The organism is Actinomadura violacea, from assembly GCF_017573465.1.
Lineage (GTDB): Bacteria > Actinomycetota > Actinomycetes > Streptosporangiales > Streptosporangiaceae > Spirillospora > Spirillospora violacea.
In genome coordinates, this window is record NZ_JAGEPF010000021.1 from 1 (window position 1) to 56,155 (window position 56,155).

Annotated in this window: 54 protein-coding genes and 1 pseudogene; 30 read left to right on the plus strand and 25 right to left on the minus strand. The window is 72.8% G+C overall.

Going from position 1 to position 56,155, the window contains the following annotated elements; genetic code table 11:
• The 3 genes from J4709_RS31960 to pdhA form a co-directional block, all read right to left on the minus strand.
• The coding region (locus J4709_RS31960; protein WP_208246264.1) for a lipoyl domain-containing protein at positions 1-427 on the minus strand (427 nt) is incomplete at its 3' end.
• Positions 424-1,473 (minus strand): alpha-ketoacid dehydrogenase subunit beta, encoded by a 1,050-nt coding sequence (locus J4709_RS31965; RefSeq protein WP_208246266.1) that lies wholly within the window; start codon positions 1,471-1,473, stop codon positions 424-426. The genes J4709_RS31965 and J4709_RS31960, both read right to left, overlap by 4 nt.
• Positions 1,474-1,484: 11 nt before the next feature.
• Positions 1,485-2,645, minus strand: coding sequence for a pyruvate dehydrogenase (acetyl-transferring) E1 component subunit alpha (gene pdhA / locus J4709_RS31970; protein ID WP_208246268.1), 1,161 nt, complete (start codon positions 2,643-2,645; stop codon positions 1,485-1,487).
• A 144-nt stretch (positions 2,646-2,789) separates the two neighbouring features.
• On the opposite strand from pdhA, the gene J4709_RS31975 reads away from it, so the two are divergent.
• The gene (locus tag J4709_RS31975; RefSeq protein WP_246342808.1) at positions 2,790-3,422 is read left to right on the plus strand and encodes a GntR family transcriptional regulator; all 633 of its coding nucleotides are present in this window, start codon (positions 2,790-2,792) and stop codon (positions 3,420-3,422) included.
• Between the two features lie 34 nt (positions 3,423-3,456).
• On the opposite strand, the gene J4709_RS31980 is transcribed toward J4709_RS31975, so the two are convergent.
• Positions 3,457-4,152, minus strand: a complete 696-nt coding sequence (locus J4709_RS31980; protein WP_208246270.1) for a GntR family transcriptional regulator — start codon at positions 4,150-4,152, stop codon at positions 3,457-3,459.
• Positions 4,153-4,315: 163 nt separating this feature from the next.
• On the opposite strand from J4709_RS31980, the gene J4709_RS31985 reads away from it, so the two are divergent.
• From J4709_RS31985 to J4709_RS32050, 14 genes are all read left to right on the plus strand, one after another.
• The gene (locus J4709_RS31985; RefSeq protein WP_208246272.1) at positions 4,316-5,545 is read left to right on the plus strand and encodes an NRAMP family divalent metal transporter; all 1,230 of its coding nucleotides are present in this window, start codon (positions 4,316-4,318) and stop codon (positions 5,543-5,545) included.
• Between the two features lie 8 nt (positions 5,546-5,553).
• Positions 5,554-6,162: a 5-oxoprolinase subunit B family protein gene (locus J4709_RS31990; protein WP_208246631.1), complete on the plus strand. Its 609-nt coding sequence runs from the start codon at positions 5,554-5,556 to the stop codon at positions 6,160-6,162.
• On the plus strand, positions 6,159-7,064 hold the full coding sequence (locus J4709_RS31995) for a 5-oxoprolinase subunit C family protein (RefSeq protein ID WP_208246274.1): 906 nt from the start codon (positions 6,159-6,161) through the stop codon (positions 7,062-7,064). Before J4709_RS31990 ends, J4709_RS31995 begins: the two co-directional genes overlap by 4 nt.
• Positions 7,061-7,852, plus strand: coding sequence for a putative hydro-lyase (locus J4709_RS32000; RefSeq protein ID WP_208246277.1), 792 nt, complete (start codon positions 7,061-7,063; stop codon positions 7,850-7,852). Before J4709_RS31995 ends, J4709_RS32000 begins: the two co-directional genes overlap by 4 nt.
• A gap of 20 nt (positions 7,853-7,872) precedes the next feature.
• On the plus strand, positions 7,873-9,261 hold the full coding sequence (locus J4709_RS32005) for a protein kinase domain-containing protein (protein WP_208246279.1): 1,389 nt from the start codon (positions 7,873-7,875) through the stop codon (positions 9,259-9,261).
• Between the two features lie 195 nt (positions 9,262-9,456).
• The gene (locus J4709_RS32010) at positions 9,457-10,743 is read left to right on the plus strand and encodes an ABC transporter substrate-binding protein (RefSeq protein WP_208246281.1); all 1,287 of its coding nucleotides are present in this window, start codon (positions 9,457-9,459) and stop codon (positions 10,741-10,743) included.
• Positions 10,740-11,702, plus strand: a complete 963-nt coding sequence (locus tag J4709_RS32015) for a carbohydrate ABC transporter permease (RefSeq protein ID WP_307801715.1) — start codon at positions 10,740-10,742, stop codon at positions 11,700-11,702. Before J4709_RS32010 ends, J4709_RS32015 begins: the two co-directional genes overlap by 4 nt.
• A complete protein-coding gene (locus J4709_RS32020; RefSeq protein ID WP_232384359.1) occupies positions 11,699-12,589 on the plus strand; it encodes a carbohydrate ABC transporter permease in 891 nt (296 codons plus the stop codon). Before J4709_RS32015 ends, J4709_RS32020 begins: the two co-directional genes overlap by 4 nt.
• Positions 12,589-14,880 (plus strand): alpha-xylosidase, encoded by a 2,292-nt coding sequence (yicI, locus tag J4709_RS32025; RefSeq protein ID WP_208246283.1) that lies wholly within the window; start codon positions 12,589-12,591, stop codon positions 14,878-14,880. The genes J4709_RS32020 and yicI overlap by 1 nt, the downstream gene beginning before the upstream one ends.
• Positions 14,880-16,271, plus strand: a complete 1,392-nt coding sequence (locus J4709_RS32030) for a GH1 family beta-glucosidase (protein ID WP_208246285.1) — start codon at positions 14,880-14,882, stop codon at positions 16,269-16,271. Before yicI ends, J4709_RS32030 begins: the two co-directional genes overlap by 1 nt.
• Positions 16,268-17,287: a LacI family DNA-binding transcriptional regulator gene (locus J4709_RS32035; RefSeq protein WP_208246287.1), complete on the plus strand. Its 1,020-nt coding sequence runs from the start codon at positions 16,268-16,270 to the stop codon at positions 17,285-17,287. The genes J4709_RS32030 and J4709_RS32035 overlap by 4 nt, the downstream gene beginning before the upstream one ends.
• Before the next feature lie 137 nt (positions 17,288-17,424).
• Complete coding sequence (locus J4709_RS32040) at positions 17,425-20,415, plus strand: glycoside hydrolase family 3 protein (protein WP_307801717.1); 2,991 nt, start codon at positions 17,425-17,427, stop codon at positions 20,413-20,415.
• A 123-nt stretch (positions 20,416-20,538) separates the two neighbouring features.
• Positions 20,539-21,168: a hypothetical protein gene (locus tag J4709_RS32045; protein WP_208246289.1), complete on the plus strand. Its 630-nt coding sequence runs from the start codon at positions 20,539-20,541 to the stop codon at positions 21,166-21,168.
• A gap of 3 nt (positions 21,169-21,171) precedes the next feature.
• Entirely contained in the window at positions 21,172-21,726 is a 555-nt protein-coding gene (locus J4709_RS32050) for a TetR-like C-terminal domain-containing protein (protein WP_208246291.1), read from the plus strand.
• Here the strand turns inward: J4709_RS32050 and J4709_RS32055 are convergent.
• From J4709_RS32055 to J4709_RS32065, 3 genes are all read right to left on the minus strand, one after another.
• Positions 21,723-22,181, minus strand: a complete 459-nt coding sequence (locus J4709_RS32055; RefSeq protein WP_208246293.1) for a nuclear transport factor 2 family protein — start codon at positions 22,179-22,181, stop codon at positions 21,723-21,725. The genes J4709_RS32050 and J4709_RS32055 overlap by 4 nt on opposite strands.
• Before the next feature lie 82 nt (positions 22,182-22,263).
• Positions 22,264-22,770: a nucleoside deaminase gene (locus J4709_RS32060; protein WP_232384360.1), complete on the minus strand. Its 507-nt coding sequence runs from the start codon at positions 22,768-22,770 to the stop codon at positions 22,264-22,266.
• A gap of 37 nt (positions 22,771-22,807) precedes the next feature.
• Positions 22,808-23,305 (minus strand): quercetin 2,3-dioxygenase, encoded by a 498-nt coding sequence (locus tag J4709_RS32065; protein WP_208246295.1) that lies wholly within the window; start codon positions 23,303-23,305, stop codon positions 22,808-22,810.
• 57 nt (positions 23,306-23,362) lie between these two features.
• Between J4709_RS32065 and J4709_RS32070 the strand changes: the two genes are divergently transcribed.
• On the plus strand, positions 23,363-24,037 hold the full coding sequence (locus tag J4709_RS32070; RefSeq protein ID WP_208246298.1) for a TetR/AcrR family transcriptional regulator: 675 nt from the start codon (positions 23,363-23,365) through the stop codon (positions 24,035-24,037).
• A gap of 6 nt (positions 24,038-24,043) precedes the next feature.
• On the opposite strand, the gene J4709_RS32075 is transcribed toward J4709_RS32070, so the two are convergent.
• The 10 genes from J4709_RS32075 to J4709_RS32120 form a co-directional block, all read right to left on the minus strand.
• Positions 24,044-25,054 carry a LacI family DNA-binding transcriptional regulator gene (locus J4709_RS32075; RefSeq protein ID WP_208246300.1) on the minus strand — a complete coding sequence of 337 codons (1,011 nt, stop codon included), beginning with the start codon at positions 25,052-25,054 and terminating at the stop codon, positions 24,044-24,046.
• Between the two features lie 118 nt (positions 25,055-25,172).
• On the minus strand, positions 25,173-26,606 hold the full coding sequence (locus J4709_RS32080) for a GH1 family beta-glucosidase (RefSeq protein ID WP_208246640.1): 1,434 nt from the start codon (positions 26,604-26,606) through the stop codon (positions 25,173-25,175).
• A 5-nt stretch (positions 26,607-26,611) separates the two neighbouring features.
• Positions 26,612-27,508 carry a carbohydrate ABC transporter permease gene (locus J4709_RS32085; protein ID WP_307801718.1) on the minus strand — a complete coding sequence of 299 codons (897 nt, stop codon included), beginning with the start codon at positions 27,506-27,508 and terminating at the stop codon, positions 26,612-26,614.
• Positions 27,505-28,491 (minus strand): carbohydrate ABC transporter permease, encoded by a 987-nt coding sequence (locus J4709_RS32090; RefSeq protein WP_208246302.1) that lies wholly within the window; start codon positions 28,489-28,491, stop codon positions 27,505-27,507. Before J4709_RS32090 ends, J4709_RS32085 begins: the two co-directional genes overlap by 4 nt.
• Before the next feature lie 106 nt (positions 28,492-28,597).
• Complete coding sequence (locus tag J4709_RS32095; protein WP_232384361.1) at positions 28,598-29,893, minus strand: extracellular solute-binding protein; 1,296 nt, start codon at positions 29,891-29,893, stop codon at positions 28,598-28,600.
• 155 nt (positions 29,894-30,048) lie between these two features.
• Entirely contained in the window at positions 30,049-31,110 is a 1,062-nt protein-coding gene (locus tag J4709_RS32100; RefSeq protein ID WP_208246306.1) for a LacI family DNA-binding transcriptional regulator, read from the minus strand.
• A 10-nt stretch (positions 31,111-31,120) separates the two neighbouring features.
• A complete protein-coding gene (locus tag J4709_RS32105) occupies positions 31,121-32,758 on the minus strand; it encodes a glycoside hydrolase family 13 protein (RefSeq protein WP_208246308.1) in 1,638 nt (545 codons plus the stop codon).
• A 46-nt stretch (positions 32,759-32,804) separates the two neighbouring features.
• A complete protein-coding gene (locus tag J4709_RS32110; RefSeq protein WP_208246310.1) occupies positions 32,805-33,635 on the minus strand; it encodes a carbohydrate ABC transporter permease in 831 nt (276 codons plus the stop codon).
• Complete coding sequence (locus J4709_RS32115; protein ID WP_208246312.1) at positions 33,632-34,675, minus strand: carbohydrate ABC transporter permease; 1,044 nt, start codon at positions 34,673-34,675, stop codon at positions 33,632-33,634. The genes J4709_RS32110 and J4709_RS32115 overlap by 4 nt, the downstream gene beginning before the upstream one ends.
• Before the next feature lie 5 nt (positions 34,676-34,680).
• A complete protein-coding gene (locus tag J4709_RS32120; RefSeq protein WP_208246314.1) occupies positions 34,681-36,036 on the minus strand; it encodes an ABC transporter substrate-binding protein in 1,356 nt (451 codons plus the stop codon).
• A gap of 202 nt (positions 36,037-36,238) precedes the next feature.
• Between J4709_RS32120 and J4709_RS32125 the strand changes: the two genes are divergently transcribed.
• The 9 genes and pseudogenes from J4709_RS32125 to J4709_RS32165 form a co-directional block, all read left to right on the plus strand.
• Complete coding sequence (locus tag J4709_RS32125; protein WP_208246316.1) at positions 36,239-36,928, plus strand: nucleotidyltransferase domain-containing protein; 690 nt, start codon at positions 36,239-36,241, stop codon at positions 36,926-36,928.
• On the plus strand, positions 36,925-37,671 hold the full coding sequence (locus J4709_RS32130) for a nucleotidyltransferase domain-containing protein (RefSeq protein ID WP_307801721.1): 747 nt from the start codon (positions 36,925-36,927) through the stop codon (positions 37,669-37,671). Before J4709_RS32125 ends, J4709_RS32130 begins: the two co-directional genes overlap by 4 nt.
• 120 nt (positions 37,672-37,791) lie before the next feature.
• Positions 37,792-38,457 (plus strand): GTP cyclohydrolase II, encoded by a 666-nt coding sequence (gene ribA, locus J4709_RS32135; protein ID WP_208246318.1) that lies wholly within the window; start codon positions 37,792-37,794, stop codon positions 38,455-38,457.
• Positions 38,454-39,233, plus strand: a complete 780-nt coding sequence (locus J4709_RS32140) for a CDP-alcohol phosphatidyltransferase family protein (protein ID WP_232384362.1) — start codon at positions 38,454-38,456, stop codon at positions 39,231-39,233. Before ribA ends, J4709_RS32140 begins: the two co-directional genes overlap by 4 nt.
• On the plus strand, positions 39,190-40,170 hold the full coding sequence (locus tag J4709_RS32145) for a zinc-dependent alcohol dehydrogenase (RefSeq protein ID WP_208246320.1): 981 nt from the start codon (positions 39,190-39,192) through the stop codon (positions 40,168-40,170). The genes J4709_RS32140 and J4709_RS32145 overlap by 44 nt, the downstream gene beginning before the upstream one ends.
• 43 nt (positions 40,171-40,213) lie before the next feature.
• Positions 40,214-40,612: a 6-pyruvoyl trahydropterin synthase family protein gene (locus J4709_RS32150; RefSeq protein WP_208246323.1), complete on the plus strand. Its 399-nt coding sequence runs from the start codon at positions 40,214-40,216 to the stop codon at positions 40,610-40,612.
• Positions 40,609-41,691 (plus strand): glycosyltransferase family 4 protein, encoded by a 1,083-nt coding sequence (locus J4709_RS32155; protein ID WP_208246325.1) that lies wholly within the window; start codon positions 40,609-40,611, stop codon positions 41,689-41,691. Before J4709_RS32150 ends, J4709_RS32155 begins: the two co-directional genes overlap by 4 nt.
• Complete coding sequence (locus J4709_RS32160; RefSeq protein ID WP_208246327.1) at positions 41,688-42,485, plus strand: methyltransferase domain-containing protein; 798 nt, start codon at positions 41,688-41,690, stop codon at positions 42,483-42,485. The genes J4709_RS32155 and J4709_RS32160 overlap by 4 nt, the downstream gene beginning before the upstream one ends.
• A gap of 80 nt (positions 42,486-42,565) precedes the next feature.
• A pseudogene (locus tag J4709_RS32165) lies at positions 42,566-43,249 on the plus strand (lysylphosphatidylglycerol synthase transmembrane domain-containing protein); the annotation flags it as partial.
• On the opposite strand, the gene J4709_RS32170 reads toward J4709_RS32165, so the two are convergent.
• Complete coding sequence (locus tag J4709_RS32170; RefSeq protein ID WP_232384363.1) at positions 43,241-44,008, minus strand: creatininase family protein; 768 nt, start codon at positions 44,006-44,008, stop codon at positions 43,241-43,243. The pseudogene J4709_RS32165 and the gene J4709_RS32170 sit on opposite strands and share 9 nt — an antisense overlap.
• A 345-nt stretch (positions 44,009-44,353) precedes the next feature.
• Between J4709_RS32170 and J4709_RS32175 the strand changes: the two genes are divergently transcribed.
• The 3 genes from J4709_RS32175 to J4709_RS32185 all read left to right on the plus strand — a co-directional run bounded on the left by J4709_RS32175 (position 44,354) and on the right by J4709_RS32185 (position 46,529).
• Entirely contained in the window at positions 44,354-44,809 is a 456-nt protein-coding gene (locus tag J4709_RS32175) for a hypothetical protein (RefSeq protein ID WP_208246331.1), read from the plus strand.
• Between the two features lie 330 nt (positions 44,810-45,139).
• A complete protein-coding gene (locus tag J4709_RS32180; RefSeq protein ID WP_208246333.1) occupies positions 45,140-45,838 on the plus strand; it encodes an SH3 domain-containing protein in 699 nt (232 codons plus the stop codon).
• A 4-nt stretch (positions 45,839-45,842) separates the two neighbouring features.
• Complete coding sequence (locus tag J4709_RS32185; RefSeq protein ID WP_208246334.1) at positions 45,843-46,529, plus strand: class F sortase; 687 nt, start codon at positions 45,843-45,845, stop codon at positions 46,527-46,529.
• Between the two features lie 82 nt (positions 46,530-46,611).
• On the opposite strand, the gene J4709_RS32190 is transcribed toward J4709_RS32185, so the two are convergent.
• The 4 genes from J4709_RS32190 to J4709_RS32200 all read right to left on the minus strand — a co-directional run bounded on the left by J4709_RS32190 (position 46,612) and on the right by J4709_RS32200 (position 51,034).
• On the minus strand, positions 46,612-47,739 hold the full coding sequence (locus tag J4709_RS32190) for a hypothetical protein (protein ID WP_208246335.1): 1,128 nt from the start codon (positions 47,737-47,739) through the stop codon (positions 46,612-46,614).
• Entirely contained in the window at positions 47,736-48,194 is a 459-nt protein-coding gene (locus tag J4709_RS53785) for a sigma-70 family RNA polymerase sigma factor (protein WP_232384364.1), read from the minus strand. The genes J4709_RS32190 and J4709_RS53785 overlap by 4 nt, the downstream gene beginning before the upstream one ends.
• Positions 48,195-48,265: 71 nt before the next feature.
• The gene (locus J4709_RS53790) at positions 48,266-48,733 is read right to left on the minus strand and encodes a hypothetical protein (protein ID WP_232384365.1); all 468 of its coding nucleotides are present in this window, start codon (positions 48,731-48,733) and stop codon (positions 48,266-48,268) included.
• An 816-nt stretch (positions 48,734-49,549) separates the two neighbouring features.
• Positions 49,550-51,034 (minus strand): metallophosphoesterase family protein, encoded by a 1,485-nt coding sequence (locus J4709_RS32200; RefSeq protein ID WP_208246337.1) that lies wholly within the window; start codon positions 51,032-51,034, stop codon positions 49,550-49,552.
• A gap of 234 nt (positions 51,035-51,268) precedes the next feature.
• Here J4709_RS32200 and J4709_RS32205 point away from each other — a divergent pair, with 234 nt between their 5' ends.
• The gene (locus J4709_RS32205; protein ID WP_208246338.1) at positions 51,269-51,880 is read left to right on the plus strand and encodes a maltokinase N-terminal cap-like domain-containing protein; all 612 of its coding nucleotides are present in this window, start codon (positions 51,269-51,271) and stop codon (positions 51,878-51,880) included.
• Between the two features lie 6 nt (positions 51,881-51,886).
• On the opposite strand, the gene J4709_RS32210 is transcribed toward J4709_RS32205, so the two are convergent.
• Positions 51,887-52,594, minus strand: a complete 708-nt coding sequence (locus J4709_RS32210) for a GNAT family N-acetyltransferase (RefSeq protein ID WP_208246339.1) — start codon at positions 52,592-52,594, stop codon at positions 51,887-51,889.
• A 101-nt stretch (positions 52,595-52,695) separates the two neighbouring features.
• On the opposite strand from J4709_RS32210, the gene J4709_RS32215 reads away from it, so the two are divergent.
• Complete coding sequence (locus J4709_RS32215) at positions 52,696-54,348, plus strand: ABC-F family ATP-binding cassette domain-containing protein (protein WP_208246341.1); 1,653 nt, start codon at positions 52,696-52,698, stop codon at positions 54,346-54,348.
• Positions 54,349-54,370: 22 nt separating this feature from the next.
• Here J4709_RS32215 and J4709_RS53795 read toward each other — a convergent pair whose 3' ends face one another.
• Together J4709_RS53795 and J4709_RS32225 are read right to left on the minus strand one after the other, a co-directional pair.
• Entirely contained in the window at positions 54,371-55,330 is a 960-nt protein-coding gene (locus J4709_RS53795; RefSeq protein WP_307801723.1) for a J domain-containing protein, read from the minus strand.
• A gap of 2 nt (positions 55,331-55,332) precedes the next feature.
• Positions 55,333-56,049, minus strand: coding sequence for a hypothetical protein (locus J4709_RS32225; RefSeq protein ID WP_208246344.1), 717 nt, complete (start codon positions 56,047-56,049; stop codon positions 55,333-55,335).
• Positions 56,050-56,155: the final 106 nt, after the last annotated feature.

Genomic DNA, 56,155 nt, shown 5'->3' on the forward strand with positions numbered 1-56,155 from the left:
CCAGCGGCGACGACGGCGGCCGGGACGCGCCGGGCCGCCGACCGGCCGGGGCCGGGGCCGCCGCCGGGGCGGGGCTCGCCGCGGCGGGCTCAGGCTCGGGCGCCGGCGCGGTGGCCGGTTCCGGCTCGGCCGCCGGAGCGGGGGCCGGCTCGGCGGCCTGCTCGCCGGACGCGGGCTCCGGACGGGCGGCGCCCGCCGGGACCACCACGGCGATCGGCGCGCCGATCGCGGCGGTCTCGCCCTCGCCCACGAGGATCTTCTCGAGCACGCCGGCCTCGTAGGCCTCGTACTCCATGACCGCCTTGTCGGTCTCGATGTCCACCAGGACGTCGCCGACCGCCACCTCGTCGCCCGGCTGCTTCTGCCAGGAGCTGATGACGCCCTCCTCCATGGTGTCGGAGAGGCGCGGCATGAGGATCTCGGTCATCGGGCGGGCTCCAGCACGGTCGGCGGGGGTGTGGGGGTCGTCCCCCTTGGGATACGGCCGGTCGCGCGGAGCGTGTCGCGGACGGCGGTGAGCAGGGAGTCTGCGGACGGCAGCGCCGCCGACTCCAGGGACTTGGCGTAGGGCAGCGGCACCTCGGCCATCGCGACGCGGCGGACCGGCGCGTCCAGCCAGTCGAAGGCGCCCTCCTGGATCGTCGCGGCGATCTCCGCGCCGATCCCGTAGGTGAGCCAGTCGTCTTCGGCGACGACCGCGCAGCCGGTCCTGCGGACCGACTCGACGACGGTCGCGCGGTCCAGTGGGCGCAGGCTGCGCAGGTCGACGACCTCGGCGGACACGCCCTCGGCGGCGAGCGTCTCGGCGACCTCGGCGGCGACGCGCGCCATCCGCGAGTAGCCGATGATCGTGATGTCGGTGCCGGGGCGGGTGACCGCGGCGCGGCCGATCTCGGCGGGCTCGATCTCCTCGACCGGCGCCGGCAGCTCGCCCTTGGTGTTGTAGAGGGCGAGGTTCTCCAGGAACAGGACCGGGTCGTCGTCGCGGATCGCGGCCTTCAGCATCGCCGACGCCTCGGCGGGCGTGCTCGGCGCGACGACCTTCAGCCCGGGGATGAACGAGTAGAACAGCTCGACGTTCTGCGAGTGCGTCGCGCCGAGCTGCTGGCCGCCGCCGCCCGGGGTGCGGATCACCATCGGGACGCTGGCCTGGCCGCCGAACATCCCGTAGATCTTGGCGGCGTGGTTGACGATCTGGTCCAGCGCGAGCAGCGAGAAGTTGATCGTCATGATCTCCACGACGGGGCGCAGGCCGAGCATCGCGGCGCCGATCGCGGCGCCGACGAAGCCCTCCTCGGCGATCGGGGTGTCGCGGACCCGCTTCGGCCCGAACTCCTTCAGCAGCCCTTCGGTGATCTTGTAGGAGCCCTCGAAGAGCCCGATCTCCTCGCCCATCAGGAAGACGTTCTCGTCGCGGAGCATCTCCGCGCGCAGCGTGTCCCGGAGCGCCTGGCGGTAAGTGACGGGTGCCATGGAACTGCTCCTCAGGAACTGAATACCGGGTCGGCGGGCAGGCGGCGCAGCTCGCCCGGGACCGGGGTGGCGTAGGTGTAGTCGAACAGCGTGGAGACCTCGGGCGCCGGGCTGTCGTCGGCGAACGCGGCGGCGGCGTCGATCTCGGCGGTGACCTCCGCGTCGAGGCGGTCGCGCTCGTCGTGCGACAGGATCCCCGCCTCCTCCAGCTCCAGCGCCATCCGGGCGAGGGGGTCGGCGGCCTTCAGGGCCTCCTTCTCCTCCTTGGACCGGTAGCGGGCCGGGTCGACGACGGAGTGGCCCTTGAGCCGGGGGCTGGTGGTCTCCAGCAGGTACGGCTTGCTCTCGGCGCGGGCGCGCTCGACGGCGGTGCGCGCGGCGTCGCGGACCGCGACGACGTCGGTGCCGTCCACCCGGACGCTCTCCATCCGGTAGGCGGCGCCGCGGCGGTACAGCTCGGGCTCGGCGGCGGACTGCTCCACGGTGGTGCCCATGCCCAGCCCGTTGTTGATCACTACGAAGACGACCGGGAGGTCCCAGAGGCCGGCGATGTTCAGCGACTCGTGGAACGCGCCGATCGCGGTCGTCCCGTCGCCCATGTGGCACATGACGACCTCGTCGCCGCCCTTGTAGGAGACGGCGAGGGCGGCGCCGGCCGCGAGCGGGACCTGCCCGCCGACGATGCCGTACCCGCCGAGCAGCCGCGCCTCGGCGTCGAACAGGTGCATGGACCCGCCCCAGCCCTTGGACACGCCGGTGGAGCGCCCGTACAGCTCGGCCATCACGCGCTCGGCGCTGATCCCCTTGCCGAGGGCGTAGCCGTGCTCGCGGTAGTTGGTGAACAGGTAGTCGGTGGGGCGCAGCGCGGCCATCAGGCCGACGACGGTCGCCTCCTCGCCGAGGTTCAGGTGGCAGTAGCCCCCGATCTTGGCCTCGGTGTAGGCGCGGGCGGCCCGCTCCTCGAAGCGCCGGATCAGCAGCATCTGGCGGTAGTACCCGACGAGCGTCTCGGCGCTCTCCGCCGGGGCGGCGGGCGCGGCGCCGCCGGCCGCGCCCTCGCGCTGGGCGCCGCTGCGCGCCGGAGCGGCCGTCGGCCCGGAGGCCGTGGTGCCGCGCGCTCTCCGGGTGCGAGCCGGAGCGGCCTTGGTAGCTGACCGGGTGGTCTCAGCCATCGGCGACCTTCCTTAGTCCGGGGGAACGCCGTAGGATCGCCACGACGCTCACCGATCATCATTGATCAATGATCGATCATATTCGAGTCTATCCGGTCGGGCGTCAAGCATCACTTACCGTCGTCCCGTCTAATATTGGCTCCCGTGAACACGCCCGTCCCCGCCCAGCTGCTGCGCACCGGGCTCGCCGACCAGATCCGCGAGTTCATCGTGGAGGGCATCAGCTCGGGACGGTGGGAGCCGGGCGAGCGCATCGTCGAGCGCCGCATCGCGACCGAGCTCGGGGTCAGCCAGGGGCCGGTGCGCGAGGCGCTGCGGCAGCTGGAGGCGCAGCGGCTGATCGAGTCGCTGCCGAACCGGGGCGCCCGCGTCCGCGACTTCACCGAGCAGGACCTCGCCGAGATCTTCCCCGTCCGCGCCGGGCTGGAGCGCACCGCCGCCGAACTCGGGATGGCGCGCATCGCCGGCTGCCTGGACGCGCTGGAGGAGCGCAACCGGCAGCTGAGCGAGGCGGCCCGCGACGGCGACCTGCACCAGCAGATGCGGCTCAGCATCGCCTTCCACCGCGAGATCGTCGAGGCGGCCGGCAACCGGCTGCTGTTCTCGGTGTGGGAGGGCCTCGGCATCGAGCTGTGGACGACGCTGTCGCTGCGGCTGCACCACACCGAGATCTACTCCAAGTCGGCCGAGCACGCCGAGCTGATCGAGGCGTTCCGCCGCCGCGACCCGCAGGCCCCGCAGCTGCTGCACGACCACGTGATGAACTACGCGCCGTAGCGCGCCCGCTCGCCGCGCCCCGTGGGGCGCCCGCTCACTCCTGCTCGCGGTAGGCCTTGGTGAGCTGCGCCTCCGCGTCGTCGAGGTAGGAGCGCAGCTCCGCCTCGGCGGCCCCGGTGTCGCCGCGCTCCAGCAGGTCGTAGAGCCGCCGGTTGCGGGCGAGGTACGGCTCGTGGAACTCGCGCGGCGAGCCCATCTCGTGGAAGACCAGGCGCATCTCGGCCAGCAGGTGCCGGGTCATCTCGTCCACCCGCGGGCTGCCGACCAGCGCGGCGAGCGCCTGGTGGAAGCGGATGTCGGCGGTGCCGACCCGCTCCCAGCGGCCGGCCGCGGCGGCGTCCTCGCCGTCGGCCACCGCGGCCCCGACCCGGGCGAGCGCGCCGTCCGGGGCGGACGGCGCGCACCGCACGCCCTCGCACTCCAGGATCCGGCGGACCCGGTACAGGTCGGCGAGCCCGTCGGCGGTGACGCGGCGGACGAACACGCCGCGGTTGAACTCGTGGACGAGCAGCCGCTCGTTGATGAGCAGCCGGAACGCCTCGCGGATGGTGTTGCGGGAGACCTTGGCGGCGCGGCCGAGGTCCTCCTCGGGGACGCGGTCGCCGGGCGCGAGCCGGCCGTCGGTGATCTGCTCGCGGAGCAGGTGGGCGACGCGGTCGGCGGTGCTGGCGCGGCCGATGCCGTCCCGCGCCGCCGCGATGCTGTCCAGCCACGACTGCTGCGCCGGCATCGGCCCGTCCTCCCCGCGGTGGCGCGGCGCCGCCGGGGCGCGCGCGGAACGTGTGCGCCCCCACCGTATCCCCTTTCGTGGAGGATTCCTCAACAAGGGGATTGATGGATTGTTGAACAATCCTTACGCTGTCGGAAAGCCGAACACCCCGGAAGGGGCAGCGATGACCGAAACGACCCTCGACCACGCGCCGGCCTCCCCGCCCGCCTCGTCCCGCCGCGGCGCCCTCCTCGGCGCCATGTTCCTGATGGCCACCAGCGCCATCGGCCCCGGGTTCATCACCCAGACCACGACCTTCACCGCCAAGCTCGGCGCCGCGATGGCGTTCGCGATCCTGGTGTCGGTCCTCGTGGACATCGCGATCCAGCTCAACGTGTGGCGGATCGTCGGCGTCTCCGGGCGGCGCGCCCAGGACCTCGGCAACTCCGTGGTGCCCGGCGGCGGCTACGCGCTGGCCGCCCTCGACGTCTTCGGCGGCCTGGTGTTCAACATCGGCAACGTCGCCGGCTGCGCGCTCGGGCTGAACGCGCTGCTCGGCCTCGACGTCAAGATCGGCGGCGCGGTGTCCGCGCTGGTCGCGATCGCGGTCTTCCTGATCCGGCGGGCCGGCGTCGCGATGGACCGGATCGTCGTGGTGCTCGGCGCCGTCATGATCGTCATGACGCTGTACGTGGCGGTGAAGTCGGGGCCGCCGCTCGGCGACGCGCTCCGCGAGACCGTCGCGCCCGGGCAGGTCGACTTCCTCGTCATCACCACCCTGATCGGCGGGACGGTCGGCGGCTACATCACCTACGCCGGCGCGCACCGCATGATCGAGACGGGCCTCACCGGGCCCGGCAACGTCCGGGAGATCAACCGCAGCGCGATCACCGGCATCCTCGTCACCGGCGTCATGCGCGTCCTGCTGTTCCTCGCCGTCCTCGGCGTCGTCGCGGGCGGCGTCAAGCTCGCCAAGGACAACCCGGCGCCGTCGGCCTTCCGGCACGCCGCCGGCGAGACCGGGCTGCGGGTGTTCGGCCTGATCATGTGGTCCGCCGCGATCACCTCGGTGATCGGCGCGTCCTACACCTCGGTGTCGTTCCTGGTGTCGTTCTCCGGCTGGATCGAGCGGCACCGCAACCGGCTCGTCGTCGCGTTCATCGTGGTCTCCACCGCGATCTACCTGGCGATCGGCACCACCCCGGCCAAGCTGCTCATCCTCGCCGGCGCGCTGAACGGGCTGATCCTGCCGTTCGGGCTGGCCGTGCTGCTGTGGGTCGCGGCCCGCCGCCGCGACCTGCTCGGCGGCTACCGGTACCCGGCCTGGCTCCTCGCGCTCGGCGTCGCGGCCTGGCTGCTCTCCCTCTACCTCGGCTGGAACTCGCTGTCGGGCATAGAAGACCTGTGGAAGTGAGGGGACGGGTGCGGATCCTGCCGAACGGCGACCGGGCGCTGCTCGTCGAACCGCCCGGCCCGGAGGCGATGCCCGGCCTGTACGCGGCGCTCGCCGCCGACCCGCCGCCCGGCGTCGCCGACATCGTCCCGGCCGCCCGCACCCTCACCCTGCTGCTCGACCCGTCCGCCGACCCCGCCCGGGTCGCCGCCGCCGTGCGCGGCGCGCGGCCCGCCGCGGCGGCCGGGTCCGCGGCGGCCGTCGAGGTCCCCGTCGTCTACGACGGCCCGGACCTCGCCGAGGTCGCCGCGCTCACCGGCCTCACCCCGGACGGCGTCGCCGCCGCCCACACCGGCACCGCGTGGCGGGTCGCGTTCACCGGGTTCGCGCCCGGATTCGGGTACCTGGAAGGAGGCGACCCGCGGCTGGACGTTCCGCGGCGCGGGACGCCGCGGGTCCGGGTCCCGGCGGGCGCGGTCGGGCTCGCGGGCCGCTACAGCGGCGTCTACCCGGTCGGGTCGCCGGGCGGCTGGCAGATCATCGGACGCACGGACGCCGTCCTCTGGGACCTCGACCGCGACCCTCCGGCCCTGCTCAGGCCGGGGGTAAAAGTTCGTTTCGTCCGGAGGGAACCATGAAGCGGGGCCTGGACGTTCTCCGATCAGGACTCCTGGCAACCGTTCAGGATCTGGGACGTCCGGGTCACGCGGCGCTCGGCGTGGGGGTGGCGGGCGCCGCGGACCCGGATTCGTTCCGGCTCGCGAACCGCGCGGCCGGCAATCCCGAGGACGCCGCCGCGATCGAGGTGACCTTCGGCGGGCTGCACGTCCGCTCGCGCGGCGGAGCGTTCGCCGCGGTGACCGGCGCACCCGTCCCGATGACCGTCGACGGCCGCGCCGTCGCGCCCTTCTCCGTCTTCCACGTCCCGGACGGCGCCGAGCTCCGCATGGGCACGCCGTCCACCGGACTGCGCAGCTACCTGGCCGTACGCGGCGGGATCGCGGTCCCGCCCGTCCTCGGGTCCCGCTCCACCGACACGCTGTCCGGCCTCGGCCCCGCCCCGCTCAAGCCCGGCGACCTGCTGCCGGTCGGCCCGCCGCCGCGCGCGCACCCGCTGCTGGACGTCCTGCCGGTCGCGCCGCCGCCCGCGTCCGAGATCGAGCTCCGCGCGATCCCCGGCCCCCGCGCCGACTGGCTCGTCCCGGGGGCCCTGGACGCGCTGTTCGGCGCCCCGTACGCGGTGACCAGCGAGATCGACCGGGTCGGGATGCGGCTCGACGGCCCGCGCCTCGCGCATGCCGGGCGCGGCGAGCTGCCCAGCGAGGGCACCGTGACCGGCGCGCTCCAGGTACCGCCGTCCGGACGGCCCGTGCTGTTCCTCGCCGACCATCCCGTGACCGGCGGCTACCCGGTGATCGCGGTGGTCGTCTCCGCCGACGTCGGGCGCGCCGCGCAGGCGCGCCCCGGGCAGCGGCTGCGGTTCCGGCCGCATCCCGCGCCCCCGCTCGCACGACGACCATCCAGACAGGAGGGACCGTGACGAATCCGATCGACCCGGGCTCGCTCTCCCCGGACCAGGCCAGGGCGCTGTTCCGCGCCGGGCTGCGCGTCCCGACGGCCGGCTGGTGCGCCGGCTGGACGCAGGCGAACCTCATCGCCGTGCCCCGCGACCAGGCCTACGACCTGCTGCTGTTCGCGCAGCGCAACCCCAAGCCGTGCCCCGTGCTGGACGTCACCGAGCCCGGCGCGGTGTCGGCCTCGCTGTTCGCCGGCGACCTGCGCACCGACCTGCCCGGCTACATCGTGTACGAGCACGGCGAACCCGTCGCCGAGGTGCCCGACGTCACCGGGTACTGGCGCGACGACCTGGTGTCCTTCCTGATCGGGTGCAGCTTCACGTTCGAGGACGCGCTGCGCGAGGCGGGCGTCCCGGTCCGGCACATCGAGCAGGGCACCAACGTCCCGATGTACCGGACGAACCGGATGTGCCGCCGCGCCGGCGAGTTCGGCGGGCCGCTGGTGGTGTCGATGCGGCCCGTCCCGGCAGCGCAGATCGCCGACGCGGTCCGCGTCACGGCGCGGTACCCGTCGGTGCACGGGGCGCCCGTGCACGTCGGCGACCCGCTCGAGCTCGGCATCGAGGACCTGGACGCGCCCGACTTCGGCGACCCGGTCGAGGTCCGGGTGGACGAGATCCCGGTGTTCTGGGCGTGCGGGGTGACGCCGCAGGCCGCGGTGATGGCGTCCCGCCCGAAGCTGGCGATCGGCCACGCGCCCGGGCACATGGCGATCACCGACGCCCGCGACTCCCGGTACCTCGTGCCCTGAGTCCGGCATAGGCTTCGTCCATGCCCGAGATCGTCGCCCCCGGCGACCGGCTCGGCGAGCGCTACGTCCTGGAGGCGCCGCTGGGCGCCGGCGGGATGGCCACCGTCTGGCGCGCCACCGACCTCGTCCTGGACCGCGCCGTCGCGGTGAAGGTCCCGGCGGACGGCTGGCCGGACGACCTCGCCCGCCGGCTCCGCCAGGAGGCCAAGGCCGCCGCCGGCCTCGCCCACCCGAGCATCACCGGCGTGTACGACTACGGCGAGGACGAGGTCACGCCGCGGACGGGGCGGTTCGCGCAGCGGCGCCGCGTCCCGTACGTGGTGATGGAGCTGCTCGACGGCGAGACGCTCGCGGCGCGGCTCGCGCGCGGCCCGATGCCCTGGCGGGAGGCGGCCGCGACCGGCGCGCGGATCGCCGACGCGCTGGCCGCCGCGCACGCCGCCGGGATCGTGCACCGCGACATCAAGCCCGCGAACGTGTTCCTGACGCCGGTCGGCGTGAAGGTCCTCGACTTCGGCATCGCGTTCACCGGGACGTCCGGCGGCCCCGTGCTCGGCACCCCCGCCTACGTCGCCCCCGAGCTGCTCACGGGTGTGCGGCCGGCGCCGGCGGCCGACGTCTTCTCGCTCGGCGTCGTGCTGAACCAGGCGCTGACCGGCGGCGCGCCCGCCCCGGCCCTCGGCACGCCGCCGGAGGGCGTCCCCGCCGAGGTCGTGGAGCTGTGCCGCCGCTGCCTGGACGAGGACCCCGGGTCCCGTCCGGCGGCGTCGGAGGCCGCCCGGGTCCTCGCGGACGCGGCCGGCGTCCAGCTCGCGCCCTTCCCGCACGTCCCGCCGGTGCCGGAGCCGGAGCCGGAGGGCGAGCACCATCCGACGCGCGTCCTGGACGAGCCGCCGCCCGGCGCGCCGCACCCGGCGGAACCGGCGGCGCGGCCGTCGGGACGCAAACCGCTGGTCATCGCCGGTGCGGCGGTCGGGGCCGCCGGGCTGGCGGCGCTGCTGATCGGGCTCACGACGCCGGGCTCGTCCGGGTCGCCGGACGCGGCGGACCGCCCGTCGCCGTCCCCGTCCCGGATGGCGCCGACCACGGCGGCCACCGCGTGCACCGTGGCGTACCGCATCGACGGGTCGTGGCCGCAGGGCTTCCAGGCGACGGTGCGGATCACCAACCTCGGGACGGCCGCGATCGACGGCTGGCGGCTCGCCTTCGACCTGCCGGACGGGCAGTCGATCACGCAGCTGTGGAACGGGGGGCAGCAGCAGGACGGCGCGTCGGTGACGGTCACCGCGGCGGACTGGAACCGGTCGATCCCGCCGCACGGGACGGTCGAGTTCGGGTTCCTCGGCAAGCGCGACGGGGGCGGCGGGCGGCCGTCCAGGTTCACCCTGAACGGCGGGGAGTGCCGCTAGCCCGACCGTGTATGGGAGCGCTCCCAGAAAGTTCCCGCAGCTCAGCGGTCATTTTCGACGACCAGGAGCGATCCGGCTATTGTGCGCCGACTTCGCGACGGTTTAGCATCCCGGTCAATCGAAGCGCTTCGACAGCCATCGATACCGACCACCACGATCCCGACCCCCCGGTCCCACCCCCGCGAAGGATCCCCCATGTTCAAGGCAGGCAGGAGCGCGGCGCTGCTCGCCGCCCTCGCCGCCGCGGCCCTGTCGCTTTCCGCCTGTGGCGGCGACGGCGGCGGCTCCGACGGCAAGGTGCTCAAGCTCTGGCACTACGAGGCCCCCGACAGCGCCATGGGCGCCGCGTGGAACGAGGCGATCAAGGAGTTCGAGGCCGCCCACCCCGGCGTCAAGGTGAAGTTCGAGGAGAAGGGCTTCGAGCAGATCCAGAAGACGGCGCCGATGGTCCTCAACTCCAAGGACGCCCCCGACGTCCTGGAGTACAACAAGGGCAACGCGACCGCCGGGATGCTCTCCAAGCAGGGCCTCCTGCAGGACCTCACCCCGGAGGTCACCAAGCGTGGCTGGGACAAGCTCATCAGTCCCGGCGTCCAGGTCACCGCCAAGTACGACGCCAAGGGCACCATGGGCGGCGACAAGTGGTTCGGCGTCCCGAACTACGGCGAATACCTGCAGGTCTACTACAACAAGGACCTGTTCAAGAAGAACGGCGTCCAGATCCCGACGAACTTCGCCGAGCTGACCGCCGCGATGGACAAGTTCGTCGCCAAGGGCGTCACGCCGCTGACGAACGCCGGCGCCGAGTACATGGCGCAGCAGTTCATCTACCAGCTCGCCCTCGACAAGGCGCCCGACCGCTCCTGGGTGGACGCCTACCAGCGCTACACCGCGAAGCCGAACTTCAACGACGCCGCCTGGACCTCCGGCGCCGCCACCTTCGCCGACTGGGTGAAGAAGGGCTACATCGCCAAGAACTCGGTGAGCCAGAAGGCCGAGGACGCGGGCGTCGCGTTCATGAGCGGCAAGTTCCCGATGATGTTCTCCGGGTCCTGGTGGTTCGGCCGGGTCGCCAAGGAGGCCAAGTTCGACTGGGAGACCTCCGTCTGGCCCGGCGCGAAGATGACGCTCGGCTCCAGCGGCAACCTGTGGGTCGTCCCCAAGGGCTCGAAGAACAAGGACCTCGCCTACGACTTCATCGACATCACGATGAAGAAGAAGGTCCAGAACATGCTCGGGAACCTGGGCGGGATCCCCGTCGCGGCCGACGCGTCGGCGATCACCGACCCGAAGGTCAAGAAGCTCACCGACGACTTCACCACGCTCGCGCAGAACAATCAGCTCGCGTACTACCCGGACTGGCCGGTCGCCGGCTTCTATGACGCCTGGGTCGCGCAGGGCCAGAAGATCATGAACGGCACCGCGCCCGGCAGCGCCCTGAGCGCGCTCCAGAAGACCTACGACGACGGCCTGCCGAAGTGACGACGCACCACCAGGCCCGGAAGGGGCGCGGCCCCGCCGCCGCGCCCCGTCCGGACGGCCGGGGGAGGGCGCGCGAGCAGCTCGCCTACCTGCCGTACCTGATCCCCGGGCTGCTGCTGTTCGCCGGCGTCATCGGCGTTCCGTTCCTGATGAACGTCGGGACGAGCTTCACCGACTGGTCCGGCGTCGGCAGCCCGTCCTGGGCCGGCCTCGACAACTACCGGGAGCTGGTGAAGGACGGCGAGTTCTGGGCTTCGTTCCGGCACAACGTCCTGGTCATCATCGGGATGGCGATCGTCCCGACGGCGATCGGGCTGGTGCTGGCCGCCGCCCTGACCGACCTGATCGACCGGCACTTCGGGCCGCGCACCGCGGCGGTCCTGCGCGCCTGCCTCTACCTGCCGCAGGTGCTGCCGGTCGTCATCGCCGGCGTCGTGTGGAGCTGGCTGCTCGCCCCGGACAAGGGCGCGGTGAACACCCTGCTGAAGGACGTCGGCCTCGGCTCGCTCGCGCACGACTGGCTCGGCGACCCGTCCACCGCCCTGTGGTCCGTCCTCGGCGTCATGGTGTGGATGCAGATCGGATTCCCGCTCGTGGTGTTCATGTCGGGGCTCCAGCGCGTCGACCCGTCGCTGTACGAGGCGGCCGAGATCGACGGCGCCACGTGGGCCCGGCGGTTCTGGCACATCACGATCCCGCAGATCCGCCCGGAGATCTTCGTCGTGCTGCTGTGGACGACCATCGCCGCGCTCAAGGCGTTCCCGCAGATCTTCGTGCTGACGAAGGGCGGGCCGGGCGGCGCCACGAACGTCCCGTCGTACTACTCCTACGTCAACTTCTTCGAGAAGTCCGACGTCGGCTACGGCTCGGCGATCGCGACCGTGCTGACGCTCGTCATCATCGCGCTCACCGTCGTCTTCCTGCGGCTGCAAGGACGTGACCTGGGGGAGGAGCGATGACCGCGACGATGACCAAGCCGAGCGCGCCGGCGCGCGAGCGGCGGGGCGCGGCGCGCGGGAAGCGCCGCCGCGGGCCGTCCGCCTACGCGGTGCTGGTGGCGCTGGCCGCGCTGGCCGGGATCATGCTGATCCCGTTCCTGGTGGTGGTGTTCAACGCGCTGAAGACCCCGCAGGAGTACACCTCCAAGGGGCCGCTCGCTCCGCCGTCCGGGTTCAACTTCGACGCGATCCGTGACTTCTGGGACCGCGTCGACTTCGGGCACGTGCTGCTCAACAGCGTGCTGATCAGCGGCTCGGTCGCGGTGCTGGCCGTCCTGCTGTCGGTGTTCAACGCCTACGCGCTCGGGATCGGACGCATCAAGGGCCGCATCTGGGTGCTCGCGCTGCTGCTGCTGGCGAACACGCTGCCGCAGGAGGCGCTGGTCTACCCGCTGTACTACCTGGCGAAGCAGTTCGGCATCTACGACACCCGGCTCAGCGTGATCATCGTGTTCACGGTGGTGCAGAGCGCGTTCGGCACCTACCTGCTGTCGTCGGTGATGTCGGCGTTCCCGCGCCCGCTCCTGGAGGCGGCCCGCATCGACGGGGCGAACCGCTGGCAGGTCCTGTGGCGGGTCGTCGTCCCGGTCGTCCGGCCGACGCTGAGCGTGCTGCTCGTCTTCTTCTTCGTGTGGACGTGGAACGAGTTCCTCATCCCCATGGTCTTCCTCATCTCCAACGAGAACCAGACGGTCTCCGTCGCGCTCGGCGTGCTGCAGGGACAGCGCCTCATGGACGCCACCATGTCCAGCGCAGCCGCGCTCCTCGGCCTCCTCCCGACCGTCGTGTTCTTCCTCGTCTTCCAGCGCACCCTGTCGCGCGGACTCACCGCAGGAGCCATTAAGTAATGAAGTTCAGTGACGGCTACTGGATGATGCGCGAGGGTGTGCACGCCGCTCATCCGGTGGAGGTCCTCGACGTCGCGGAAGGGCCCTGCTCGTTCTCGGTGCAGGCTCCCGTGGAGCGGATCCGGCACCGGGGCGACCTGCTCAAGGGACCGGTGGTGACGGTGGAATGCATGTCGCCCATGCCGGACGTCATCGGCGTCACCATCACCCATTTCGCGGGCGAAAAGCAGCGCGGACCGCAGTTCGAGCTGGCCGCCGAGCCCATCGGGGACGTGCGCATCGACGGCGAGGCGGCGGAACTGACGTCCGGTGCGCTGACCGTGCGGGTGAAGCGCGGCGGGGAATGGGGGATCGACTTCCTCGCGGACGGGCGGCGCCTCACCGGGACGGCGCCGAAGGCGACCGCCGTCATCGACACCGACGACGGCGAGCACTACGTGCGCGAGCAGCTCGACCTCGGCGTCGACCATTTCGTGTACGGGCTCGGCGAGCGGTTCGGGCCGCTGGTGAAGAACGGCCAGTCCGTCGACATCTGGAACGCCGACGGCGGCACCGCCAGCGAGCAGGCGTACAAGAACGTGCCGTTCTACCTGACGAACGCGGGATACGGCGTCTTCGTCGACCATCCCGGGCACGTGTCGTTCGAGGTCGCCTCCGAGGCCGTCGCCCGGACGCAGTTCAGCGTCCGCGGCCAGAAGATGCGGTACTTCGTCATCTACGGGCCGTCGCCGCGGGAGATCCTGCGCAAGTACACGGCGTTGACGGGACGGCCGGCGCGGCTGCCGGACTGGTCGTTCGGGCTGTGGCTGTCCACCTCCTTCACCACCGACTACGACGAGGCGACCGTCTCCTCGTTCATCGACGGGATGGCGGAGCGCGACCTGCCGCTCAGCGTCTTCCATTTCGACTGCTTCTGGATGCGCGAGTTCCAGTGGTGCGATTTCGAATGGGACCCGCGAGTGTTCCCGGACCCGCCGGGAATGCTGCGCAGGCTCAAGGAGCGCGGCCTGCGGATCTGCGTGTGGGTCAACCCCTACATCGGGCAGCGGTCACCGCTGTTCGAGGAGGGCCGCGCCCGCGGCTACCTGCTGACCAGGCCGAACGGCGACGTGTGGCAGTGGGACAAGTGGCAGCCCGGCCTCGCGGTCGTCGACTTCACCAATCCCGAGGCGCGCGACTGGTACGCGGCGAAGCTCGAAGCGCTGCTCGACATGGGCGTCGACTGCTTCAAGACCGACTTCGGCGAGCGCATCCCGACCGACGTCGTCTACCACGACGGCTCCGACCCGGAACGCGCGCACAACTACTACACCTACCTCTACAACCAGACCGTTTTCGAACTGCTGCGCAAGAAGCGCGGGGACGCCGAGGCGGTGGTGTTCGCCCGCTCGGCGACGACCGGCGGGCAGCGTTTCCCGGTGCACTGGGGCGGCGACTGCGAATCGACGTTCGAGGCGATGGGGGAGAGCCTGCGCGGCGGCCTTTCCCTCGGCCTGTCGGGGTTCGGCTACTGGAGCCACGACATCGGCGGCTTCGAGGGGACGCCCGACCCGGCGCTGTTCAAGCGCTGGATCGCGTTCGGGATGCTGTCCTCGCACAGCCGGCTGCACGGCAGCCATTCCTACCGGGTGCCGTGGCTGTTCGACGAGGAGTCGGTGGACGTCCTGCGCGACTTCACCCAGCTGAAGATGCGGCTGATGCCCTACCTTTCCGGGGCGGCGCGGCAGGCGTACGGCGAGGGCGTGCCGATGATGCGGGCGATGGTCCTGCAGTTCCCCGGCGACCCGGCCTGCACGCATCTCGAACGCCAGTACATGCTCGGCGACGACCTGCTCGTCGCACCCGTCTTCTCGTCCGATGGCGACGTCTCCTACTACGTCCCGGACGGCGTGTGGACGCATTACCTCACCGGTGAACGCGTGCACGGCGGCCGGTGGGTGAAGGAACGGCACGGATTCGACAGCGTCCCATTGCTGGTGCGTCCCGGTGCGGTCATTCCCGAAGGCGCGGTGGACGACCGTCCCGACTACGACCACGCCGACGGCGTGACGCTGCGCGTCTACGAACCGTCCGACGGAATGAACGTCCTCACGCAGATCGACGGCACGTCGTTCACCACGGTGCGGAACGGTGCCACGCTGCGGGTGTCGGGTGCGGGCGCATGGAACGTTCTTCTGGTGAATGCAGGCGTCACGGCGGTGGAGGGAGGCGAGACGTCCTACCATCCGCACGGGGTCCTGATAAAGGCGGCCGGTGACGAACTCGTCATCACCCTGGAAGAGGAGAACTGATGGGCTTCCCGGAGGGGTTCCTGTGGGGCGCGGCGACCGCGTCCTACCAGATCGAAGGGGCCGCCGATGAGGACGGGCGCACACCGTCCATCTGGGACGCCTTCAGCCGGACGCCGGGCAAGGTGCTGAACGGCGACACCGGCGACGTCGCCACCGACCATTACCACCGCTGGAAAGAGGACGTCGCGTCAATGGCGCGGCTGGGAATCGGCGCCTACCGGTTCTCCATCTCGTGGTCGCGCGTCCTGCCCGAGGGGAGGCCGAACCAGAAGGGCTTCGACTTCTACTCGCGGCTCGTCGACGAGCTCCTCGACCACGGCATCGCGCCCGTCGCGACCCTCTACCACTGGGACCTCCCGCAGGAACTGGAGGAGGCGGGCGGCTGGCCGGAGCGCGACACCGCCCGCCGCTTCGCCGACTACGCCGAACGCGCCGGCCGCGTCCTCGGCGACCGCGTCGACACCTGGACGACGCTGAACGAGCCGTGGTGCTCGGCGTTCCTCGGGTACGCGGCGGGCGTCCACGCGCCCGGCCGCACCGACCCGGCGGACGCGCTCGCCGCCGCCCACCACCTCAACCTCGCGCACGGCCTGGCGGTGCGGGCGCTGCGCGGCGTCGTGGCGCCGACCGCCCGGCACTCGGTCACCCTCAACCTGCACCACCTGCGCGGGGACGCCGAGGCGGTCCGGCGCGCCGACGCCGTCGCCAACCGGGTCTTCCTCGACCCGATGCTCGGCCGCGGCTACCCCGCCGACCTGCTCGACGACACCGCCGCCGTCACCGACTGGGCGTTCGTCCGCGACGGCGACGCCGACGTGATCGCCGCGCCGATCGACGTCCTCGGCGTCAACTACTACGCGCCGACGCTCGTCCGCGGGTGGGACGGGACGTCGCCGCGCGAGAACGACGACGGCCACAAGCAGGGCGCCGCCACCCCGTTCGTCGGCTGCGAGGGCCTGGAGTTCGTGAGGCAGCCCGGCCCGTACACGGCGATGGGCTGGCCGATCGACGCCTCCGGCCTGGAGGAGCTGCTGCTGCGGCTGCACCGCGAGTACCCGGACGTCCCGCTGATGATCACCGAGAACGGCGCCGCGTTCGACGACGAGCCGGCGCCGGACGGCCGGATCCGCGACGACCGCCGCATCGCCTACCTGCGCGACCACCTCGCCGCCGCCGAACGCGCCTGCGACGCCGGCGTCGACCTGCGCGGATACTTCGCCTGGTCGCTGCTCGACAACTTCGAATGGGCCTACGGCTACGACCGCCGCTTCGGCCTGATCCGCGTCGACTACCCGACCGGCGAGCGCACCTGGAAGGACAGCGCGTTCTGGTACCGCGACGCGATCGCCGCGGCGCGCGCCGCGGGCGCGCCGGCCTCGGAGGCGCGGTGAACCGGTCCGTCGTCAAGATCACCGATGTGGCGCGGCACGCCGGGGTGTCCCCGAGCACGGTGTCCTACGTGCTGAGCGGCAAGCGGACGATCTCCGAGGAGACCCGGCGGCGCGTCCGCGCCAGCATCCGCGAGCTCGGCTACCGCCCGCACGCCGGCGCCCGCGCCCTCGCCAGCAGCCGCTCCAACGTCCTCGCCCTGATGATCCCGCTGCGCTCCGGGATCGCGGTGCCCGTCGTCATGCAGTTCGCGATGTCGGTGGTGACCGCCGCGCGCCGGCACGACCACGACGTCCTGCTGCTGACCCAGGAGGAGGGCGAGGACGGCCTGCGCCGCGTCGCCGACAGCGCGCTCGTGGACGCCCTCATCGTCATGGACGTCCAGATGGAGGACCCGCGGCTGCCGCTGCTGCGCACCCTGGACCGGCCGAGCGTGCTCATCGGCTTCCCCGCCGACGCCGGGGACCTGACCTGCATCGACCTGGACTTCCACGCGGCCGGCGCGGTCTGCGTGGAGCACCTGGCCGGGCTCGGGCACCGCGAGGTCGCGCTGATCGGCTCGCCGCCCGAGGTCTACGCGCGGCGGACCGGGTTCGCGCAGCGGGTCGCGGACGGGTTCGGCGCGGCCGTCCGCGAGCACGGCCTCACCGGCGGCGTCCACCCGTGCGAGGCGACCCCGGAGGCGGCGCGCGCGCTGGTCGCTCGGCTGCTCGCCGAGCGTCCCGGGCTGACCGGGATCCTCGTCCACAACGAGCCGGTCGTCGACACGGTCGTGCGGGCCCTGCGTGCGAACGGCCGCGCCGTCCCGCACGACGTGTCGGTCGTGGCGATCTGCCCGGACGAGATGGCCGAGCACGCCGAACCGGCGCTGTCGTGCGTCGCGATCCCCGCGCAGGAGGTGGGCGGCCGCGCCGTCGAGCTGCTCATGGGCAAGATCGAGGGCGAGGCCGTCCCCGCCGCGACGCTGCTGCCGCCGACCCTGACCCCGCGCGCGAGTTCCGCCCCGGCACCGCGCTGACCACGCCGCACTGACTACGCCGCACTGACCGCCCCGCCCCGCCGGACCTGAAGGAGGCATGCGCCCGGGCCCGCGCGGCCCGATCGTCGAAGCGCTTCGACACGCCTGCTCGGGGGACGAAACACAGAGGAGAACAGGTGCACACCACCCGCCCCACCCCCCGTTTCCCCGCCCGGCGCCGCCGGGCCCTGTCGCTGGCCGTGGCCGCCGTGATCGCGGCCCCGGCCGCCTGGACGGCGGTCCCCGCCGCCTCGGCCGCCGAGACCTACCCGTTCCGCGATCCGCGGCTGTCGGTCGACGCCCGCGTCAAGGACCTGCTCGGGCGGCTCACCACCGACGAGAAGGTCTCCCTGCTGCACCAGTACGAGCCGGCGATCCCGCGCCTCGGGATCAAGCGGTTCAAGACCGGCACCGAGGCGCTGCACGGCGTCGCGTGGTCCACCGACATCAACGCGTCCGGCGCCGTCCGGACCGCGCGGGGCACGGTGTTCCCGCAGTCGGTCGGCCTCGGCGCCACCTGGGACCCGGCGCTGATGAAGCAGATCGGCTCCGCGGTCGGCGACGAGGCCCGCGGCTACAACACCATCGACCCGGACGTGTGGGGCCTGCAGCTGTGGGCGCCCGTCGTCAACCTGCTGCGCGACCCGCGCTGGGGCCGCAACGAGGAGGGCTACTCCGAGGACCCCCTCCTCACCGGCCTGCTCGCCACCGCCTACGGCAAGGGCATGCAGGGCGACGACCCCGACCACCTCAAGGCCGCGCCCGTCCTCAAGCACTACCTCGCCTACAACAACGAGATCCGCCGCGACCAGACGTCGTCCAGCGTGCGGCCGCGCGTGCTGAAGGAGTACGACGAGGTCCCGTTCAAGCTGCCGCTTCAGCAGGACGCGGCGACCGGTCTGATGACCTCCTACAACCTGGTCAACGGACGCCCGGCGACGGCGTCGCCGCTGGTCAACGACGCACGCAAGTGGAGCAGCAAGACCCTGCTCAACGTCACCGACGCGGGCGCGCCCAACAACCTCGTCGGCTCCGAGCAGTACTACCCGGACCTGCCCACCGGCGACGCCGCCACCATCAAGGCCGGCGTCGACAGCTTCACCACCGACGACACGAACTCCTCGATCACCGTCAACGCGGTCAAGACGGCCCTGTCCAAGGGCCTGCTCAGCGAGGCCGACCTCGACCGCGCGGTCGGGGACATCCTCAGCGTGCGCGTCCGGCTCGGCGAGTTCGACCCGGGCGGCGGGAAGTACGGGAAGATCACCAAGGACGTCATCGACAGCCCCGCCCACCGCGCCCTCGAACGCAAGGCCGCGACCGAGCAGATGGTGCTGCTGAAGAACCAGAACAAGGCGCTGCCGCTGTCGTCCGGCAAGAAGGTCGCCGTCGTCGGCCCGCTCTCCAACACCCTCTACACCGACTGGTACTCCGGCTCGCTGCCGTACAAGGTGACGCCGCTGGACGGCATCAAGGCCAAGGCCGGCGCCGCCAACGTCGCGTCCAGCGAGGGCGTCGACCGCATCGCCCTCAAGGACGTGAAGACCGGCAAGTACGTGGCGGGCGGGACGACCGCCGCCGGTGCCGTCCTCAAGACGGGCCCGACCACCGCCGACGCCTCCACCCAGTTCGACGTGTTCGACTGGGGCCAGGGCGTCGTCACCCTGCGCAGCGCCGCCAACGGCAAGACCGTCGGCATCCACTCCGGCAACACCTTCGCTAACGACCAGGACCAGCCGAACGGCTGGTTCGTGCAGCAGATGTTCAAGCTGGAGAAGCAGGGCGACGGCAACTACCTCCTCCGCTACGCCGGCTACGAGAAGGCCTACGACTGGGCCGACCCGACCAAGATCTACGTGAAGGTCCAGGGCGACGGCACGCTCGTCCTCACCACCAAGGACGACGCCAGCGCGTTCGCCAAGGACGTCGTCAGCAGCGGCGTCGACTCCGCCGTCAAGGCCGCGGCCGGCGCCGACACCGCCGTCGTCGTGGTCGGCAGCATGCCGTTCATCAACGGCCGCGAGGACCACGACCGCACCACGACGGCCCTCGCCGAAGGCCAGGAAGAGCTCATCAGGGCCGTCCGCAAGGCCAACCCGAACACGGTCGTCGTCGTGGAGAACAGCTACCCGACGACCCTCACCTGGGAGCAGGCGAACGTCCCGGCCGTCCTGTGGACGAGCCACGCCGGCGCCGAGACCGGCAACGCCCTCGCCTCCGTCCTGTTCGGCGACGAGAGCCCGTCCGGGAGGCTGCCGCAGACCTGGTACGCCTCCGAGAGCGACCTTCCCGACATCCTCGACTACGACATCATCAAGTCCGACCGCACCTACCTCTACTACAAGGGCAAGCCGCTCTACCCGTTCGGCTACGGCCTCACCTACACGACGTTCCGCTACGGCAAGCCGAAGCTCAGCAGCCACTCGCTGGCCGGCGGCAGGACGCTGACCGTCACCGTCCCGGTCACCAACACCGGCAAGCGGGCCGCGGACGAGGTCGTCCAGCTCTACACGCACCAGCGGACGTCCCGCGTGAAGCAGCCCGTCGAGCAACTGCGCGCCTTCCAGAAGGTCCACCTGGCGCCCGGCAAGACCGCCTCGGTCACGCTCCACGTGAAGGCGTCCGACCTCGCGACCTGGGACGTCACCCGCAACAAGTGGACGCTGGAGACGTCCAAGCAGGACGTCCTCATCGGCTCCTCGTCGACCGACATCCGGCAGCGCACAACGGTCGAGGTCCACGGCGAGCGCATCCCCGCCCGCGACCTGACGCACCCGACCCGCGCCGCCGACTTCGACGACCAGAACGCCGTCCAGCTCGTCGACGAGTCCAAGGCCGCGGGCGACGCGGTCGCCGGCTCCGCGAACTCGTGGATCGCCTTCAAGGACTCCGCCCTGAAGAACGGCACCCTCACCCTCCGCGCGGCCAAGGAGTCCGCCGGGAACGCGACGGTCCAGGTGCACCTGGACAGCCCGACCGGCCCTCTCGCCGCGACGCTCGCCGTCCCGTCCACCGGCGACAAGTACGCCTACAAGGACGTGGCGGCCGCCCTGCACGCCACCGGCCGCCACGACCTCTACCTCGTCTTCACCGGCGAGGCCCGCCTGTCCACCCTCACCCTCCGCTGAGAACCCGGCCCCGCCCCGGCCCGTCCGGGGCGGGGCCTGTCATGTGGCGGGGAGGGCTTGCGCCCTGAGGTTAATTGCATTAACTTGAAGTTAATGAGATTAACCGAGCAAGGGGAGAGTGACATGGCCTCCATCACCGCCGCGCCGCGCACGGGACTGCTGAGCGTTCCCGCCCTCGCCGGAGCCGGGTTCCTGGTCTCGTGGGCGGCCGGGCTGTCGGTTCCGGTGCCTGCGCCCGGGTTCGGCGCGAGCGGGAGCGAGATCGTCCGCGAGTGTGCCGGGCACGGAGGCGCGCTGGTGGCGCAGTTCCTGCTCACCGAAGGGCTGCCCGCGATCGCGCTCGCGCTCGTCCCGCTCGCCATCGGACGGGCGGCACGGTGGTCGCGCGCCGGGCGGATCGCGGCGGGCGCCGGGCTGGTCGCGGCGGTCATCTCGCTGGTCCAGTTCGCGATCGGGCTGGGGCTGGTCGCCACGTCGTCGCCGGGAACCGCGCACGCCCTGCTGGAGGCGCTCAACCGCGCGGACGGCGTCAAGATGTTCTTCCTCGCCGCGGTCGGGGCCGCGGGCGCGCTGGCCGGGGTGCTTCCGCGGTGGCTGAGGTACGCCGGGTTCGCGTTGGCCGTGGCCATCGCCGGTTCGGGGATCGGGTACGCGCTGCTGCTCAGCGGTATGGCTACCCTGGCGTACGTGTCGCTGCCCCTGCTGATCCTCTTCGTCGCCGGCTCCGGTATCGCCCTCGGACGGAGGGCCTAGGGGATGCCGCGCGCGGGACTGACGCCGGCACGGGTCGTCGAGGCGGCCGCGGACGTCGCGGACGAGGCGGGCCTCGAAAGGCTCACCCTCGCCGCGGTCGCGAAGCGGTGCGGGGTGTCGCTGCCCGGGCTGTACAAGCACGTCGACGGGCTGGACGCCGTCAAGCGCGGCATCGCGATGCTGGCCGTGGAGGAGATGACGGTGCGGCTCGCGGCGGCCGTCGCGGGCGTCACCGGGCGGGAGGCGCTCGCGGAGCTGTCGGGCGCGTACCGCGCCTACGCCGCCGCGCATCCCGGCCGGTACGCCGCGAGCGTGCGGGCGCCGGCGCCCGGCGACGCGGAGCACGACGCGGTCTCCGACCGGGCGATCGCGGTCATCGCGGCCGCGTTCAAGGGCTACCGGCTGGAGGGCGGCGACCTGGTCCACGCGATCCGGATGTGGCGGATCGCGTGCCACGGGTTCGCGTCGCTCGAGCGCGACGCGGCCTTCGGCCGCCCCGAGTCGCTGGACGAGACCTTCGCCCGCCTGATCGACGCCCTCGACGCCTCCTTCGTCTAACCGCGCAGGTGCTCGGGGAGAGTGTCGGGGCGGCGTAGGTGGTGGGTCACGTCGCCGACGAGTTCCAGGGTGATGCGGCGTTCGGCGAAGCGCCACTCGCCGTCGTGGAGTTCGAAGCGGTCGTCGTAGCGGCCAGCGCAGATCGCCTGGAAGGGCAGGTCGGGGGTGGCCTGCATGACCGTGAAGTACGACCTGGCCGTGGCGGCCGGGCCGTCCAGCTCGATGGCGACGTTCGTGGTGACGTGCTTGGTGCGGGGCGTGCCGTCGTCGTAGACGATGATCGTCTTCTCGAACATCCGCGCCACCGCGCCGCCGGTCAGGGCGCCGCCGCTGCCGGCGAACTCGCCGTGCGCGAACAGCGCGGCGATCGCCGCGAAGTCGCCGCGGTCGACGGCCTCGGCGTAGGCGAAGATCAGGTTCCGGACGGCCTGGTCGGCCGGGAGGGCGTCGGGCATGCGGGGTCTCCTGACGGTGGGACGTCCGGCCATTCAAGCCGCGGCGCGGTGGGCCCCGTGGAACGGTCCCGCTCGGCGGGACTCAGGAGCAGGCGCGCACGTGCAGGTCGTGGACCTCGGCCTCCAGCGCGGGGACGGGCCCGTCCACCCGGATGCCGGGCACCACGTCCTGGATCGGGATCGCGCTGACCGGCGACGGCGGCACGCCCAGCGCCGCCCGCCACGCCCCCACCTGCGCGGACGAGTGGACGTAGACGATGCGGCCGAGGCCGACCCAGCCGTGCGCGGCCGAGCACATCGGGCAGTGCTCGCCGGAGGTGTAGACGACGGCGGCGGCGCGCTCGTCCGGCGCCATGTTCCCGGCGGCCCAGCGCGCGACCTCGAACTCGGGGTGCCGGGTCTGGTCGCCGCCGGCGGTGCGGTTGCGATCCTCGAACAGGACCTCCCCGGACGCCGAGACCAGCACGGTGCCGAACGGCTCGTCCCCGCCGTCCAGCGCCTCGGCGGCCAGCGCGACGGCGCGCCGCAGGTGGGCCAGCTCTTCTTCGGTCGGTTCGTACCCCATGGTCCTCGTCTCCGCGCCGGTCATGCCGAAGACGATCATACGCCGGGCGGCGCGGCTCCGGTCAGCCCGCCGCGGCCGGCGGCGGGCCGAGGATCTCGATGCGGTGCCGGGCGGCGGCGTGCCCGAGGGCGGCCGGGTCGAGCGGCGCGGGGTCGGGGAGCCGGTGCTCCGCGGCGGGCTCGCCGACCTCGGCCGCGAAGTCCTCGAAGCCGGACGGGGTGGTGATCTGCAGGGCGCGCAGCGGCTCGCCGGGACCGACGGCGAAGGTGTGCGGCAGGCCCGCGGGCAGGTGAACGAAGTCGCCGGGGCCGGCGGCGAGGACGTCGCCGTCGCAGTGGAAGCGGACCATGCCGGACAGGACGTAGAACAGCTCGTCCTCGACGAGGTGCCGGTGGAGCGGCGGGGCGAAGCCGGGCGGGTTGAGGAACTCGGCGACGGTGAGCCTGCCGTGGGTCTCGGCTCCCGCCGCCTTGACGGTGACGAGGTTCCCGAGGAACCACAGCGCGTCGCCCTCGCCCTGGTGGCGGAGGTAGGGGCGGATCGGAGCGGTCGGGGTCATGACCGCCTCCTTTGAAGAGACAGCGTCTATTGAATATTGTGATGGTAAGTTCGAATCGTGAGGGACGTCAAGGGCGGCCGGACCGGCGGGGGAGAGGGCGGCGCGTCCCGGCGGCCCTACCGTTCCGCGATGCGCGAGGAGGCCGCCCGCCGCACGCGCGGCGCCGTCGTGCGGGCGGCGGCCGAGCTGTTCACCGCCCGCGGCTACGCCGCGACCTCGCTGGCCGACATCGCGGCCGCGGCGGGCGTCGCGCGGCCCACGGTGTTCGCCGCGTTCGGATCCAAGCCGGCTCTGCTGGGCCAGGTCGTCGACCAGGCCCTCGCCGGCGACGACGAGCCCGTCCCGGTGGCGCGGCGGCCGTGGTTCCGGCCCGTCTGGGACGCGGCGACGCCGGAGGAGGTCCTCGACGCGTACGCCTGCGTGTGCACCACCATCGGAGCGCGCGCCGCGGCGGTGTTCGAGGTGGTGCGCAGGGCGGCCGACGAGGGCCCGCAGGTCGCGGAGCTCTGGGACGCCCTGCGGCGCAACCGTCGGGCGGGTGCTCGCATGGTCGCCGAGCACGCCGCTTCCAAAGGCCCGTTGAAGGACGGCCTCGAACGCGCCGTCGACGTCCTCTGGGTCTTCAACGACCCGGCCCACTACGACGCCCTGGTGACGCAGTGCGGCTGGTCCGAGGCCGGCTTCACCGCCTGGCTGTCCGAACAGATGCGCCGCGGACTGCTCGCCCCCTGAGCCGCGTTACGCGGACTCGCGCAGGACGAGGTGCGGGCGCATGATGACGACCGGGTCGGCGACGGCCTCGCCGCGGATCCGCGACACCAGCAGCCGCGCCATCGCCACGCCCATCTCCTCCGGCGACTGGTGCACGCTGCTGAGCGGCGGGTCGGCCAGCGGCGCGGCCGCGGAGTCGTCGAAGCCGATCACCGCGACGTCGTCGGGGACGCGGCGGCCGAGCCTGCGCAGCACCCGCAGCGTGCCGAGCGCCATCGGGTCGCTCGCCGCGAACACCGCGTCCACCGCGGGCTCGCCCGCCAGCAGCCGCTCCGCCGCGGTGATCCCGGTGGCCTCGCCGAAGTCGCCGAACGCGACGTACTCCGGCAGCCCCGCCTCGCCGAGCGCCTCCCGGTAGCCGGCGAGGCGGTCGATGCCCACCCCCATGTCCTGCGGGCCGGCGATTGTCGCGATGCGGCGCCGTCCCCCGGCGATGAGGTGCCCGACGGCCTCGCGGGCGCCGAGCCGGTTGTCGACGTCGACGTAGCTGACCGGCGACAGCCCCGGCGGGCGGCCGCCGAGCACCGTCGGCACCCCGTTGGCCTCCAGCTTCGCGGGCAGCGGGTCCTCGGCGTGCAGCGAGGTCAGCAGGACCCCGTCCACGTGCTGGGTGGTCAGGTAGTGCTCCAGGCGCGCGTACTCGGCGGGGGAGCGGGCGAGCGCCAGCAGCAGCTGCAGCCCGGTGTCGCCGAGGCCGTTGCTGATCCCGCGGATGATCCCGGCGAAGTACGGCTCGCCGAACAGCCGCTGGTCGGACTCGGCGACCACCAGCGCGACCGTGTCGGTGCGCCGGGTGACCAGCGTGCGGGCCGCCCGGTTCGGCACGTACCCGAGCTCGTCGATCGCTTTCAGCACGGCCTGCCGGGCCCGCTCGCTGACCCGCGGCGACCCGTTGATCACCCGGGACACCGTGCCGCGGCCGACCCCGGCGCGCGCCGCGACCTCCTCCAGGGTCGGGCTCGTGCCCCTCTGCGTCATCAGGCCCCCTCCGTTCCGTGCCGTCCCGCCGTCCCGCCCCGCCGGGCCGGCCGCCCCCGGGCGCACCGGCCCGGGGGACGGCGCGACCGTCCGTCCCCCGGGCGGTGCCGATCCGCCGTCAGCCGCGCCCGGGCGGGCCGCCGCGCCGGATCACGTCCGCGTACCAGCGTGCGCTGTCCTTGGGCGTCCGGCGCTGCGTCGCATAGTCCACGTGAACCAGCCCGAAGCGCTTGGAGTAGCCCCAAGCCCACTCGAAATTATCCAGCAGCGACCACGTGAAATAGCCCGCGAGCGGTACGCCGTCGGCGATGGCGGCATGGCACGCGCGCAGGTGCGCGTCGATGTAGGCGATGCGCCCCGCGTCGTGGACCGTGCCATCGCCGTCCGGCGTCTCGTCGTAGCCCGCGCCGTTCTCGGTGATGTACAGCGGGACGGACGGGTACTCGCGGTGCACCCGCGTCAGCACCTCGTGCAGGCCGCCCTCGTCGATCTCCCAGCCCATCCCCGTCGTCGGCCGCCCCGCCGGGACGAACCGGACGTGCTCGCTGCCGACCCACGGCGAGTGCGTCGCGAAGGGCCCCGACGCCGTCTGCGCGGCGTCCCCGGGCGTCCCCGCGACCGTGTGCCGCGTGTAGTAGTTGATGCCGAGCTGGTCGAGCGGCTGGTTGATGACGGCGAGGTCCGCGGCGTCGGGCTCGAACCCGTGCCGGGCCGTGTCGGCCAGGACGTCCTCGGGGTAGCGGCCGAGCAGCAGCGGGTCGAGGAACAGCCTGTTCTGCATGCCGTCGACGCGGCGCGCGGCGTCCGCGTCGGCGGGGTCGTCCGTCGCGGGGGAGACCGCGTACAGGTTGACGGCCGCGCCGAACATGTTGTCCGGCCGGCGGCCCCGCATCGCCCGCACCGCGAGGCCGTGCCCCAGCATCAGGTGGTGCGCGGCCAGCAGGGAGCCGGACGGGTCGAGCCGCCCCGGCGCGTGGTCCCCGGACGCGTAGCCGAGGAACGCCGCGCACCACGGCTCGTTCACCGTCGTCCAGTGCTTCACCCGGTCGCCGATGGCCTCGTGCACGAGTTCCGCATAGTCGGCGAACCGGTACGCGGTCTCCCGCTCGGGCCAGCCGCCCGCGTCCTCCAGCGGCTGCGGCAGGTCCCAGTGGTAGAGCGTCGGCCAGGGCTCGACCCCCGCCTCCAGCAGCGCGTCGACGAGGCGCCGGTAGAAGTCGAGCCCCCGCTCGTTGGCGCTCCCGGCCCCGGACGGCTGCACCCGGGGCCAGGAGATCGAGAACCGGTAGGAGGACAGCCCGAGGTCGCGCATCAGCGCGACGTCCTCGGGATACCGGTGGTAGTGGTCCACGGCGACGTCCCCTGTATCGCCGCCGAGGACCTTGCCCGGGGTGCGCGCGAAGGTGTCCCAGATCGACGGGCCGCGCCCGTCCTCCGCGGCGGCGCCCTCGATCTGGTAGGCGGCCGTGGCGGCGCCCCAGCGGAACCCGGTGGGGAACCGCGGGCCGGCGTCGCGGGCGCCCGGGTCGTCCTGGACGGCGCTGGATTCCAGAGAGGTCACGCCTTCACTGCACCTTCCATGATTCCGCCGATGATCTGGCGGCCGAACACGATGAACACCACGAGCAGCGGCAGGACCGCGACGGTGGTGCCGGCGAACATCAGCGTGTAGTCGTTGAAGTAGGCGTTCGCCAGGTTGTTGATCGAGAGCTGCACCGTGGGGTTCTCGGGGCTGAGCGTCGCCAGCGGCCACATGAAGTCGTTCCAGGACTGCATGAACGTGAAGAGGCCGAGGACGCCCGCGGCGGGTCGCAGCGCGGGCAGCACGACCCGCCAGTAGATGCCGAACGTCGTGCAGCCGTCCACCCGGGCCGCCTCGATCAGCTCGTCCGGGACGGCCTGGTCGGCGTACTGCCGCATCATGAACACCCCGAACCCGGTGACGAGGAACGGGACGATCACCGCCTGCAGATGGTTCTGCCAGCCCAGCTTCACCATGATCATGTAGAGCGGGATGATGCCCATCTGCACCGGGATCATCATCGTCCCGATGATCGTCACCAGCAGCGCGTTCTTGCCGCGGAAGCGCAGCTTGGCGAACGCGAAGCCGGCCAGCGAGGCGAAGAACACGGTGGAGACCGTCACGCACGCCGAGACGATCGCGGAGTTCAGCAGGCCCTTGGCGAAGTAGGCGTCGGGGTTGTCGAACAGCCGGTGCACGTTGGTGCCGCCGTGCCCGCCGGGCAGCAGCGGCGGCGGGACGTCGGAGACCACGTCGTTGGTGCGGGTCGCCACCGCGATCATCCAGTAGATCGGGAAGACCGACAGGGCGATCGCGACGATCAGCGTGAGGTAGGTCAGCGGGCTGGCGTTCCACAGGCCGTGGAGCCGGCCGGGACGGCCGCCGCCGCGCGCGTGCCGGGCACCGCCGGGACCGCCCAGGAGCGTGGTCACTTGGTGCCTCCAGTGCGCCGCACGAACAGGAAGTTGATCAGCGAGAACAGGATGATCATCACGAACAGGGCCCACGCGATGGTGGCGCCGTAGCCGTACCGGTCATGGCCGAAGGCGTTGTCGTACATGTACATCGTCAGCGTCTGGAACTGGTGCAGCGGGCCGCCGTCCATCTTGTTGGGCGTCCCCACGCTGAACAGGACCGGCTCGGTGAACAGTTGCAGCCCGCCGATGGTCGCGATGATCGTCGTGAAGATGATCGTCGGGCGCAGCATCGGCACGGTGATCTGCCAGAACTGCCGGATCCGGGACGCGCCGTCGATCGAGGCGGCCTCGTACAGGTCCTTCGGGATCGCCTGCATGGCGGCGAGGTAGATGAGCGCGTTGTAGCCCGTCCAGCGCCAGTCAACCATGGTGGCGATCGCCACCCACGACCAGCCGCGGCTGGTGGACCAGCCGATCGGGTCGATCCCCACCAGCCCGAGCGCCCAGTTGATCATGCCCCAGTCGTGGTCGAACATCTGGGTGAACACGATCGCGACGGCGGCGGTCGAGGTGACCAGCGGCGCGACCATGCCGATCCGGAACAGGGTCGGCACCCGCATCCGCCGGTTGAGCGCGTTGGCGATGAACAGCGCGATCAGCAACTGCGGCACGGTCGACAGCACGAAGATGGCGACCGTGTTGACCGTCGCGTGCCAGAAGTCGGCGTCGCTCCACAGGTACTTGTAGTTGTCGAAGCCGACCCACTTGCGGGTGCCCGAGGCGAGCTCCCAGTCGTGCAGGGACACCCACAGCGTGTAGACCAGCGGGAACGCGCCGAAGATCGCGAAGATGATGTAGAACGGCGAGATGAAGGCGTACGGCGCGCCCTTCACATCGAGCCGGGTCAGCCGGGAGCGCAGGGAGCGGCCGGCGGCCGGTGGGGCCTTCGCCGGGGGATGCTGGGGGCCGTTCCGGCTGGGGCGCAGATCGGTGGCCATGGCCATGCGCCTCCTTTCCGAGGACGGGACGTGAGCGGGGGAGGAGAACGGCGGCGGCGCCGTACGGGGAGGTGGGGCACGGCGCCGCCGCCGCGGCGGGAGGCGGCTACCTGGCGGCCTTCTTGGCCGCTTCGACGGCCTTGGCCCAGGCCTCGTCCGGCTTGACCTTGCCCTGCCCGACCGAGATCAGGACGTTCTCCACGGCCGCGCGGACGTCCTCGTTCTTCGGGCCGAGGTGGACCGGCTTCACCGAGGCCACCAGGTCACCGAAGATCTTTCCGGCGGGGGCGTCGTTGAAGTAGGCGTTCTTGGAGCCGGCGACGGCCGGGTCCTGCTCGGCCTGCGGCGACGAGGGGAAGGTGTTGGCGGCCGAGTACGCGCCGATCTGCCCCTGCGGGGAGGTCAGGAACTCGGCGAGCGCGGCGGCCTGCTTCGCGTGCTTGGTCTGCTTGGGGACGGCGAGCCACGAGCCGCCCCAGTAGCCGGAGCCGCCGGGCGTCGTCGCCACGTCCCACTTGCCCTTGCCGGACGCGCCGGAGAACTGCTCGATGCCGCCGAGCATCCAGGACGGGCAGGGCACGGTGGCGAACGTGTCGCGCTTGAGGCCGGCCTGCCACGGCGGCGTGAAGATCGACATGTCCGAGGTGAGCTTGTTCTCCTCGAACTTCAGCGAGGTGTCGAACGCCTGCTTCACCGCCGGGTTGGTGTCGAAGACCAGCTTGTCGTCCTTGTCGAAGAAGCTGTAGCCGGGGCCGGCGCCGGCGTTCTGCAGGACGGTGGCGCGGAAGACGGCGGTGGGGCCGTCGAGCCACTTGGTGCCGGACACCTTCTGCTGGAACTTCTGCCCGGTCTGCAGGAACGCGTCCCACGTCGGCCAGAGCTTGCCGACCGCGTCGCGGTCGGTGGGCAGGCCGGCCTTCTTGAACAGGTCCGTGCGGTAGCACATGGCGAGCGGGCCCACGTCGGTGCCGAGCCCGACGAGCTGCTTGCCGTCGGGGCTGAGGCCCATCTGCCACTTCCACGGCAGGAACTTGTCCTGCAGGGCCTTGCCGCCGTAGTCGAACAGGTTGAGGAACTTCGACCGCTGCTGCATGTAGAGCGGGAGGATGCCCTCCTCCAGCATCACCACGTCGCCGGCGCCGCTGCCCGTGGCCATCCACTGCTGGATGCGCGGCTTGTAGGTGTCCAGGTCGGAGACCTTGCGCTGCTTGATGGTGACGCCGGGGTGGGACTGCTCGTACTGCTTGTAGAGCTGGTCGTAGCCGACCTCGCCGAACACGTCGACGGTGAGCGTCACCGGCCCCGAGTCCGAGTCCTTCTTGCCCTTGTCGTCCCCGCCGCAGGCGGCCGCGAGGCCGCCGGCGAGGACCACCGCCATCGCCGTACCCAGTCCGCGCCGCATGATGGCCCTCATGGGGGACCCCTCTCAGGTTGTGTCTTCCATTGCGTGGGAGCGCTCCCACGGATGAAAGACCGTGACGGCCCTCACTGTCAATCCGCTGCAACACAACCGTTACAACTCGGGCGGAACCGGCCGGGCCCCGGTCGGGGCCCGGCTCAGCCCTCCGGTACGGTGGACAGCCGCCGGCCGGCCGGGGGCGGGGCCGCCGGGACCGGCGCCGTGGACCGCCGCACCACCAGCTCCGGACGGAACAGCAGCTCCGTCCGGGGCGAGCGCGCGCCCCGGATCTCGTCCAGCACCGTGCTCACCGCCGCCATCGACATCTCCCGCACGGCCTGCCGGATCGTGGTCAGCGGCGGGTCGAGGTAGGCGGTCAGCAGCGAGTCGTCCATGCCGGTCACCGACACGTCCTCGGGCACCCGCAGGCCGCGCGCGCGGGCCGCCCGGATCGCGCCGAGCGCCATGATGTCGTTGCCGCCGCAGATCGCCGTGCAGCCCGCGTCCAGCAGCTTCGCCGCCGCGGCCTGCCCGCCCTCGACCGTGTACATCGTGTTGACGACCAGCGCCTCGACCTCGTCGGCCGGCAGCCCGGTGTGCGCCGCCATCGCGCGCCGGAACCCCTCGGTCTTGCGGCGCGTCGGCACGTACACGTCCTGCCCGATCGCCAGCCCGATCCGCCGATGGCCCATTGCGGCCAGATGCCCGACGATCGCCTCCAGCGACGCGACGTCGTCATTGGAGATGAACGGCGCGTCGATGTCGGGCCGGTACCCGTTGACCAGCACCACCGGCAGCGCCTGCTCGACGAGCCGGACGTACCGGGCCCGGTCCGAGCGCGCGTTGGCGTGCAGCCCGTTGACGAAGATGATCCCCGCGACGCCGCGCTCCAGCAGCATCTCGATGTAGTCGTCCTCGGCGACGCCGCCCGGCGCCTGCGAGCACAGCACCGCCATGTACCCGTGCCGGGCCAGCGCGCTCTCGATGACCTCGGCGAACGCCGGGAAGATCGGGTTGGTCAGCTCCGGGATGATCAGCCCGATCAGCCCCGCCCGCTGCTGGCGCAGCCGCGCCGGGCGCTCGTAGCCGAGCACGTCCAGCGCGGTCAGCACCGCCTGGCGGGTGGACGGCGACACGCCCGGCTTGCCGTTCAGGACCCGGCTCACGGTCGCCTCGCTCACCCCGGCGTGCGCGGCGATGTCCGCCAGGCGTGTCGTCATAGGTCTCAAATTATCCCTCTTCAACGGTCCGCCACAGCGCCGTGTCGGGCGGGAGCTCGGCCGTGTCGCCGTCGATGTGGACCGGTCCGCTCGCGAGGAGCGGCGCGCCCGGCACCTTGACGCGGACCGGGCGGCCGCCCATGTTCACGACGCAGACGCACGCGCGGCCGGTCGCCGGGTCCTCGCGGACGAACGACAGCGTCCCCTCCGGGCCGTCCAGCCAGCGGAGCGGGCCGTCACCGAGCGCGGGATGCTCGTGCCGGACGGCGAGGGCCGCCCGGTACAGGGCGAGCACGGAGTCCGGGTCCTCGCTCTGCGCCGCGACGGTCAGGTCGCGCCACGACGTCGGGATCGGCAGCCACGACGAGGCGCCGGCGCCAAAGCCGAACGGCGGCTCCTCGCCCTCCCACGGCATCGGCACCCGGCAGCCGTCGCGGCCCTGGCCCTCGCCGCGCAGCCGCTGCGGGTCCTGCTGGAACTCCTCCGGCAGGTCGAGCACCTCGGGAAGGCCCAGCTCCTCGCCCTGGTAGACGTACGCCGAGCCGGGCAGCGCCAGCGTCAGCAGCGCCGCCGCGCGGGCGCGCCGCAGGCCGGTGCCGCCGCCGCCGTAGCGGGTGACGTGCCGCTTGACGTCGTGGTTGGACAGCACCCAGGTCGCGGGCGCGCCGACCGCGCCGGCGGTGCGCAGCGACTCCTCGATCACCGCCCGCATCCCGGCCGCCTCCCACGGCGCGGTCAGGTAGTGGAAGTTGAACGCCTGGTGCAGCTCGTCCGGACGCGTGTAGTGGGCGAGCCGCTCGGGGGTCGGCGCCCACGCCTCCGCGACGGCCACCCGGTCCCCGCCGTAGGAGTCCAGGACGCGGCGCCACTCGCGGTGGATGTCGTGCACGGCGTCCTGGTCGAAGTACGGCAGGACGTCGGTGCCGAGCATCTCGACCTGGTTCGCGTGCCCGACGTCGGGCAGCCCCGGCGCCTTGGCCATGCCGTGCGCGACGTCGACGCGGAACCCGTCCACGCCGAGGTCCAGCCAGAACCGCAGGATGTCCGCGAACTCGGCGCGGACCTCGGGGTTCTCCCAGTTCAGGTCCGGCTGCTCGGCGGCGAACAGGTGCAGGTACCACTGCCCGTCCGGCACCCGCGTCCAGGCGGGGCCGCCGAACACCGACTCCCAGTCGTTCGGCGGCTCGGCGCCGTCCGGGCCGCGGCCGTCGCGGAAGACGTAGCGGGCGCGCTCCGGGGAACCGGGCGCGGCGGCCAGCGCCGCCTGGAACCAGGCGTGCCGGTCGGAGGTGTGGTTCGGGACGACGTCGACGATGATCCGCAGCCCGTGCCGGTGCGCGTCCGCGATCAGCTCGCGGGCGTCGGCGAGCGTGCCGAACAGCGGGTCGACGTCGCGGTAGTCGGCGACGTCGTAGCCGAAGTCGGCCATCGGCGAGACGTAGAACGGGGTCAGCCACAGCGCGTCCACGCCGAGCGAGGCCAGGTACGGCAGCCGGGACCGCACGCCCGGCAGGTCGCCGACGCCGTCCCCGCCCGAGTCGGCGAAGCTGCGCACGTACACCTGGTAGATGACGGCGTCGCGCCACCAGCGGCCGGCGTCCCCGGCGGGAGAGCCCGGTGCGGCGACGGCGAGGGTGTCCTGCGTCATGAACGTCCTTCGGTAGGGAGCCTGACAGGTCACTTGACGTGCGGGTTCACTTGACGCCGCCGGCGGTGAGGCCGGCGACGATGCGGCGCTGGAAGACCAGCACCACGGCGATCAGCGGGACGGTCACGATGACGCCCGCCGCCATCTGGGTGCCGAACGGCTGGTCGAAGCCCGACACGCCGGTGAACTTGGAGATCGCCACGGTGGCGGTCTGCATCTCCTTCTTGTTCACCATGGACAGCGCGATGAGGAACTCGTTCCACGCGGCGATGAACGTCAGGATCGCCGTGGTGAACACCCCGGGCGCCGCCAGCGGGACGATGACCTTGCGGAACGCCTGGCCGCGGGTGCAGCCGTCGACCATCGCGGCCTGCTCCAGCTCGTAGGGCAGCTGCCGGAAGAAGGCGGTGAGCAGCCACACCGACAGCGGCAGCGCGAACCCCAGGCTCGGCAGGATCATCGCCTGGTAGGTGTTGATCCACTTGATGTCCGTGAACAGCTTCAGCAAGGGCACCAGCTGGGAGATTCCCGGGAACATCGTGGTCGCGATGATCAGGCCGAGCACCGCGTTCTTGAACCGGAAGTCCAGCCGGGCCAGCGCGTAGGCGGTGAACGTGCCGATGAACAGGGTCAGCACGGTGGTGCAGCCCGCCACGACGAGGCTGTTCAGCAGCGCGCGGCCGAAGCCGTTGTCGCCGGAGAACACCGCGTGGAAGTTCTCCCACGACCAGCGCGCGGGGACGATCGAGTTGTCGAACTGGTCCTGCGGCCGCCGGAAAGCCGACACCGTCATCCAGTAGAACGGCGCGAGGCAGTACACGGCCACGAGGGCGAGGCCGAGGTAGGACAGCACCCGCTTCGGGAGCGACCCGGTCATGCGGTCACCTTCTTCCGCTTGCCCTTGACCGGCCGGTTCCTGCGGTGCCGTTTCGTGTGGTGCCGCTTCGTCTGCTGCCGGGCCTCGCCGATGATGTCGGCGCCGAGCAGCTTGACGAACAGGTACGCGATCAGCGCGATGTACAGGAACAGGATCGTCGCGTACGCCGCGGCGGACCCGTACCGCAGGTTGGACGCCTCGAACCAGGCGATCATCGTCAGCGTCTCCACCGACTTCTGGTTCACGCCGATCAGCACCGCGGGCAGGTCGAACATCCGCAGCACATCCAGCATCCGGAACAGCACCGCGACCAGCAATGCGGGCTTGACCAGCGGGAGAGTGATCCGCCAGAACTGCTGGAGCGGCCCGGCGCCGTCCACCCGGGCGGCCTCGTAGACGTCGCGCGGGATCATCTGCAGGCCGGCCAGGACGAGCAGCCCGATGAACGGGGAGGTCTTCCAGACCTCGGCGATGACGACGGCCAGCTTGGCCTGGAACCCGTCGGCGGTCCACAGGATCTGGTGCCGCAGCACCGCGTTCGCGGCGCCGTCCGCCTGGAAGATCCACCGCCACAGCAGGCCGGAGATCGCCGTCGGGATCGCCCACGGGACGAGGATGCTGGCCCGCACGAGCGCCCGGCCGCGGAACGCCCGCTGCATGATCAGCGCCATCGAGACGCCGATCAGCGTCTCCAGCACGACGGTCGTGACGGTGAAGAACGTCGTGTTGCCGAAGGCGTTCCAGAACGCGTCGCCGCGGTCGCCGTGGAAGATCGCGGTGTAGTTGTCCAGGCCGACGAACCGCTCGCCCTGCACGACGAACCCGTCGGCGTCCAGGCCCTCGCCGCGCGCGTACAGCGACTCCCGGAACCCGGCGAGCACCGGGTAGCCGATGACCAGCGCGAGCACGAGCAGGGTCGGGGACAGCAGCAGCGCGGCGAGCCGCTTGGTGCCCTGGACGTCGCGCTTGCGGGGGCGCGGGGGCCGGCCCGCCGCGGCGGTGTCCGCGGCGGGCGGCGTGCCGTCGTACGTCGTGGTCATGCCGCTCACTGCGCGGTCAGCGGACCGAGCGCGCCCTGCAGGTCGGCCAGCGCCTGGTCGGCGGTCTTCTTGCCGGTCACCGCGTCGTACACTTCGCCCTGGATCGCGGCGGTGACGTCGCCGTACTTCACCGCGACCGGGCGGGGCTTGGCGTTGGTGATGGCCTGCTTGAGCACCGGCAGGTACGGGAACTTCTTCGCCGTCTCCGGGTCGTCGTAGAGCGAGGCGAGCGTCGGCGCCTGCGAGGTGGCCAGCAGGTTCGCGCGCTGCGACTGCTCGCCGGTCAGGTAGCGGATGAAGTCCAGCGAGGTCGCCTTGTTCTTGGCGAACGCCGAGACCGCGAGGTTGTGGCCGCCGAGGTTGGCGACGCCGGGCCCGTTCGGGCCGGGCAGCTGCGCGACCGCGAACTTGCCCGCCACCTTCGACGAGCCGTCGCCGGAGTTGGCGAGCGCGTACTGGTACGGCCACTGCCGCTGGAACAGCAGCTTGCCGGACTGGAAGTAGCGGCGGCCGCCCTCGGTGTCGAGGGTGACGGCCTCCTTCGGCAGCCGGCCGTCCTTCTTGGCGTTGACGAGGAACTCCAGGCCCTGCTTGGCCTGCGGCGTGTTCAGCGTCGGCTTGCCGTCCGCGCCGACGATGGACCCGCCGGCGCTGCCGATCGCCTCGACCGCGCTGATCGTGATGCTCTCGGTCTTGTTGACCTCGGTGAAGAAGCAGTCGACGCCCTTGCCTTCGGGCAGCTTCTTGACCTTGTCGCAGTCGGACCACATCTCCGCGTACGTCTTCGGGGGCGCGGAGACGCCCGCCTTGCCGAGCAGGTCCTTGCGGTAGTACAGCATCCCGGCGTCGGACGTGGACGGCACCGCGTACAGGTTGCCGCGGTACTGCCCGGTCGTGACGGTCGCGGGCAGCATCTTCGCCAGGTCGACCTTGTCCTTGGGCAGCGGCGTCAGCCAGCGGTTGGCGGCGAACTCCGCGGTCCACACCACGTCCAGGTTCAGCACCGAGTACGCGTCGGACCTCGTCGTCGCGTTCTGGATCATCTGCTGGCGCTGGTCGTTCGGCTCGTCCGGCAGCTCGATGATCCGGACCTGCTCCTTCGGGTGGTCGGTGTTCCAGCCGTCCACCTGCTTCTGCAGGTAGCCGGACCGGTCCTTGCCGGTGACGAAGGTGATGGGCCCGCGGCCGGTGAGGCTCGCCGCGGCGGCTCCGCCCTTCGAGGCGCCCCCGTCGTCCCCGCCGCAGGCGGAGAGGGAGAGCGCGAGGGCGGCGCACAGCAGCGGGCCGGTGACGAGCGGGCGGGTGAGGAGCGGGCGGGTGCCGGGGGAGACGGGGGCGCCGATCGGGGGGATGCGCCGCATGGGGTCCTCCTTCGCGGGGGCGCGCGGGACGTCGCCCCGCGGGTCCGGGATTGGGGTGGCTGGACCGGGACGTTAGCAACGGCTTGCAGTCTCGTAAATAGCTTGCAGAAAGTTTCTGCAAGTCTGTTGCGGACCCGTAACCCCTTGCAGGAGCGGGGCAAACCCGGTGGCGCGCCGGCGGCCTCTGCGCCAGGCTTCCGTCGTGACCTCCGAAGACCTCCGGCTCGTCCGCGACCACACCGTGCTGTCGGTCGTCACCGGCTCGCGCGCGTACGGCCTGGCGACCGGGGACAGCGACACCGACCGGCGCGGCGTGTTCGTCGCGCCCGCCCCGCTGTTCTGGCGTTTCAGCAAGCCGCCGACCCACCTGGACGGGCCGCTGCCCGAGCAGTTCTCCTGGGAGTTCGAGCGGTTCTGCGAGCTGGCGCTGGCCGCGAACCCGACCGTCCTGGAGTGCCTCTGGTCGCCGATCGTCGAGACCGTCACGCCGGTCGGGGAGGAGCTGCTGGCCGTCCGGGACGCGTTCCTGTCCCGGCACGCGCACCGCACCTTCCTGCGCTACGCCGACGCCCAGTTCCGCAAGCTGCAAGGCGACTTGCGCAACCGCGGCGAGCCGAAGTGGAAGCACGTCATGCACCTGCTGCGGCTGCTGGTGAGCGGCGAGCACCTGGTCCGGACGGGCGAGCCGCTGGTGGACGTCGGCGCCCTGCGCGACCGGCTCCTCGCCGTCCGGCGCGGCGAGACCGGCTGGGAGGAGATCGAGCGCTGGCGCGCGTCCCTCACGGCCGACCTCGACGGCGCCCTGGAGAGCAGCCCGCTGCCCGCCGAGCCCGACCGCGACCGTATCGAGAACCTGCTGACCTCCGTCCGCCGCAGGAGCGTGAACTGGTGAAACTCCCCGAAGGCATGCTCGACGCCCTCGCCGCCGACCACCCGTACCCGCGGGCGTTCGTCACGGTCAGCGGCGCCCACCTGTACGGCTTCCCCTCGCAGGACTCCGACGTCGACCTGCGCGGCGTCCACCTGCTGCCGCTGGAGGAGATCGTCGGCCTGGAGACGGGCGAGGAGACCGTCACGCTCATGTGGGACCACGCGGGGGTGGAGGCCGACGTGGTCACCCACGACCTCGCGAAGTTCTGCGCGCTGCTGCTGCGGCGCAACGGCTACGTGCTGGAGCAGGTGCTGTCCCCGCTGGTCGTCGCGACGTCGCCGCTGCACGAGGAGCTGGTGGCGCTGACGCCGGGGCTGTTCACGTCCAACCACGCGCACCACTACCTCGGTTTCGCGCGCTCGCAGTGGGCGCTGTTCGAGAAGACGGGCGAGCTGAAGCCGCTGCTCTACACGTTCCGGGTGCTGCTCACCGGCATCCACCTGATGCGGGAGGCGGAGCTCCAGGCGGATCTGACCCGCCTGACCGGATACGGCCCCGCCTACCTGCCGGACCTGGTCGAGGCGAAGCGGGCCGCCGAGCACGGCCTGCTCCCGCCGGACGCCCCGTCCGCGGAGGTTCTGCGGGCGGACGTCGCCGCGCTCACGGCCCGGCTCGAGGACGAGCGGGAGCGCAGCGCCCTGCCCGAGCAGCCGGCGGCGCGGCGTGCCCTGCACGAACTCGTCGTCCGCGCGCGAATCGGCTGAACCCTCGGGTACCTCCTCTGCGTGCCAGTCGGTGTGACGGCCCGGAAATTTCGTTCAGAGTTTGAATGATTCACGGGTAGATTGATCGCCGGGGCATGATCACGAGCCGAGGAGGGGAAGATGCACGAGCAGGGCATCGACCGCGACGACATCGCGGAGGCGGACCTGAGAACGCGGAGCGGCACGTTCCGCGCCGTGGCGTTCCGGGACCCGGTCGACGGCAACGAGCACATGGCGCTCGTCCGGGGCGACGTCGCGGGCCGCCCGCGCGTCCTGGTCCGGATGCACTCCGAGTGCATGACCGGCGACATCTTCGGCGCCACCCGGTGCGAGTGCGGCGACCAGCTGCGCGCGTCCATGGACGCGGTCGTCCGCGAGGGCGCCGGCGTCCTGGTCTACCTGCGCGGCCACGAGGGCCGGGGGATCGGGCTGGTCGCCAAGGTGCGCACGCACGTCCTGCAGGACCAGGGGCTCGACACCGTCGACTCGGCGACCGCGATCGGGCTGCCGGTCGACACCCGCGACTACGGCCCCGCCGCGCGGGTCCTGCGGTACCTCGGCGTCGGATCGGTGCGGCTGCTGTCCAACAACCCGGCGAAGGTCAGCGCGCTGCGGTCCTACGGCATCGACGTCGCCGCCCGGGTCCCCCTCCTCGTCCCGGTCAGCGACGACAACCTCCGCTACCTGACCGCCAAGCGCGACCGCCTCGGCCACGACCTGCCGCAGCTGGACGACGTGCTGCCCGCGAAGGCGGCCCGCGCGGACGCCGGCGAGGCGCGCCGATGACGCGGCCGATGGCGGTGTCCCGCCCGCTGCTGCGGACGGGGTGGCGCGGGCCCGCGGCGTGGCGGACGTGGGAGCTGGCCGGCGCCGCGTTCGTGCAGGTGGGCGCCGTGGCGGTACTGCGGCCGGGCGCGGTGGGGCTCGCCGTCGGGGTCGGCTACGCGATCGCCGCCTGGAGCGTCCTGGAGTTCGCGTTCCGGGGGCGGCGCGCCCTCGGCCCCGCCGACCACGTCACGCTCGCGCGGGTCGTCCTCGTGGGCTGCGTCGCGGCGCTCGTCGCGGGACGTCTCGCGCACGGCGGGCCGGTCGCGGTCCTGGTCGCGCTCGCGGCCGTCGCGCTCGTCCTCGACGGGGTGGACGGACGGGTCGCGCGGCGCACCGGGACGTCCTCCGACCTCGGCGCGCGGTTCGACATGGAGGCCGACGCGCTGCTGATCCTGGTGCTGTCGGTGCAGGTCGCGACGGTGACCGGGCTGTGGGCGCTGGCGATCGGGACGATGCGGTACGCGTTCGTCGCGGCGTCGTGGGCGGCGCCGTGGCTGCGCGCGCCGCTGCCGCCGAGCTTCGCGCGCAAGGCGGTCGCGGTCGTGCAGGGCGTCGTGCTGACGGCCGCCGCGTCGGGGCTCGTCCCCTTCGCGTGGGCGCTCGTCGCGGCGGCGCTGGCGCTGCTGGCGTGGTCGTTCGGACGGGACGTGCTGGCCCTGGGCCTGCGCCACCGGCGGGAGAGGGGGGTTCGTGGAGCTCAGCGCGCGCGCGTTCTGGATCCGGTCGCCCGGTGAGGCGGAGATCCGCCCGGTGGAGCTGGCGGAGCCGGGGCCCGGCGAGGTCGTCGTCCGGACGGTGTTCTCCGGCGTCAGCCGGGGGACCGAGGCGCTGGTGTTCCGCGGCGGCGTCCCGGAGAACCAGTACGCGGTGATGCGGGCGCCGTTCCAGGACGGCGCGTTCCCCGGCCCGGTCAAGTACGGGTACCTGAACGTCGGGGTCGTCGAGCACGGCCCGCCGGAGCTGGCCGGGCGGCACGTGTTCTGCCTCTACCCGCACCAGACCCGGTACGTGGTCCCGGAGCCGGCCGTCGTGCCGGTGCCGGACGGCGTCCCGCCCGAGCGGGCGGTCCTCGCCGGGACCGTGGAGACCGCCGTGAACGCGCTGTGGGACGCGGCGCCGCTGGTCGGCGACCGGATCGCGGTCGTCGGTGCGGGAATGGTCGGCTGCTCGGTCGCGGGCGTCCTCGCGGGACTGCCCGGCTGCGACGTCCAGCTCGTCGACGTCGACCCGGCGCGGGCCGAGACGGCGCGCGCGCTCGGCGTGGAGTTCGCGCTGCCCGGCGACGCCGAGGGCGGCCGCGACCTGGTCTTCCACGCCAGCGCCACGGAGGACGGGCTGGCCCGGTCGCTGGAGCTGCTCGCGCCCGAGGGCGAGGTGATCGAGCTGAGCTGGTACGGCGACCGGAAGGTGAGCGTCCCGCTCGGCGAGTTCTTCCACTCGCGCCGGCTCGCCGTCCGCGCCAGCCAGGTCGGCATGGTCGCCCCCGCCCGGCGGCCGCGGCGCTCGTTCGGCGACCGGCTCGCGCTCGCGCTGCGGCTGCTGGCCGCCCCGGCTTTCGGCGCACTGATCACGGGGAACAGCCCCTTCGAGGAGCTTCCCCAGGTCATGGCCCGCCTGTCGGGCGGGGAGGCGCCCGCGCTCTGCCACCGGATCGACTACCCGCAGGACTAGCACGCGCCGGAACGCCCGGCGCGCACAGGAACAGGGAGGGCCTTTGTTCGGCATCACCGTCCGCGACCACTTCATGGTCGCGCACAGCTTCCGCGGCGAGGTCTTCGGCCCGGCGCGGCGGCTGCACGGCGCCACCTTCGTCGTGGACGCGACGTTCCGCCGCGCGGAACTCGACGCCGACAACATCGTGGTCGACATCGGGCTCGCCACCCGCGAGCTCGGCGAGGTGCTGCAAGAGCTGAACTACCGCAACCTGGACGACGAACCCGAGTTCGCCGGCGTCAACACGACCACGGAGTACCTCGCGAAGGTCGTCGCCGACCGGCTCGCCGCCCGGATCCACGCCGGGACCATGGGGGAGAGCGCGCGCGGGCTGTCCGCGATCGAGGTGACGCTGCGCGAATCGCATGTCGCCTGGGCGAGTTACGAGCGCGGGCTATGACCGCACTCCACTTCGTCGTCCCCGCCGGCATCGACGACCCGGACGTCCCGAGCGGCGGGAACGTCTACGACCGGCGGCTCTGCCGGGCGCTCGCCGGCGAGGGGCGGCGCGTCCACGAGATCGCCGCGCCGGGCGACTGGCCGCGCCCGGACGCCGGGGCCCGCGCGCGCCTCGGCCGGTCCCTCGCCGACCTGCCCGACGGAGCCGTCGTGCTGCTGGACGGACTCGTCGCGTGCGGCGTCCCGGACGTCGTCGTGCCGCACGCGTCCCGGCTGCGGCTCGCCGTCCTCGTGCACATGCCGCTCGTCGACGAGGGCGACGCCCGCCTCGACGCCCTCGAGCGCGCCACGCTGCACGCCGCCGCCGCGGTCGTCGCGACCGGCCAGTGGGCGATGAAACGCCTGATCAGGCACCATGGCCTCGACCCCGCCCGGGTCCACGCGGTGCCGCCCGGCACCGATCCCGCGCCGCTCGCCCGCGGCACCGACGGCGCGTCCCGGCTGCTGTGCGTGGCGTCGGTGACCCCGCGCAAGGGGCACGACGTCCTCGCCGAGGCCCTCGCCCGCACCGCCGACCTGCCCTGGACCTGCGTCTGCGCCGGATCCCCGACCCGCGACCCCGGCCACGCCGCGCGCGTGCGCGGCCTCCTCGACCGGCACGGCCTCCTCGACCGGCACGGGCTCACCGGCCGCGTCGACCTCGCCGGCCCCCTCACCGGACCCGCCCTCGACGCCGCCTACGACGCCGCCGACCTCGCCGTCCTGCCCACCCGCTCGGAGACCTACGGCATGGTCGTCACCGAGGCCCTCGCCCGCGGCACCCCCGTCCTGACCAGCGACACCGACGGCGTCCCCGAAGCCCTCGGGCGCGCCCCGGACGGCACCGCCCCCGGCCTGCTCGTCCCCCCGGACGACCCCGCCGCGCTCGCCGCGGCCCTGCGCCGCTGGCTGCTGGACCCCGGCCTGCGCGACCGCCTGCGCACCGCCGCCCGGCAGCGGCGCGGCGCACTGGCCGGCTGGGACGACACGTCCCGCCGGATGGCCGCCGTCCTGGACGGACTGCTCGAGGAGACACGATGACCGGTTTCGCCCCGACCTGGCTGGCGCTGCGCGAGGAGGCCGACGCCGCCGCCCGCGCCGGCGAGCTGCTCGCCCCGCTGCGGGCCCGCCTGCCGGCCGGGCGGACCCTCGTCGTCTGGGACCTCGGCTGCGGCACCGGCGCGCTCGGCCGCTGGCTCGCCCCGCGCCTGCCCGGCCCCCAGCACTGGGTCCTGCACGACAACGACCCCGCGCTGCTGGAGGAGGCCCGCGCGAACACCTACCGCACCGCCGACGGCACGCCCGCCACCCTCGAGACCCGCGAGGGCGACCTCGCCGGCCTGCACGCCGCCGACCTCGTCGGCGCGTCCCTCGTCACCGCGTCCGCGCTGCTGGACGTCCTCACCGCCCGGCAGGTCGACGGCATCGCCGCCGCCGCGGGCTGCCCCGCGCTGCTCACCCTCACGGTCGCCGGACGCGTCCGGATCGTCCCGGCCGACCCGCTCGACGCCGAGATCGGCGCCGCGTTCGACGCCCACCAGCGGCGGGACGGGCTGCTCGGCCCGGACGCCCCCGGCGCCGCCGCGGAGGCGTTCCGGCGCCGCGGCGCGACCGTCCAGACCCGTCCCAGCCCGTGGCGGCTCGGCCCGGACCGCGCCGAGCTCACCGCCGAGTGGCTGCGCGGCTGGGTCGGCGCGGCCGTCGAGCAGCGCCCCGACCTCGCCGAACCCGCCGCCGAGTACCTGCGCCGCCGGCTCGCCGAGTGCGACGCCGGGCGGCTCACCGCCGAAGTCCACCACATCGACCTGCTCGCACTCCCCGGGGGACCATCGTGAAGTTCCGGCCCTGGCTGCGCGTCGCCGCGGCCCTGGCGATCCTCGCCGGCCTGCTGTGGTGGCACAGCACGTCCGCGTTCGTGGCCGCGCTGAAGGCGGTCGACGGGCCGTCCGTCGCGGCCGCGCTCGCCGTCGGCCTGCTCACCACCGTCTGCGCCGCCGCGCGCTGGAGCGTGATCGCCCGCCGCCTCGGCCTCCCGCTGCCGCTCGCCGGCGCGGTCGCCTCCTACTACCGGGCGGTGTTCCTCAACGCCGTGCTGCCCGCCGGCGTCCTCGGCGACGTGCACCGCGCCGTCAGCCACGGCCACCGCTCCGGGGACATGGGACGGGGCGTCCGCGCGGTCGTCTTCGAACGCGCCGCCGGGCAGATCGTGCTCGTGCTCGCGTGCCTGGCCGTGCTGCCCGCCCGCCCGGCCCTGCTGGCGTCGCTCACGCCCGCGCTGATCCCGGCCGCGCTGGTGCTGAGCGTCCTGCTCGCGCTCGCCCGCTGGCGGCACCGGGCCGTCGCCGCCGCGTTCGCGGAGGCCCGCGGCGTCCTCCCGGCCTGGCCCGCGATCGGAGCGCTGTCGGCCCTGGCCCTCGCCGGGCACCTCGCGCTGTTCGTCGTCGCCGCGCGCGCCGCCGGCTCCCACGCGCCCCTCATCGAGCTGCTGCCGCTCCTGCTGCTGGCGCTGCTGGTCATGGGCCTGCCGGTCAACGTCGGCGGCTGGGGGCCGCGCGAGGCCGTGACCGCCCTCGCGTTCGGCGCCGCCGGCCTAGGCTCGGCCGAGGGCCTCACCATCTCCGTCGTCTACGGGGTGCTGACCTTCGTCGCCGCCCTGCCCGGCGCCCTCGCCCTGCTCGTCCAGCACCGCGAGGCAGGGCCCGAACGCCCGGACGAGGCTCGCGAGCGCGTCCCGGCCCTTGCCGGCCGAGGCCAGTGACGGCCGTCCGATGATCCCCGACCCGGTGTAGCGCGCCATCCCGGCGGTCAGCAGGTGCCGCCGGTCGTCGGCCAGGTGGTCGGCGCCCTCGTACCCGGGACGCACCAGCTCCGGGTGCGCGTGCAGCAGGATCGACGTCTCCAGCTCCCCGGCGTGCATGTCGGAGATTCCGGATGTCGCCATTCCTGCGGCGGCGCGCGCGTCCTCCCATTCGTCCATTCCGGGGAAAAGCGCCATATCGCCGCCGGACTCCTGGACGACGTTCCCGAGCACGTAGTTGCCGCCGTGCCCGCTGACCAGCACCAGCTTCGGGACGCCCGCCCGCCGCAGCGACTCCGCCACGTCCCGCACCACCGCGTGCAGCGTCGCCGCCGAGACGCTGACCGTCCCCGGCCAGCCGGCGTGCTCGTGCGAGCACGAGATCGTCACCGGCGGCAGCACCCGCACCGGGTACCGCTCCGCGACCTCCGCCGCCACGGTGCACGCGATCACCGTGTCCGTGGCGAGCGGCAGGAACGGCCCGTGCTGCTCGAAGCTGCCGACCGGCAGCAGCGCCACGCGGACGTCCCGTTCCTCCGTGCTCGTGTGCATCGGCACCATGCGCCCCACCATGCCCCCAACCCTGTCACGCCGCCGCCCCGCGACGCCGCTGCGCCGCGCCGGATGACCTGATCGCCGCGAGTCTCATTGCTTTTCTTCTTTGTCGCAGATGATCAGCATGTCCATTATTGGGGCTTCTGGCGGCGGCAGGGAAATTCCGCTTGGTAAGCGTCCGACGCGGACTTCACCATCCATGCCGGACGCTGGCCCCAATGTTTGCGATCAGCGCGACATCATCCGAATTCTCACCGGGAAGCCTGATCAACGAAACGATGTCGGACACCTCCGGCAAACAACAAGATCACTAGTTCGGGGAGAAGTATGATGACAAGCGCGCGTACGGGCATGAGGCTCGCGGTGGCCGGAGCGGCGAGCGGCCTGACCCTGCTGGGCGGCGGCGCCGCCATGGCGGCCACCGCGCCGCACGGCGGGCCCGTCGGCGCCGGCGACATCTGCCGGTACGAGGTCATCGCGCGGAGCGGCCTGAACGTCCACCAGACCCCGCGGGGCAAGCTCATCCCGCCGCCCCTGAAGTTCGGCCTGCACATCGGCGCGGACTGCAAGGCCAGCAACGGCGGCTGGGTCGAGATCCACCAGGGCGTGCCCGTGAGCCAGCGGCACGGCTGGGTCTTCCGGGCGTTCCTCAAGCCGATCAAGCCCGGCGGCGGCGTGTCCGCCGGCGCCGGCGGCACCTCCGTCACGGCGAACCCGATGCTGGCCGGCGCCGGCCTCGGGACGATCGTGCTCGGCGGCGGCCTCGCCATCGCCGTCCGCCGCCGTCAGGCGAAGGGCCTGTCCTGATCCTGGGCGACCGGCGAGGCGTAGCGGCCGGCCAGGGCACCGGAGGGTGCCGGCCGGCCGCCGTGCCGCCGCCGCGGCCCGGCGGCATCTCCCGGAACAGGAGAGAATAACCATCCTCGCGGTGGATGGACGCATTGTCGATAATGGCGACCTTGTCGGCCGATATAGAACTCCGCTTTGTCGTTCGACGATCAGATCTTCGTCGTGCCGACGGATCGCCATCCCCAATGTTTGCGACAACGACGGCATGTCCCTAATGGCCCACGGGCAGCTTGATCACGATGATGTCGGACACCTCCGGCATCAACAAGATCACTAGTTGGGGGAAGAATGAGCTCAAGTGCGCGCACTGGAATGGCGCTCGCGGTGGCCGGTGCGGCGGGCGGCCTGACGCTGCTGGCCGGCGGGGCCGCCGACGCCGCGACGGCCACGACGCACCTGGCCGCCGCGCCGGCGATCTGCCGCTACGAGGTCACCGCGAACTCCGGGCTGAACGTCCGCACCGGCCCCGGCACGAGGTGGGAGACGGTGCCGCCCGCGCTGGCCCACGGCAAGCACCTCGGCGCCGACTGCATCACGAGCCAGTCCGGCTGGCACCAGCTCCGGTCGAACCAGGTGGGCAAGTGGGTCTCCGGCCAGTACCTGCGCCTGCTCAGCCACAGCGGCCGGAGCTGCCGGTACGCGGTCACCGCGAGCGCCCTGAACGTCCGTACGGGCCCGAGCACGGGATACAACACCTCGCCGCCGCAGCTCCACCGCGGCCAGCACATCACGGCGGACTGCCGGGGCAGCGAGGCCGGCTGGAGGGCGCTCCGCCAGAGCGTGCCGGCGAACCAGATCGGCAAGTGGTCCTCCGGCGCGTTCCTGAAGCCGATCCGCTCCGCGCGCGGCGGTGTCATGGCCGGTGCCGGCGGTGCCGCCGCCGCGCCGACCAGCCCGATGCTGGCCGGGGCCGGCCTCGGCGTGGTCGCGCTCGGCGGCGGGGTCGCGATCGCGGCGATCCGGCGCCGGGCGAAGGGGCTCGCCTGAGCCGATGAGCAGAGCAAGGCGTCGCGGCCGGCCGATGCACCTGTGGTATTGGCTGGCCGCCGCCCTCATCGCGACAGGGACCGCCATGAGCGTCGTCGGGTTCCGGCTGACGGGACCCGACGCGCCGCCGCAGCCGCCTTCGGCGAACCTGGTGGCGAAGGCCCCCGAGAACACGGCGCCGAACCCGGAACTGGCGCTCGCGCCGTCGGTGCCCGAGCGGGTCAGGATCCCGTCCATCAAGGTGGACGCCCCGGTCATCCGCATCGGCACCCGGCCGGACGGGGAGCTCCAGGTCCCGCCGCTCAGCCGGGTCGACGAGGTCGGCTGGTTCCAGGACGGCCCGACGCCGGGCGAGAACGGCCGCAGCGTCCTGGTCGGCCACGTCGACTCCAAGACCAAGCCGGGCGTCTTCTACCGGCTCGGCGCGCTCCGTCCGGGGCGGCGGATCGAGGTCGTCCGCAAGGACGGGTCGGCGCCGGCGTTCCGGGTCGACCGCATCCAGCGGGTCGACAAGGACAGGTTCCCGACCGGCAGCGTCTACGGGTCTGAAGGCGGGCCGGAACTACGCCTCATCACCTGCGGCGGCAGGTTCGACCGCAAGAGCGGACACTACGTCGACAACATCATCGTCTACGCGTCCCTGATCCCCGGCACCCGGAACACCGCCCAGGGATCCCAAGCCCAAGGCTGACCCAGCAACGGCCCCGGTACCCCGCGACGACACAACGCGGTACCGGGGCCGCCGCATGCGGTCCCGGAGACACGGGCGGGACTCACCAGGCGATGAGACCCAGGTCGGTCCGGTGCATGTCGGGGAGGCGGCGGAACCGGCCGTCGTCGTCCATCCGGAAGACGGCCCGGTCGCGGCGGGAGCTGACGAGCAGGTGCCCGCCCGTCGCGTCGAGGGTCGTCCGGAAGTCCACCGGTGCGGCGGGCGCGATCTGCCGCGCCGTCATGCGGGCGATCGTGCGGACGGGCGCCTTGCCGGAACCGCCCCCGGCGGGCGGGGTCAGCTCCACGATCGCGGCGGACCTGAACGTCCCGTCATCGGCGGTGTCCTCCTCGACGGCCCTGAAGGCACGCCCGTCCGGGGACGGCCTGAAGGAGGTCAGATAGGCGGTGCCCCCCAGTGCGGTGCGGGCGTGGAGCAGGTCGGTACCGGTCGTAGCGGTGTCGAGTGCGCGCAGCTCGAAGCCCCTGTCGTCGCCCTGGGGGCTCTCCGGGGCGTCGGTGGCGAAGAAGAGTGTGCGGCCGTCCGCCGCCCATACCGGGGACTGCACCGGCGAGTCGGCGCGCGCCGGCGGCAGGCGCCATCCCCGCCGGGCGCCGGACGAGGCGTCGACGACCGCCACGTCGTCGCCGCGGCACCCGGTGAGGTTGTTGAAGACGAGCGCGACGCGGGTGCCGTTCGCCGTGGCGGCCATCTCGTCCACCCGGGTGCCGAACTCGCCGGGCAGGGTCGTCCTGCTCGCGACGCTCCCGTCGCGGCGTATGGTCACCTTGTCGATGCGGGTGCTGCAGGGGCCGGTCTCGTCGGCGAGGAAGGCGGTGCGCCGGCCGGCCGCGACGGCGAGCGCGGCGTAGTGCCCGGCGCGGGGCTTGATGTCGGCGACCATGCGCCCGGTCCAGGAGTCGAAGACTCCGGCGCCGCCCTCGCGGTGGGTCGCCAGGAAGTACGCGGGGCCGTCGTGCGCGCCGAGCGGTTCCGGGCCGCGCAGGGTGCCGCGGACGGTGACGGTCACGACCACGACCGCGATCACGGTGAGGACGGCGGCGACGGGCACCGTCCACCGTCCCGCCGGCCGGCGGCGGGCGGGCAGGTTCAGGGGCGGCAGCGACTCGCGCGTCACCTCGCGGGTCTCGGCGGCGGCGGCGTCCTTCAGCAGCCGTTCGATGTTCACGGGGTCTCTCCCAGCATGCGCTCAAGGGCGGTGCGCCCGCGGGACGTGTTGGACCGGACGGTGCCCCGGCTCACCCGCATGATCTGCGCGGTCTCCTCCTCGGACAGGTCGAGCACGAACCGGAGCACCAGCGTCTCCCGCTGCTTGTGCGGCAGCCGGCGCGGCGCGTCGAGGATCTCCTTGCCCTGCTCCAGGCCCAGGACCCGGCTCTCCGCCGACGCGGCGGGCGGGTCCTGGGCGCCGAGCAGGCGGCGGCCCCGGCGGCGCAGCACCGTCCGGCAGTTGTTGAGCACCGACGACCTCAGGTAGGTCAGGGCCTTGCCGGTGTCCTTCAGCCGGCCCCACCGCCGGTACAGGCCGAGAAAGGAGTCCTGCACGACGTCCTCGGCCGTCGGCCGGTCGCCCACCATCACCAGGGCCAGCCTGACGAGGTCAAGGGCGTGCGCTTCGTACAACCGCGTCACCGCTCTCTCGGGGGAGTGCACCACCAGGTCCGGGGGGCCTTCCTGACGGAAGTTGAGGAGGCTCACGGGGAAGAGACGCGTCCGGGGCGCCGATGTTGCACGGGCGGCCGATCTCGGCCTGGGGCGAACTCGGTGCCGCCGAAGTCGCCCGCCTGGGCGGGGGTCCGCCGCAGCGCGACGTCGCGCAGCCCGCGGAACGCGTCCGGGTACGCCTCGGCGATCGAGCGCCGGTCCTTGGTGAGGAACAGGATCGCGTCGCCGGGCCGGGCCTCCCGCTTGACGATCGCCGCGGCGCCGCGGAGGTTGTCCCACCAGTTCTCCGGACGGCGCTGCGCGACCTGCAGCGGTGCCAGCAGGACGGCCAACGCGACGAGCGGCGCGATCCATGTCCGGAAGGGCAGCCGGGCGAGTCCCGCGGCGGCGAGCAGCGCCATGGCGGGGAGGCTGCCGATCACGTAGCGGCCGGTGTAGAAGGGATGGAACTGGGAGACCAGGAGCAGCACCGTCGCAGGCAGCAACAGCCACGGCACGGCCAGGGCACGCAGGCCGATCGGGCCGCGCCGCCGCGGCGGCGGACCACCGGCGCAGCATCGTCCTGGTGCGGCGCGCCGGCAGCAGGGTCGCCAGGTGGGCGGGGAGGATGAGCAGTGCGAACAGATGGACCAGCCCGAGCAGGGCGACGCCCGCGCCGTAGGCGGCGTACCGGCGCCTGGACCCTCGTTCCGCCAGGTCGACGAACAGGACGGTCAGCCACACGGTGAGCGCCGCGACAAGGGAGTAGGACCGGGCCTCGTGCGCGTAGTGGCTCGCGAACGGCGCCCCGGCGTAGAGGAGGCCCGGCGAGGCACCCGACGGGCCCGGACATGATCCTGCGGCCGAGGACGGTGACGCCCGCCGCCGTGGCCGCGAACGCCGCGACCGAGGGGAGCCGCAGCGCGAACTCGCCGGCTCCGAAGACCTGCACGACACCGTGCATGAACAGGTAGTAGGCGCCGTGGACGGCGTCGATGTGCCGGGCGCACCACAGGATGTCGGGGGTCGAGCGGCGGGCGATCTCGGACGTGATCGCCTCGTCCCGCCACAGCGGTAGCCGTCCGGCGCCCCACAGGCCCATCGCCAGCGCCAGGAGAGCGGGCACCGAGGGAAGGAGCCAGGCCCTGCGCCGCCCTCGCCCCGCCTCCCCGCGCCGGCCTGCGTCTTCGGGGGAGGCCCGGGGCGCTCGGCCGTGGCCGGGCGTTCGCGGGGCAGAAGATCCGGTTTCGAGGTCACGCCAAGAGACGCAGGGAGCCCCGCCCTGTTGCATCTCCCCGCGGCCTATTTTCGATCGGGCGCCGGCGCGGTCGCTCCTATTTGCAGGTGAAGCCCTCGATGGTGGCGTTGCTCAGGGTGCAGTCCGGGGGCAGGGCCGTTCCGGAGCTGTCGTGGAAGGCCAGGTGCCATTTGCCGACCCTGTCGGTCAGCAGCGCGTAGCCGTGCACGTCATGCGATATCGAGTTGTCGACGGTCTGGCCGTCGACGGTCTTGCCCATCACCTTGGTGTCGTCCGGGGCGGTGTCGAGCGTGGTGCCGGACGATCCGACGGTCAGCTGCGGGGGACGAGTGCTCTTGACGAAGTCGAGCATCTGGTACAGGTGCAGGTGGCCGGAGAGCACCAGGGGGACGTTGGGCGCCAGTGCCTTCTGCGCCGACCGGGCGAGGCCGCTCGCCAGCGTCGGGTTCGTCCACGTCACGGCGGTGGACGAGGCCTGCTTGACCGTCCACAGGGGTTTGTGGGTGATGAGGAAGTAGTCGTGCGTCGGATGGTTGGCGGCCAGGCGGTTCACCTCGTCGAACCATTTCGCGTAGAGGCTCGCTTGGGCGTTGTTGGGCTGGGTTCCGTCGTCGGCCGCGGACGAGTCGAAAAGCACGAAGTGCAGCGTGCCCGCGTTGATCTGCTCCGGCTCGACCTGGGGCTGCGGCAGCGTGTAGCACTCGTTGTCCTTCCGCGGGACGGTGGCGAGGTAGCGGAACCATTCGGCGCCCCGTCCGACCTTTCCCGGCGTGCAGACCTCGTGGTTACCGCGCGCGAAGATGAACGGCGCCTCGCCGAGCAGGGGTTCGGCGGGGCGCAGGAAGTCCTTGACGAGGCAGCCCCAGTCGGCCGCCTGCCCCTGGGCGTTGCAGCCGGCGGAGGCGTCGTTCGCGGCCTGCGGCTGCTCGCGGTACACGTAGTCGCCGACGTGGACGACGAGGTCCGGGCGGGACTGGGCGGCGGCGTGCGTCGCGAGGGTGTGCAGCGGCCAGGCCTTCAGGCAGTCCTGGTTGGCGGGGGACCCGGCCACGGGGGAGGCGACCTCGCAGCCGGCGTCGCCGATCACGGCGATCCGCCGCGGGCGTCCGGTGACGGGCCAGCGCGGCAGGGGGAGCTGCAGGTTGCCGGGGTGGACGGTCGCCGCGTTGGTGGTGCTCGGCTCGATCAGCGCGTTGCTCGCCCCGTCGGGGACCTGCAGCGTGCAGAGCGTGGTCGGGAACTGCTGGAGTCCGCCCGCGGTGATGTAGGGGTCGCTCACCTTCCGCATCGGCGTGGTACGGGTCTGGCCGGCCTGTCTGTACTGCGCGGTGGGGCACTGGCCTGAGGGCTGCTCGGTGGTGGCGAACCGGATCTCGGTGGTGTGCGAGGCGCCGTTGACCAGCTGAGTCCACGCCCACGCCTCACCGTTCTTCGCACCCGCCGGAGGAGGAGGCGGCGACGACTCCGCCTGGACGGGCTGCGCCGGCGCGTGCAGCGGCCCGGCGATCGCCGCGGCCAGGGCGCCCGCGGCCCCCAAGGCCACGAGTGCAAGGCGTGACATCACTCCGATCTCCCCCGGTTCGGGAATCGGCGGTCCATGGCAGGGGACCGCCGATGATCATCCGACAAAGCCGCTGGGTGACCTGCCCTGCCGGACCCGGCGCATGCCGGGCTGGGTCTTCGGGGTTGTTCAAGTGATGATCAGCGGGATCTCATGGCCGCCGCGGAGCAGGAGTGATCAAGGTTCCCGGGGCGTTGTAGCGTGGCCCTGGGGCGGGGAGAAGGCGGGAGAGGCATGGCGGTCGTTCACGACACCACGATGACGCCCGGGAAGCTGGAGCTTCTCGCGGCCTGGCTCCCGGCGCGGCCGTGGTTCGCGGGGCGCGGGGGCGAGTTGCGCAAGGCCGGCGGGTTCCGGCTCGACGACCCGGACGGCGAGGTCGGCATCGAGTTCATGGCGGTCGGGGACGGCCGGCACGTCCACCTGGTGCCGATGACCTACCGCGGGGCGCCGCTCGACGGCGCGGACCACGCGCTCATCGGCACGTCCGAGCACGGGGTGCTGGGCCGGCGGTGGCTGTACGACGGGGTCCATGACCCGGTCTTCCAGGCGCAGCTGTTCGCGCTGCTCGAAGGCCGCGCGGTGGCGCAGGCGCAGAACGCGTCCGACATGCCGGACGAGGCGGTCGAGGGCCGCTACGGCGGTGACCCGTTCCCGGCAGGGCCGGCGGCCGTCGCGGACGGGCCGGACGGCACCGATCTCAAGCTCCCGGGGCGCCCCGCGGTGCGGGTGCTCCGGGTCCTCCGGCCGGACGCCGATGTGGCGGACGCGGCCGGGTACGTGGCGGGGGAGTGGACGTCGGCGGACGGCGGGACGGTCCGCGGCCCGCTCGTGGTGGTGCGCTGAGGGGCGTCAGGGCGTCCAGATCATCGTGCGCTGGTGGAGGCGCCCCCCGCGGTACCTGAGGCCGGGGACGAGGCGGGCCGGGCCGTGCTCGGTGAAGCCCATGCGCCGGAAGAACGACAGCGCGCGGGTGTTCTCGCAGAGGGTCTGCAGGTGGCAGCCGGGGGAGCCGGTGGACCTGAGCCGGTCGAACCAGGCGGTCATGAGGTTCTCGGCGGCTCCGGTCCCGCGCGCCTCGGGGACGAGGTTGATGTGCAGATGCGCGGGCCAGCGGGGGTCCTCGAAGGCCGCCGCCCGGGGGCGCCCGCGGGCCGCGGCCCACAGCAGGTCCCCCGTGCTGCGCGCGAAGAAGGCCGCGAGGCGGGGGCGCAGCATGAGGCGGTGCGTCCGGATGGCCGCCAGCGTGCGGGCCTCCTCGCTCGGGAGGCGGGAGGAGTCCCGGCACCCGGTCAGGCAGCCGACGAGCCGTCCGCCGGACTCGGCGACGAAGAGCGACTCCGGCTCCAGGTCCATGTAGGGGGTGAGGTAGATGGCCGCCTCGGACTCCTCATGGCCCCACATGGACGCTGACGGGGAGTCCTCGCGGGCGCGGCCGAAGAGGGCGAGCAGTTCCGCGCGGTCACTCTCGGTGAACGGCCTGATCTCCGCCGGTGCGGGGCGACCGGCGGTGCCATCGGGGGGCCAAGCCGTTCCGGTCTGCAGGTAAAGCGGGTTCATGGTAACCCCAACGTCCGGGACGGACCGGATGACTCCTAGCGATCAACGATGCGGATCGGGGCGCCCGGCCGGTGGCCCGGGGCGGATAGCGTTGGGGGCCTATGAGCGCCACTCTCGTCGTCAAGGATCTCGCGGCCGGGCATGGGGACCGGGCGCTGTTCGACGGTCTCGACCTCGTCGTCGCCCCCGGCGACGTCGTCGGGCTGGTCGGCGGCAACGGGGCCGGGAAGTCGACGCTGCTGCGGCTGCTGGCCGGGCTCGGGACGCCGGAGGGCGGCGCCGTCCAGCTGAGCCCCGCGTCGGCGGTCGTCGGGTACCTGCCGCAGGAGCCGGAGCGGCGGCCGGACGAGACCGTCGCGGAGTTCCTCGCGCGCCGGACGGGCGTGGCGCGGGCGCAGGCCGACCTGGACGCGGCGACCGAGGGCCTGGTGGAGGGCCGCGCGGGCGCCGACGACGCCTACGCGGCGGCCCTGGAGCGCTGGCTCGCCCTCGGCGGCGCCGACCTGGAGGACCGGGCCGGGGAGGTCGCGGCCGAACTGGGCCTCGGGGTCGGGCTCGACCAGCCGATGACCGCGCTGTCGGGCGGCCAGGCCGCCCGCGCGGGGCTGGCGTCGCTGCTGCTCAGCCGGTACGACGTGTTCCTGCTGGACGAGCCGACCAACGACCTCGACCTGGACGGCCTGGAGCGGCTGGAGCGGTTCGTCACCGGGCTGCGGGCCGGGACCGTGGTCGTCAGCCATGACCGCGAGTTCCTCGCCCGGACGGTCACCGGGGTCCTGGAACTGGACCTCGCCCAGCACCGGATCAACCTGTACGGCGGCGGATACGACGCCTACCTGGCCGAACGCGAGGTCGCCCGGCGGCACGCGCGGGCCGAGTACGAGGAGTACGCCGGGAAGCTGTCGGCACTGCAGGAGCGGGGCCGGATGCAGCGGTCCTGGATGGACAAGGGCGTCCGCAACGCGCGCCGCAAGGCCACCGACAACGACAAGGTCGGCCGCAAGTTCCGCTCCGAGGCCAGCGAGAAGCAGGCGGCGAAGGCGCGGCAGACCGAGCGGGCCATCGAGCGCCTCGACGCCGTCGAGGAGCCCCGCAAGGAGTGGGAACTGCGGATGGAGATCGCCGCCGCGCCCCGGTCCGGCGCGGTGGTGGCGACGCTGCGCGGCGCGGTCGTGCGGCGCGGCCCGTTCACGCTCGGGCCGGTGGACCTGGAGATCGGCTGGGCCGACCGGGTCGCGATCACGGGCGCGAACGGCGCGGGCAAGACCACGCTGCTGGGCGCGCTGCTCGGCCGGATCGTCCCGGACGAGGGCGACGCCGCGCTCGGCCCCGGCGTGGTCGTCGGCGAGGTCGACCAGGCCCGCGGCCTGTTCCTCGGCGGCGAGCCGCTGCTGGACGCGTTCGCCGCCGCGTCCGGCCTGGATCCCGAGCCCGCCCGGACCCTGCTGGCGAAGTTCGGGCTGCGCGCCGGCCACGTGCTGCGCCCAGCGGCCACCCTGTCGCCCGGCGAGCGGACCCGCGCCGCCCTCGCCCTGCTCCAGGGCAAGGGCGTCAACCTGCTGGTCCTGGACGAGCCGACCAACCACCTGGACCTCCCGGCGATCGAGCAGCTCGAATCGGCGCTGGACTCCTACACCGGCACGCTGCTGCTGGTCACGCACGACCGCCGCATGCTCCAGGCCGTCCGCACCACCCGCCGCCTCACCGTAACCAACGGCCAGGTAACCGAAGACCTGGCCCCTGCCGCCTCGTGACCCGGCGCCTCGTCCGCGACGGTCAATCGCGGTACAGGACACCGCTCGCGCTCTTGGTCTTCTTGCCCGAGTCGTAGTAGACGAGGTCTGCCTTGCCGCCCTTGCGCCGGGTGAGATGCATGTCGCCGACATCGCAGTCGGATGCATCGTCGGAAAAGTCGGTGCGAACCGTGAGGGTCCTGTCCGAGAAGGTGAGCGGCACGGCCGTGCCCGCGCATTTCCCGTGGAGGTAGCGGATCTCTCCGTCCTTCTTGCCTTCCTCGAGAGTCAGCTCCACGTCCCACTCGGAGTGTTCGGCGCCACGGTCGGTGGCCTTCCCCTTCCATGTCCCGGCCAGCGCGGTGGGCACCGCGACCTCGGCCGACGGTCTGTCGTCCAGGACGGCGCTCAGCAGCGTCGCGCTCGCGACCAGGAACCAGAACCCGGCCCAGAGGACGGCGCAGCCGATGCCGAGCCTCGACACCACCTTGCGGCGGCGCTGCGGCGCGGCCTGGTGGGTCGGCGAGGGCGGGACATACGGGAAAGGCGACCGGGGTGGTGGCGGGTGGCGGTGCGGCGGCGGGTACGTGGGGGGCGGCGGCGCGCCCGGCGCGGCGGAATCCCAGGGATCGGCCTCCCGGCCCGGAGCGGGAGGCGCGCCCGGCGCGCCCGGAGAGGCGGCGTCCCAGGGATCGTCGACGACCTCCTCGACCGTCGGCGCCGGCCCGTCCTCGCCGGCATCCTCCGCCGCCTCGCGGACGCTGCGGCGGTGGGCGTCGTAGGCGGCACGGTCCCGGGTGAGGACGGTGTACGCGGCATTGAGCCGCTGGAAGCGTTCCGTTGCTGCGGCCTTCGCCTCGGGGCCGCCCGCGACGGTGTCCGGATGGCGGTCGCGGGCCAGCCTCCGCCACGCCTTCTTGATCTCCTCCGCCGACGCGTCCGGGCGGACGTCCAGGAGGTCGTATGCGTCCTCGTCCGCCGGCTCGCCGAACGCCGCGGGCACGGTCAGCGGCCGATCCTGCGCGCCACCGACGCCCGGTAGCAGGTCAGCGACCAGTGGGCGGTGGCCGGGCTGTGGCCCGCCGGGACGACCATGGTCCCGGTGGCGACCGTCACGTCGTTCGCTCCGGCGAGGAAGTAGACGAACGCGGTGAACCGATGCTCGAACCCCTCGTAGTACCAGAGGTTCCGCAGCACCTTCTGCCCCTGGAGGAACGGCGTCTGGAGGAGTTCCTGAGCGCGCGGCGGCAGATTCCCGAGCACCCCGCCGGCCGCCTGCGACAGCCCGATCTCGGGCGGCGGCGGCGCGGCGGCGCCCGCCGCCGGACCCGGCTGCGGTGCCGGACGGTGGTCCACCGCGACGTGCCGCAGCGAACCGGGCGCGAACTGGAACGAGGAGATCGCGTAGACGGGGCGGTGGTCGGTGTTGATCCGCGGCTCGGCGATGGACAGCCCGGCGTGGCCGAACGTCACGGCGTACGGCCTGCCGTCGGCCGCGGGGTCGCGTCCGGTGAACCAGTCGATCGCCGTGCCCGACAGCTCGGCGAGCCGCTGCCGGGTGCGCGGCCCGATCGACTCCCAGCACTCCGCCCGCAGCGCGTCCCCGAGGGCCATCTCGCCGGGGCGGTGCAGGCCGGCCGCGCGCGGCCGGCCGAGCGCGCCGTCGCGCCGCACCTCGGGTGTGCCGGGGGCGGACGGCACCATCGGAAAGGACGAGCTCATGGACTGACCCTCTTGACCACCGGCTGACATTTCCTTGATCAGATTAATGGGTGCCCGGTCGGGACGGGGAAGGGTGGACGATCGTTACGGAGCCGTGTCGCTTGCC

Bases quoted from the DNA above. Each gene is read 5' to 3' on its own strand.
- J4709_RS32180 (WP_208246333.1), top strand. From the start codon at position 45,140: ATGAGCTCAAGTGCGCGCACTGGAATGGCGCTCGCGGTGGCCGGTGCG.
- J4709_RS32065 (WP_208246295.1), bottom strand. From the start codon at position 23,305: ATGACCCCGACCGCTCCGATCCGCCCCTACCTCCGCCACCAGGGCGAG.
- J4709_RS32100 (WP_208246306.1), bottom strand. From the start codon at position 31,110: ATGACGACACGCCTGGCGGACATCGCCGCGCACGCCGGGGTGAGCGAG.
- J4709_RS32060 (WP_232384360.1), bottom strand. From the start codon at position 22,770: ATGACCGGCGCGGAGACGAGGACCATGGGGTACGAACCGACCGAAGAA.
- J4709_RS32155 (WP_208246325.1), top strand. From the start codon at position 40,609: ATGACCGCACTCCACTTCGTCGTCCCCGCCGGCATCGACGACCCGGAC.
- J4709_RS32185 (WP_208246334.1), top strand. From the start codon at position 45,843: ATGAGCAGAGCAAGGCGTCGCGGCCGGCCGATGCACCTGTGGTATTGG.
- J4709_RS32115 (WP_208246312.1), bottom strand. From the start codon at position 34,675: ATGACCACGACGTACGACGGCACGCCGCCCGCCGCGGACACCGCCGCG.
- J4709_RS32140 (WP_232384362.1), top strand. From the start codon at position 38,454: ATGACGCGGCCGATGGCGGTGTCCCGCCCGCTGCTGCGGACGGGGTGG.
- J4709_RS32120 (WP_208246314.1), bottom strand. From the start codon at position 36,036: ATGCGGCGCATCCCCCCGATCGGCGCCCCCGTCTCCCCCGGCACCCGC.
- J4709_RS32055 (WP_208246293.1), bottom strand. From the start codon at position 22,181: ATGCCCGACGCCCTCCCGGCCGACCAGGCCGTCCGGAACCTGATCTTC.
- J4709_RS32215 (WP_208246341.1), top strand. From the start codon at position 52,696: ATGAGCGCCACTCTCGTCGTCAAGGATCTCGCGGCCGGGCATGGGGAC.
- J4709_RS32160 (WP_208246327.1), top strand. From the start codon at position 41,688: ATGACCGGTTTCGCCCCGACCTGGCTGGCGCTGCGCGAGGAGGCCGAC.
- J4709_RS32030 (WP_208246285.1), top strand. From the start codon at position 14,880: ATGGGCTTCCCGGAGGGGTTCCTGTGGGGCGCGGCGACCGCGTCCTAC.
- J4709_RS32205 (WP_208246338.1), top strand. From the start codon at position 51,269: ATGGCGGTCGTTCACGACACCACGATGACGCCCGGGAAGCTGGAGCTT.
- J4709_RS32090 (WP_208246302.1), bottom strand. From the start codon at position 28,491: ATGGCCACCGATCTGCGCCCCAGCCGGAACGGCCCCCAGCATCCCCCG.
- J4709_RS32050 (WP_208246291.1), top strand. From the start codon at position 21,172: ATGCCGCGCGCGGGACTGACGCCGGCACGGGTCGTCGAGGCGGCCGCG.
- J4709_RS31995 (WP_208246274.1), top strand. From the start codon at position 6,159: ATGAAGCGGGGCCTGGACGTTCTCCGATCAGGACTCCTGGCAACCGTT.
- J4709_RS32175 (WP_208246331.1), top strand. From the start codon at position 44,354: ATGAGGCTCGCGGTGGCCGGAGCGGCGAGCGGCCTGACCCTGCTGGGC.
- yicI (WP_208246283.1), top strand. From the start codon at position 12,589: ATGAAGTTCAGTGACGGCTACTGGATGATGCGCGAGGGTGTGCACGCC.
- J4709_RS32225 (WP_208246344.1), bottom strand. From the start codon at position 56,049: ATGAGCTCGTCCTTTCCGATGGTGCCGTCCGCCCCCGGCACACCCGAG.
- J4709_RS31965 (WP_208246266.1), bottom strand. From the start codon at position 1,473: ATGGCACCCGTCACTTACCGCCAGGCGCTCCGGGACACGCTGCGCGCG.
- J4709_RS32010 (WP_208246281.1), top strand. From the start codon at position 9,457: ATGTTCAAGGCAGGCAGGAGCGCGGCGCTGCTCGCCGCCCTCGCCGCC.
- J4709_RS31985 (WP_208246272.1), top strand. From the start codon at position 4,316: ATGACCGAAACGACCCTCGACCACGCGCCGGCCTCCCCGCCCGCCTCG.
- J4709_RS32020 (WP_232384359.1), top strand. From the start codon at position 11,699: ATGACCGCGACGATGACCAAGCCGAGCGCGCCGGCGCGCGAGCGGCGG.
- J4709_RS32170 (WP_232384363.1), bottom strand. From the start codon at position 44,008: ATGGTGCCGATGCACACGAGCACGGAGGAACGGGACGTCCGCGTGGCG.
- J4709_RS32045 (WP_208246289.1), top strand. From the start codon at position 20,539: ATGGCCTCCATCACCGCCGCGCCGCGCACGGGACTGCTGAGCGTTCCC.
- J4709_RS32200 (WP_208246337.1), bottom strand. From the start codon at position 51,034: ATGTCACGCCTTGCACTCGTGGCCTTGGGGGCCGCGGGCGCCCTGGCC.
- J4709_RS32110 (WP_208246310.1), bottom strand. From the start codon at position 33,635: ATGACCGGGTCGCTCCCGAAGCGGGTGCTGTCCTACCTCGGCCTCGCC.
- J4709_RS31980 (WP_208246270.1), bottom strand. From the start codon at position 4,152: ATGCCGGCGCAGCAGTCGTGGCTGGACAGCATCGCGGCGGCGCGGGAC.
- J4709_RS32105 (WP_208246308.1), bottom strand. From the start codon at position 32,758: ATGACGCAGGACACCCTCGCCGTCGCCGCACCGGGCTCTCCCGCCGGG.
- pdhA (WP_208246268.1), bottom strand. From the start codon at position 2,645: ATGGCTGAGACCACCCGGTCAGCTACCAAGGCCGCTCCGGCTCGCACC.
- J4709_RS32210 (WP_208246339.1), bottom strand. From the start codon at position 52,594: ATGAACCCGCTTTACCTGCAGACCGGAACGGCTTGGCCCCCCGATGGC.
- ribA (WP_208246318.1), top strand. From the start codon at position 37,792: ATGCACGAGCAGGGCATCGACCGCGACGACATCGCGGAGGCGGACCTG.
- J4709_RS32005 (WP_208246279.1), top strand. From the start codon at position 7,873: ATGCCCGAGATCGTCGCCCCCGGCGACCGGCTCGGCGAGCGCTACGTC.
- J4709_RS32075 (WP_208246300.1), bottom strand. From the start codon at position 25,054: ATGACGCAGAGGGGCACGAGCCCGACCCTGGAGGAGGTCGCGGCGCGC.
- J4709_RS32095 (WP_232384361.1), bottom strand. From the start codon at position 29,893: ATGCGGCGCGGACTGGGTACGGCGATGGCGGTGGTCCTCGCCGGCGGC.